The 53119-nt window shown below is 65.4% G+C and carries 39 protein-coding genes and 3 pseudogenes; 21 read left to right on the forward strand and 21 right to left on the reverse strand.

All coding sequences use genetic code 11. The annotated features are described in order from the left end of the window. Positions 1-621: GMC family oxidoreductase (locus ACLP9N_RS12500; protein WP_442407704.1), on the forward strand; the 621-nt coding region annotated here is incomplete at its 5' end. A gap of 52 nt (positions 622-673) precedes the next feature. Here the strand turns inward: ACLP9N_RS12500 and ACLP9N_RS12505 are convergent. After that, positions 674-1675, reverse strand: a complete 1002-nt coding sequence (locus tag ACLP9N_RS12505; protein WP_442407705.1) for a Gfo/Idh/MocA family protein — start codon at positions 1673-1675, stop codon at positions 674-676. A 691-nt stretch (positions 1676-2366) separates the two neighbouring features. On the opposite strand from ACLP9N_RS12505, the pseudogene ACLP9N_RS12510 reads away from it, so the two are divergent. The 6 genes and pseudogenes from ACLP9N_RS12510 to ACLP9N_RS12535 all read left to right on the forward strand — a co-directional run. Then, positions 2367-2525: pseudogene (locus ACLP9N_RS12510) on the forward strand (MFS transporter); the annotation flags it as partial. A 367-nt stretch (positions 2526-2892) separates the two neighbouring features. After that, complete coding sequence (locus ACLP9N_RS12515) at positions 2893-3033, forward strand: hypothetical protein (RefSeq protein WP_442407706.1); 141 nt, start codon at positions 2893-2895, stop codon at positions 3031-3033. An 11-nt stretch (positions 3034-3044) separates the two neighbouring features. Continuing rightward, positions 3045-3464, forward strand: a complete 420-nt coding sequence (locus tag ACLP9N_RS12520; RefSeq protein ID WP_442407740.1) for an MmpS family protein — start codon at positions 3045-3047, stop codon at positions 3462-3464. Further along, a complete protein-coding gene (locus tag ACLP9N_RS12525; protein WP_442407707.1) occupies positions 3461-6337 on the forward strand; it encodes an MMPL/RND family transporter in 2877 nt (958 codons plus the stop codon). Before ACLP9N_RS12520 ends, ACLP9N_RS12525 begins: the two co-directional genes overlap by 4 nt. Before the next feature lie 31 nt (positions 6338-6368). Then, complete coding sequence (locus ACLP9N_RS12530) at positions 6369-6500, forward strand: MmpS family transport accessory protein (protein ID WP_442407708.1); 132 nt, start codon at positions 6369-6371, stop codon at positions 6498-6500. After that, positions 6497-9412, forward strand: a complete 2916-nt coding sequence (locus tag ACLP9N_RS12535; protein ID WP_442407709.1) for an MMPL/RND family transporter — start codon at positions 6497-6499, stop codon at positions 9410-9412. The genes ACLP9N_RS12530 and ACLP9N_RS12535 overlap by 4 nt, the downstream gene beginning before the upstream one ends. A 76-nt stretch (positions 9413-9488) precedes the next feature. On the opposite strand, the gene ACLP9N_RS12540 is transcribed toward ACLP9N_RS12535, so the two are convergent. Then, entirely contained in the window at positions 9489-10781 is a 1293-nt protein-coding gene (locus tag ACLP9N_RS12540; RefSeq protein WP_442407710.1) for an adenosylmethionine--8-amino-7-oxononanoate transaminase, read from the reverse strand. Between the two features lie 104 nt (positions 10782-10885). Between ACLP9N_RS12540 and ACLP9N_RS12545 the strand changes: the two genes are divergently transcribed. The 9 genes from ACLP9N_RS12545 to ACLP9N_RS12585 all read left to right on the forward strand — a co-directional run bounded on the left by ACLP9N_RS12545 (position 10886) and on the right by ACLP9N_RS12585 (position 22958). Further along, positions 10886-11332, forward strand: a complete 447-nt coding sequence (locus tag ACLP9N_RS12545; protein WP_442407741.1) for a hypothetical protein — start codon at positions 10886-10888, stop codon at positions 11330-11332. Between the two features lie 276 nt (positions 11333-11608). Continuing rightward, a complete protein-coding gene (gene ripD, locus ACLP9N_RS12550) occupies positions 11609-12373 on the forward strand; it encodes an NlpC/P60 family peptidoglycan-binding protein RipD (RefSeq protein WP_442407711.1) in 765 nt (254 codons plus the stop codon). Positions 12374-12478: 105 nt separating this feature from the next. Continuing rightward, positions 12479-14653 (forward strand): acyltransferase family protein, encoded by a 2175-nt coding sequence (locus tag ACLP9N_RS12555; protein ID WP_442407712.1) that lies wholly within the window; start codon positions 12479-12481, stop codon positions 14651-14653. Between the two features lie 47 nt (positions 14654-14700). Continuing rightward, entirely contained in the window at positions 14701-16923 is a 2223-nt protein-coding gene (glgX, locus tag ACLP9N_RS12560) for a glycogen debranching protein GlgX (RefSeq protein ID WP_442407713.1), read from the forward strand. Positions 16924-16926: 3 nt separating this feature from the next. Continuing rightward, on the forward strand, positions 16927-19236 hold the full coding sequence (treY, locus tag ACLP9N_RS12565; RefSeq protein WP_442407714.1) for a malto-oligosyltrehalose synthase: 2310 nt from the start codon (positions 16927-16929) through the stop codon (positions 19234-19236). After that, positions 19229-20983 carry a malto-oligosyltrehalose trehalohydrolase gene (gene treZ / locus ACLP9N_RS12570; RefSeq protein WP_442407715.1) on the forward strand — a complete coding sequence of 585 codons (1755 nt, stop codon included), beginning with the start codon at positions 19229-19231 and terminating at the stop codon, positions 20981-20983. The genes treY and treZ overlap by 8 nt, the downstream gene beginning before the upstream one ends. Before the next feature lie 107 nt (positions 20984-21090). Then, positions 21091-21669: a mismatch-specific DNA-glycosylase gene (locus ACLP9N_RS12575; RefSeq protein WP_442407716.1), complete on the forward strand. Its 579-nt coding sequence runs from the start codon at positions 21091-21093 to the stop codon at positions 21667-21669. An 8-nt stretch (positions 21670-21677) separates the two neighbouring features. Continuing rightward, on the forward strand, positions 21678-22349 hold the full coding sequence (locus ACLP9N_RS12580) for a class I SAM-dependent methyltransferase (RefSeq protein ID WP_442407717.1): 672 nt from the start codon (positions 21678-21680) through the stop codon (positions 22347-22349). A gap of 177 nt (positions 22350-22526) precedes the next feature. Further along, on the forward strand, positions 22527-22958 hold the full coding sequence (locus ACLP9N_RS12585; RefSeq protein ID WP_442407718.1) for a hypothetical protein: 432 nt from the start codon (positions 22527-22529) through the stop codon (positions 22956-22958). A gap of 13 nt (positions 22959-22971) precedes the next feature. Here ACLP9N_RS12585 and vapC read toward each other — a convergent pair. The 3 genes and pseudogenes from vapC to ACLP9N_RS12600 form a co-directional block, all read right to left on the reverse strand. Continuing rightward, a pseudogene (vapC, locus tag ACLP9N_RS12590) lies at positions 22972-23371 on the reverse strand (type II toxin-antitoxin system VapC family toxin). Between the two features lie 5 nt (positions 23372-23376). Next, complete coding sequence (locus ACLP9N_RS12595; protein ID WP_442407719.1) at positions 23377-23580, reverse strand: type II toxin-antitoxin system VapB family antitoxin; 204 nt, start codon at positions 23578-23580, stop codon at positions 23377-23379. Positions 23581-23593: 13 nt separating this feature from the next. Next, positions 23594-24922, reverse strand: a complete 1329-nt coding sequence (locus tag ACLP9N_RS12600; RefSeq protein WP_442407720.1) for an aminotransferase class I/II-fold pyridoxal phosphate-dependent enzyme — start codon at positions 24920-24922, stop codon at positions 23594-23596. A gap of 39 nt (positions 24923-24961) precedes the next feature. Here ACLP9N_RS12600 and ACLP9N_RS12605 point away from each other — a divergent pair, with 39 nt between their 5' ends. Continuing rightward, positions 24962-25630, forward strand: coding sequence for a pyridoxamine 5'-phosphate oxidase family protein (locus ACLP9N_RS12605; RefSeq protein ID WP_442407721.1), 669 nt, complete (start codon positions 24962-24964; stop codon positions 25628-25630). 80 nt (positions 25631-25710) lie between these two features. Here ACLP9N_RS12605 and ilvA read toward each other — a convergent pair whose 3' ends face one another. The 10 genes and pseudogenes from ilvA to ACLP9N_RS12655 form a co-directional block, all read right to left on the reverse strand. After that, complete coding sequence (gene ilvA / locus ACLP9N_RS12610) at positions 25711-27003, reverse strand: threonine ammonia-lyase (protein ID WP_442407722.1); 1293 nt, start codon at positions 27001-27003, stop codon at positions 25711-25713. Positions 27004-27036: 33 nt separating this feature from the next. Beyond that, positions 27037-27474, reverse strand: a complete 438-nt coding sequence (locus ACLP9N_RS12615; RefSeq protein WP_442407723.1) for a nitroreductase family deazaflavin-dependent oxidoreductase — start codon at positions 27472-27474, stop codon at positions 27037-27039. A gap of 41 nt (positions 27475-27515) precedes the next feature. After that, positions 27516-27959, reverse strand: a pseudogene (locus tag ACLP9N_RS12620) (DUF6065 family protein); the annotation flags it as partial. Between the two features lie 3 nt (positions 27960-27962). Then, entirely contained in the window at positions 27963-29873 is a 1911-nt protein-coding gene (locus tag ACLP9N_RS12625) for a lysophospholipid acyltransferase (protein ID WP_442407724.1), read from the reverse strand. Next, the gene (fadD11, locus tag ACLP9N_RS12630) at positions 29870-31705 is read right to left on the reverse strand and encodes a fatty acid--CoA ligase FadD11 (protein ID WP_442407725.1); all 1836 of its coding nucleotides are present in this window, start codon (positions 31703-31705) and stop codon (positions 29870-29872) included. Before fadD11 ends, ACLP9N_RS12625 begins: the two co-directional genes overlap by 4 nt. A gap of 46 nt (positions 31706-31751) precedes the next feature. After that, a complete protein-coding gene (locus ACLP9N_RS12635; RefSeq protein ID WP_442407726.1) occupies positions 31752-34832 on the reverse strand; it encodes an ATP-binding protein in 3081 nt (1026 codons plus the stop codon). Between the two features lie 270 nt (positions 34833-35102). Beyond that, positions 35103-38681 (reverse strand): DNA polymerase III subunit alpha, encoded by a 3579-nt coding sequence (gene dnaE, locus ACLP9N_RS12640; RefSeq protein WP_442407727.1) that lies wholly within the window; start codon positions 38679-38681, stop codon positions 35103-35105. Between the two features lie 235 nt (positions 38682-38916). After that, positions 38917-39348 (reverse strand): type II toxin-antitoxin system Rv0910 family toxin, encoded by a 432-nt coding sequence (locus ACLP9N_RS12645; protein ID WP_442407728.1) that lies wholly within the window; start codon positions 39346-39348, stop codon positions 38917-38919. Then, on the reverse strand, positions 39348-40151 hold the full coding sequence (locus tag ACLP9N_RS12650) for an SDR family NAD(P)-dependent oxidoreductase (protein WP_442407729.1): 804 nt from the start codon (positions 40149-40151) through the stop codon (positions 39348-39350). The genes ACLP9N_RS12645 and ACLP9N_RS12650 overlap by 1 nt, the downstream gene beginning before the upstream one ends. 4 nt (positions 40152-40155) lie before the next feature. Continuing rightward, positions 40156-41181 carry an SDR family NAD(P)-dependent oxidoreductase gene (locus ACLP9N_RS12655; protein ID WP_442407730.1) on the reverse strand — a complete coding sequence of 342 codons (1026 nt, stop codon included), beginning with the start codon at positions 41179-41181 and terminating at the stop codon, positions 40156-40158. 244 nt (positions 41182-41425) lie between these two features. Between ACLP9N_RS12655 and ACLP9N_RS12660 the strand changes: the two genes are divergently transcribed. Further along, a complete protein-coding gene (locus ACLP9N_RS12660) occupies positions 41426-41827 on the forward strand; it encodes a group I truncated hemoglobin (RefSeq protein WP_442407742.1) in 402 nt (133 codons plus the stop codon). Positions 41828-41896: 69 nt separating this feature from the next. Beyond that, positions 41897-42655: a methyltransferase domain-containing protein gene (locus tag ACLP9N_RS12665; RefSeq protein ID WP_442407731.1), complete on the forward strand. Its 759-nt coding sequence runs from the start codon at positions 41897-41899 to the stop codon at positions 42653-42655. A gap of 4 nt (positions 42656-42659) precedes the next feature. On the opposite strand, the gene ACLP9N_RS12670 is transcribed toward ACLP9N_RS12665, so the two are convergent. Together ACLP9N_RS12670 and lspA are read right to left on the reverse strand one after the other, a co-directional pair. Then, positions 42660-43586: an RluA family pseudouridine synthase gene (locus ACLP9N_RS12670; RefSeq protein ID WP_442407732.1), complete on the reverse strand. Its 927-nt coding sequence runs from the start codon at positions 43584-43586 to the stop codon at positions 42660-42662. Beyond that, positions 43583-44206: a signal peptidase II gene (lspA, locus tag ACLP9N_RS12675; RefSeq protein ID WP_442407733.1), complete on the reverse strand. Its 624-nt coding sequence runs from the start codon at positions 44204-44206 to the stop codon at positions 43583-43585. Before lspA ends, ACLP9N_RS12670 begins: the two co-directional genes overlap by 4 nt. A 41-nt stretch (positions 44207-44247) precedes the next feature. On the opposite strand from lspA, the gene ACLP9N_RS12680 reads away from it, so the two are divergent. Further along, on the forward strand, positions 44248-45186 hold the full coding sequence (locus tag ACLP9N_RS12680) for an asparaginase (protein ID WP_442407734.1): 939 nt from the start codon (positions 44248-44250) through the stop codon (positions 45184-45186). Here the strand turns inward: ACLP9N_RS12680 and ACLP9N_RS12685 are convergent. Further along, on the reverse strand, positions 45151-46587 hold the full coding sequence (locus tag ACLP9N_RS12685; protein WP_442407735.1) for a DNA polymerase IV: 1437 nt from the start codon (positions 46585-46587) through the stop codon (positions 45151-45153). The two genes, ACLP9N_RS12680 and ACLP9N_RS12685, sit on opposite strands and share 36 nt — an antisense overlap. A gap of 151 nt (positions 46588-46738) precedes the next feature. Here ACLP9N_RS12685 and ACLP9N_RS12690 point away from each other — a divergent pair, with 151 nt between their 5' ends. Next, entirely contained in the window at positions 46739-47260 is a 522-nt protein-coding gene (locus ACLP9N_RS12690; protein WP_442407736.1) for a hypothetical protein, read from the forward strand. A gap of 20 nt (positions 47261-47280) precedes the next feature. Here the strand turns inward: ACLP9N_RS12690 and ACLP9N_RS12695 are convergent, their stop codons facing one another. From ACLP9N_RS12695 to ileS, 3 genes are all read right to left on the reverse strand, one after another. Then, positions 47281-48690, reverse strand: coding sequence for an RNA polymerase sigma factor (locus ACLP9N_RS12695; RefSeq protein WP_442407737.1), 1410 nt, complete (start codon positions 48688-48690; stop codon positions 47281-47283). 163 nt (positions 48691-48853) lie between these two features. After that, positions 48854-49570 (reverse strand): hypothetical protein, encoded by a 717-nt coding sequence (locus ACLP9N_RS12700; protein WP_442407738.1) that lies wholly within the window; start codon positions 49568-49570, stop codon positions 48854-48856. Positions 49571-49713: 143 nt separating this feature from the next. After that, the gene (ileS, locus tag ACLP9N_RS12705) at positions 49714-52845 is read right to left on the reverse strand and encodes an isoleucine--tRNA ligase (RefSeq protein WP_442407739.1); all 3132 of its coding nucleotides are present in this window, start codon (positions 52843-52845) and stop codon (positions 49714-49716) included. Positions 52846-53119 lie beyond the last annotated feature (274 nt).

Here is a 53119-nt window from a genome sequence, read left to right on the forward strand (position 1 = left end):
GCCACGGCCGCAAACAAGGAGATCGGATTCAACGACTTTTATTTCTGGGAGGGGCAGAAATACGGCACCGTGCAATCATTCGGCGAGATACCGCCCATGGAGTGGCTGACCAACCGCCCCGGCTGGGGGCCGAAGGCGCTGCGGCTGATGAGCCCGGCCGTGCGCCGGATCTACGAACGCTTCTTCACCGGCGGACTGCTGCTGACCACGATCATGGAAGACCTGCCCTACCTGGACAACCGCGTGCTGCCATACGATCGGCCTAGTGTCGACGGCCGCCAGCAGCTGCGGATTCAGTATCGTTTGCACGCCAGTGAGATCGAGCGCCACGCGGTGTTTTCGTCGCAGGTAAAAGAGGTGCTCGACCCGTTTCGCAAAATGCCCCTAGGGGGCGGCAAAGACAACGCGGCGCTGGGCCACGTCTGCGGCACATGCCGCTTCGGTACCGATCCCAAAACAAGCGTGCTGGACCCACAAAACCGAGCGCACGAAGTGGATAACCTCTACGTGGTGGACACCTCGTTCTTCCCTTCCAGCACCGGTTTGAACCCCAGTTTGACGGTGGCGGCCAACGCCTTACGGGTGGCAGCACACGTCAACCAAGCCCATTTCGCGACCTGATCGATCAATCGCCTCCGCCGATGAAGTATCAACCGCGCGAACGGATTAGCGTTCAGGCCGGCTCGCGGAGCGAAAGGCCCGCAGCGCGGTAGATCGCATCGATGACGCTCATGTTCTCGACCGCGTCTTCCGGCGTCGTCTTCACCGGTTCCCCGCGCAGCACCGCCGCGGCGAAAGCGGCAAGCTGATACTCAAAGGAGCTGCGCCCTGGGAAGCGCTCTACACGCTTGCTGTCGGCTGATCGGACCGAGAGCCGATGTAAAAGGTGGGGCGCCGCTGGACTGAGCACACGCAACTCGCCGCGGTCGCCAACCAGCTTGGCGCTCGCCCGAAACAGATCCGATGACCACAGCGCGCAGCGGACCCGGCCCGTGAGCCAACTGGTAAACCGCAACTCGGCCGTAATGGCCCGGTCCACCTCAGGACCGCTCAGCTTCGCGCTTGCCGAAACGACTTCCGGGGTGGAACCGCCGAACGTGCGCAACATGTCGACCGCGTAGATTCCGGCATCCATTAGCGCGCCACCGGCAAGGGAGTAGTCGTAGACGTTGGCGTTGGAGCGCTTCGGCAGCAATAAGCACAAAGCGACGTCCACCCGCTCCAGTTTGCCCAGCTCCCCGGAGGCGACGATCTGTTCAACGCGCAAAGTCAACGGATGGTAGCGGTATTGGATTGCCTCCATCACAACCCGGTCTGATGTGGCGGCCAGTTCGGCGATCTCGCGGGCCTCGGCGGCATTGGCCATGAACGGCTTCTCGCACAGCACGTGCTTGCCCGCGGCAAGCGCAGCCCGGGTCCACCTGCCGTGCAAGCTGTTCGGCAGCACGATGTAGACGGCATCCAGGTCCGGATCCGCGATCAGCGCATCGTAACTTTCATGCACCTGGGCGATGCCGTGCTTGGCGGCAAAGGCTCGAGCCTGGGACACGTCTCGGTCTGCCACCGCGGCCACCACGACCTCGTCGTTTTCCCGGGCCGGTTTGATGAGGATCATCGGTGCGAAGCGTGAAGCCCCCAGGATGCCGATCCGCACCGGGACGTCGCTTTCAGCCATGGGCGGGATGCTAGCAGTTGACCTGGGTCGCTCGGACAGACGAACCTCCGGCCGCAGTGACATCTCTCAATCGGTCCGGCGTCTTCGTTACCAGCACATAGGATCGCTTTCGTGGATTTGTTTGTGCGCGAATCCGGTCCGGTCGGGGCGCCCGCTATCGCCTTCCTTCACGGCGGGGAATATAGCGGCCAGTCCTGGCAGCCTGTGGTCGAACGAATGCCGCGATACCGCTGTTTGGCCCGTTTTGCGTGAGCTGGCTGCGCGCACGCTGGCTGAGTTCGGCCTGACTGGCCAGGTCGACTGACGAAGTCGTCCCCGTGCGGCCTGAACGCGCGACAACGCCAGCGAACGTCCGGCCGTAGGGCCTGGTCGAGTGTCGGCGGTCGTCTTCTCCGCTCCTTCCCTGGGGCTTTCCCGCCGCTGCTCCCGGCCCGCCTCTGCCCCGTAGCGAGACGCCGCAAAAACCAAACCCATTGCTGCAGGGCACATAGCGCCGGAAGTCACCAACGTCGCAGACCAATTACCGAGATTGCTTCAGGGGCCACACCGGGAACTTAATCGATACCCGGACGGACGCTGTTGGCCCTCCACTATGGTTTAGACCGTTATTGCACTCGTGTCGGCTAGGCGGTTTGGAAGAAACTCCGCTAAGGCGGATCTCAACGACGCAAGAGCGGGCACATAATCACTGGAATTGCACGCGCTGGACTACGGCTACGCCTACGGCTGGATGTGGCTGGGCGGGGTGGTTATCCTCATCGGTGGAGCGGCGCTGCTCATCGGCTACACCGCGCAGCAGGTGGATCGCGCGCAAGAAGTCAGGATGGCTATCGATGCAGAGGAACGGTAGCTCCTCGCTAAAGTTCGCCGCCCGCACTTTGATCGCTAGCATGTCGTCTACGCTGCTTCCCGAGCTTTCTCGCCGCTGCTCCCGGCCCGACCCCGCTGATCCGTGTCGTGACAGCGAGGTGGTAGTTGCTTGCGACGCTAACAACCACCGAAAATTTCATCGTCGCTTCGACGTCCGCGCCTGCTCACCAGCGAAACGCCACAAAGCCAAACTCTTGCCGCAGCAAACAGCACCGGCAGCTTTTGTCGAAATCCCGGACGGAACCCGCTGGCCTTTAGTACGGTTTGGAACCGTTGTTGCACTGATGTCGGCTAGGGTGGTGCGGTGGTAGAAGGCAGCGTGCGCGATGGTGAGCGAGCATGGTCCGATGTCGTTATCGCGGGCAGCCAAGACGTTAGCCAACGGTCTGGCCGCCGACCTATTCTTCTGCGACGTGCTCGCCAGCCTTCACCCGCACCTCGAGCACAAGTTGCACCTAAAAAGAGTCGCCGAAATCCGGGGTCTGTGATCTTCAGAGTTCTGAGGCGGCTGTGGATTCCGCTGGTCGTACTGGCCGTTATCGGCGCTGGGGGATTCACTGTGTCGCGGCTGCACGGCATGTTCGGTTCTGAGAATCGCCTCTCGTATGCAGATACCAGAGTCGACGACACCAAACCTTTCAACCCCAAGCACATACGGTATGAGATCTTCGGACCACCCGGGACGGTGGCCGACATCAGCTATTTCGGCGGCAATGGTGACCCAGAGCATGTGGACGGAGTAAGCCTGCCGTGGTCGTTGGATTTCCCGATCACCACGGCCACGGGCATCGGAAGTATCGCGGCGCAGGGCAACAGTGACAGTATCGGCTGCCGCATCATGGTGGACGGCGTCGTCAAGGACGAGAAGATCACGCACGAAGTGAGCGCCTTTACTTCCTGCCTACTGAAGGCCGCATGAGCAACCATCAGCTGCACGACAGTCAGCCATTGGTAGCACGGACGATCCATCGATTTTCGGTGCCCATCATCTTGGCGTGGTTGGCGGTCATGGTCATCCTGAGTTTGGGTGTCCCCTCGCTAGAGCAGGTAGAGAAAGAGCATTCAGTATCACTGAGTCCCACAGACGCGCCGTCCTTCAAGGCAGCAAAGCGCGTAAATGAGGACTTCAAGCAGTCTGATTCCGGCAGTACCGCGATGATCGTATTGGAGGGTCAGCAACCCCTCGGCGACGATGCGCACGGGTACTACGACCGTTTGATTCTTCAGTTGCAAGACGATCGCAAGCATGTGCAGCGCATCCAGAATTTCTGGGGTGATGAACTCACAAGGGGCGCCGCGCAAAGCCCCGATGCTAAGGCCGCATACGTTCAATTGGATCTCGCCGGTAACCAGGGCGAGGCCTTGGGGAACGAATCGGTCGAAGCCATCCAGCACATCGTCGCGCGGACGCCAGCGCCGCCGGGGGTCAAGGCGTATGTCACCGGCCCTGCGGCGATCGTCGCGGATATGAGCCGCAGTGGCGACAGGACGCTCACCATAATGACGGCGGTAACGGTCGGGGTGATCTTTCTTACGTTGCTTTTTGTCTACCGTTCGGTTATCACCGTCATTCTTTTGCTGCTGATGGTCGCGATAGAATTGCAGGTGGCCCGAACAATCGTCGCATTCCTTGGCGATCACGGGATTATTGGTCTTACTACCTTCGCCGTTAATTTGCTGGTGTCTATATGCATCGCGACTGGAACGGACTACGGGATATTTTTCATCGGGCGCTATCAGGAGGCACGTCAGGCTGGCGAAAGTCGGGAAGCGGCTTTCTACACCACATATCGCGGGGTAGCCAAGGTTGTCTTGGCCTCCGGTTTAACGATCGCCGGAGCGGTTTTCTGCCTGCGCTTTACCCGGCTGCCCTTTTTCCAAGCCCTGGCCCTCCCTTGTGCAGTGGGCATATTGGTCGCGGTTGCGGTCGCGCTCACGCTGGTTCCGGCAGTTATCATCGTCGGAAGCCGTTTCGGTCTGTTCGAGCCCAAGCGGAAAATCAGGGTTCGCGGATGGCGACGGGTAGGCACAGCGATCGTTCGGTGGCCCGCGCCCATTCTCGTCGCGACATTAGCAGTCGCGATCGTCGGGCTATTGACGCTGCCGGGATACAAACCCAGCTACAACGATCAGAAGTATATCCCCACAGATATTCCCGCCAATCTGGGCTATGCGGCCGCAGCGCGACATTTTCCCGAGTCGGCAATGATGACGCCCGAGATCCTGTTGGTTGAGGCCGATCACGATCTGCGCAATCCGGCAGATTTTCTGGTATTGAACAAACTGGCCAAGGCCGTCCTCGCTGTTCCGGGCATTTCCAAGGTGCAGGCCGTAACTCGGCCTGAGGGAACCCCGATCGCGCACACCACGATACCGTATATGCTCAGCATGCAACAAGCCGGCCAGCAACAATTCATGCACTTTCAGAAAGAGCGCATGAACGACATGCTCAAGCAGGCCGAAGTCATGTCGGAAATGATTAATATCATGCAGCACATGTATGGCCTATTGCAGCAGATGGTCGCCACGACGCATGACATGGTCGGCAAAACGCATGAAATGCACCAAATCACGAACGAGTTGCGGGATCACATTTCAGATTTCGAGGATTTCTGGAGGCCGGTCCGCAGTTACTTCTACTGGGAACAGCACTGCTACGATATTCCTATTTGCTTTTCGCTGAGAAGCGTATTTGATTTACTTGACGGTGTTGATGCTATTACCGATAAGCTACACGATCTGGTAGTAGACCTCGATCGGTTAGACGTGCTCTTGCCGCAACTGGTCAGCCAGTTCCCGGAGATGATCGAGATCATGCAGAGCATGCGGACCATGATGCTGACCATGCACAGCAGCATGTCCGGGGTCTACGGCCAGATGGACGACAGCAACAGTAATTCGACTGCCATGGGTAAGGCGTTCGACACCGCCAAAGACGATGATTCTTTCTATCTGCCGCCAGACGTTTTCAAGAACGCGGACTTCAAACGAGTCATGAAGATATTCTTGTCGCCGGACGGGAAGGCCGTCCGTATGTTCGTTTCGCAAAAGGGCGATCCCGCGTCACCCGACGGCCTCTCGCGGGTCGGCCCGATAAAAAGCGCGGCCGAGGAGGCGCTCAAGGGAACTCCGCTAGAAGACGCGAAGATCTACCTCACCGGCACCGCAGCAATGACGAAAGACCTCGTGGTGGGCTCCAAATACGATCTCATGATCGCGGTAGTCGCTGCGCTCTGCCTTGTTTTCATCATCATGCTGACCATCACGCGAAGTTTTGTTGCCGCCCTGGTTATCGTAGGTACGGTATTGCTTTCGTTGGGCGCGTCCTTCGGGCTGTCCGTATTGGTCTGGCAGAATTTCCTCGGCATACAAATACACTGGGCAGTGCTCGTCACGTCTGTGATCATCCTTTTGGCCGTGGGGTCTGACTACAATTTGCTGCTGGTGGCCCGGATGAAAGAGGAAATAGGCGCCGGCATAAACACTGGCATCATCCGCGCGATGGGCGGTAGCGGCAAGGTCGTGACGAACGCGGGGCTGGTATTCGCGTTCACCATGGGGTCCATGCTGGTCAGCGACCTGCGCGCTATCGGTCAGATGGGCACGACGATCGGTCTGGGTCTGCTGTTCGACACCCTGGTCGTGCGCGCGTTCATGACACCGTCCATCGCCGCGCTGCTGGGGCGCTGGTTCTGGTGGCCGCAGCAGGTGCGCCCCCGCCCCGCCAGTGCATTACTTCGGCCCACAGGACCTCGTCCGTTGGTTCGTGCCTTGCTGCTGAAATCGCAGTAAGTGGCGGATTTCCAGGGCAGGGCCGGCAACCATGGGAAGCATCGTGGCAGAGGGCAGTAGCGACAGCATTGGCTGCCGCTTCGTAGTAAACGGTGCGGGCAAAGCCGAGACGAATTCACATGATGCGGACGCCTGTCCCGTCCGCCTGGTGAAGTCCGCATGAGCACCGCAGGCCCTCAGACCCACTTCATAGCGCGGACGATCCGCAGGCTTTCATTGTTCATCATTCTGGCCTGGGTGGCGCTGACACTGATTGTGACTTTTGCAGTTCCATCGTTGGAGCAGGTGGGACGAGAGCATTCCGTACCGCTGGCTCCTCAAGACGCGCCGTCGGTGCAAGCCATGACGCGTATGGGCAGGGTGTTCAAAGAATCCGATTCGGACAGTTTCGCGATGATCGTGCTGGAGGGGCAGCAGCGGCTCGGGGACGATGCTCACACATACTATGACGGATTGGTTCGTGCGTTAAGAAACGACCCGCGGCATGTCGAGCATGTCCAGGATTTATGGGGAGATCGACTCACGGCGGCGGGCGCGCAGAGCCCCGATGGTAAGGCCGTATATGTGCAATTGAATCTGGCCGGCAACCAAGGCACTACCCCGGGGCAGGAATCCGTGGCGGCGGTCCGCAATATCGTCGAGCGGACGCCGCCGCCCCCCGGTGTCCAGGTCCATGTCACCGGCCCGTCAGCGCTCGTTGCGGATATGCAGCGCAGTAGTGACGAATCCATTCTGAAAATGACCGTGATAGGCGCCGTGATCATCTCCACGGTCCTGCTTCTTGTCTACCGTTCGCTCACCACCGTGGTTCCGTTATTGCTCACGGTTGGGATCGAATTATTTGCGGCCCGGGGAATCATCGCATTTCTCGGCGACAACAATTTTGTGGTGCTCTCGCCGTTTGCCTCTAATCTGCTAGTGGCGCTCGCGATGGCAGCCGGAACCGATTACGCGATATTCTTCGCCGGTCGCTATCAGGAGGCGCGTCAGGCCGGCGAAGACCTGGAAACCGCCTACTACACCACCTACCGCGGGGTCAGTCCCGTTGTCTTGGGTTCCGGTTTGACGATCGCCGGAGCGATGCTATGCCTGAGCTTCACCCGGATGCCCATCTTCCAGACCATGGGTGCGCCGTGCGCCGTGGGCATGCTCATCGCGGTCACGGTCGCGCTCACGCTGGTTCCGGCAGTTCTGGCCGTCGGAAGTCGCTTTGGGCTATTCGACCCCCGGCGTACGATCAGGGTCCGTCGATGGCGCCGGGTCGGCACCGCGATAGTCCGCTGGCCGGCGCCCATTCTCGTCACGACATTAGCAGTCGCGCTGATAGGTCTGGTGACACTGCCGGGCTACAAAACGAGCTATAACGATCGGCTCTATATACCCAAAGGCATTCCAGCTAATTTGGGATATGCGGCAGCTGATCGTCATTTCTCGCAATCGCGAATGCAGCCCGATATTCTCATGGTCGAATCTAATCATGATATGCGAAATTCGGCGGATTTTCTCGTGCTGCACAGACTGGCCAAGGGGATTTTCCGAGTTCCAGGAATTTCGCGTGTGCAGGGCATAACCCGGCCCGAGGGAACGCCGATTGAACACACTTCAATACCTTTCCTGATCAGCATGCAAAACGCAGGCCAGGAACAAATGATGAGGTATATGAAGGCCCGAATAAATGACATGCCTAAGCAGGCAGACTTGTTGGCCAGACAAATCAATCTGACGAAGCGGATGTACGAATTACAGAAGCAGGTCACCGCCATTACTCACCACTCGATCGTCGTGGCAAATGACATGGCTTCCGTTGTGGATGAGTTAAGAGATCACGCTGCGGATTTTGAAGATTTCTGGAGGCCAATTCGCAGTTATTTCTACTGGGAAAAGCACTGCTATGATATCCCGATATGCTTGTCGTTGAAGTCGATATTCGATTCAATCGACGGTGTCTATGAGCTCAGCGATAAAATGCATGAGCTCGTGAAAGATCTGAACAAGATGGACGAGTTGCTGCCGCAAATACTTGAGCAGCTCCCGCCGATAATCGCGAGCATGGAGACCATGCGGACCATGCTGCTGACGATGTACAGCACCATGTCTGGAACCTTAGGCCAGATGGACGAAACGAACCAGGACGCCACCGCCATGGGGCAGGCGTTCGACGCCGCCAAGAACGACGATTCCTTCTATCTGCCTCCGGAGGTTTTCCAGAATCCGGACTTCCAGCGCGCGATGAGTTCCTTCCTGTCTCCCGACGGGAAGGCGGCTCGATTCATCATTTCCCATAAAGGTGACCCCGCGACGCCTGAGGGCATAGCGCGTATCGATCAGATAAGGACGGCGGCCGAGGAGGCGCTCAAGACGACACCCCTGCAGGACGCAAAGATCTATATGGCCGGCACCGCATCGACCTTCAAAGATTTCCAAGGCGGCTCTCAATACGATCTATTGATCGCAGGAATTGGTTCGCTCTGCCTTATTTTCATCATCATGGTTATCATCACGCGAAGTTTTGTGGCCGCACTGGTTATCGTCGGCACGGTAGGGCTTTCATTGGGCGCATCGTTTGGGCTGTCGGTGCTGGTCTGGCAGTATCTCCTGGGCATCAAGTTGCACTGGATGGTGCTCCCGATGTCCGTAATCGTTCTTTTGGCGGTGGGGTCGGACTACAATTTGCTGTTGGTATCCCGGATGAAAGAGGAAATAGCCGCCGGTATAAACACCGGTATCATCCGCGCAATGGGCGGCACCGGTAAGGTCGTGACGAACGCGGGGCTCGTGTTCGCTTTCACTATGGCCTCGATGATGTTCAGCGATTTGCGGATTATCGGTCAGGTCGGTACCACCATCGGCCTAGGCCTGATGTTCGACACCTTGGTCGTGCGCTCGTTCATGACACCGTCTATCGCCGCGCTGCTCGGACGCTGGTTCTGGTGGCCGCAAATAGTGCGCCCGCGCCCGGCCAGTTACATGCTTCGGTCTTTGGGACCGCGTCCGTTAGTACGGTCGCTGCTGCTACCGAAGGAGCACCGCGACGACGATGCGGCCACAACCGAACTCCCGAAGCTGTCCCTCTAGGCTGCCCTCGAGGTCAGGCCAGTGGCGTGTGTCGCGCGGTATCAGCGGAAGCAGTTCGCCTTAAGGTTCTGCGGTTTCAGCCGACGAGCCGTGCGACATCAACCATCGCGGAGGCGATCCGGGCGATCTCGGGGGCCGGGCAAATATAGGGCGGCATCGCGTAGACCAGATTGCGGAAGGGGCGCAGCCAGACCCCTCGGTCCAGCGCCGCCGGGGTGACGACGGCCAGGTCGACCGGCCGGTCGCATTCAATGACGCCGATGGCGCCGCACACCCGGACATCGGTCACGCCGGGCAGCGCCCGGGCGGGTTCGAGGCCGGCCGACAGCCCGGCGGCGATGTCGGCGACGCGCGACCGCCAATCCTGCCCGAGCAGCAGCTCGACGCTGGCCACCGAGACCGCGCACGCCAGCGGATTGGCCATGAACGTCGGCCCGTGCATCAGCGCGCCCGCCTCGCCGGCGCTGATGGTGTGCGCAATATCGGTCGTACATAAGGTGGCAGCCAAACTTAGGTATCCGCCGGTCAGCGCCTTGCCGACACACATGATGTCCGGGCTCACCCCGGCATGTTCGGCGGCGAATAGCTCACCCGTGCGGCCGAAGCCGGTGGCGATCTCATCGAAGATCAGCAACACGTCGTGGCGCCGGCAGGCTTCGCGCAGGTCACTCAGATAACGCGGGTCGTGGAAGCGCATCCCGCCCGCGCCCTGCACCACGGGCTCCACGACCACGGCGGCCAGCTCGGCGGCATGCTGCGCCAGCTGAGCCTCGAACACGGCGCTGTAGGCAGGGTCGTAGTCCCGTGGCACCTGCGGCGCGAACTCCTGCCGCGCCAGGATGTCGGTCCACAACGAGTGCATGCCGCCGTCGGGGTCGCAGATGCTCATCGGAGTGAAGGTGTCCCCGTGGTAGCCGCCGCGCCAGGTCATCCGCCGGTGCTTCCCGGGCCGGCCGCGGCTGCGCCAGTACTGCAGCGCCATCTTCACCGCGACCTCCACCGACACCGAGCCGGAGTCGCTGAAGAAAACCGTCTCCAAACCCTCCGGAGTGATCTCCACCAGCAGCCGCGCCAGCCGGGCGGCGGGCTCGTGGGTCAGCCCGCCGAACATGACGTGATTCATCACGCCCAACTGGGCCGTCAGCGCCGCGTCCAGCACCGGGTGGCTGTGGCCGTGGATCGCGGTCCACCAGGAGCTCATCGCGTCGAGCACCTCGATCGGCTTGCCGTCGCGAACCAGCGTCAGCCACGCGCCGTGGGCGGCGACCGCGACGACGGGAGCCACCGCTTCAGAGCCGATGGTGCTGTAGGGATGCCATACGTGGGCGGCGTCGATCGCGCTGATCTGCTCGGGCGTCAACTCAGCCACGGAGTTCGACATTAGCCGCGGGTCGCAGAAACCGCGGCCATCGGGCAGCATTGGTCGACGTGGCCCCGGAGCAGCAGTCCCAACATCCCCTCGCGGGCGAGGAGATCGACTACCCACCGGACGCCGACGAGACACTCGACTTCGACGATGCCGGTGGCCCCGACGTCTCCGGCGACCCCGACGACGGGCCACCGCCGACGCTACGGCTGCGGGTGGCCGCCTGGGACCTGATCTGCACCATCGTGCTGATAGCGCTGCTCCTCTACCTGGCCACGGCCACAGCGTGGCCAACCAGGCTCTTCGGGTTCCTCAAGGACGTCTGCGTGGGGGAAACCTGCGGGCCGGTACCTTTCGGAGTCGATATGTACATCTACCCTGTGACCTGGGGAGGCATCGGTGCGGCGTTGGCCGCGGCCGGAATCGGGCCGTTCGTATCCCTCTTGAAGGGCTGGTATATGTCCTTCTGGCCGGTCGTGTCCCTCGCCATCCTGATGGTCAGCTCGGTGGCCGGCTCCATCTTGACGACGTTCAGCGCGCGTTATTGGCTCTGACGGGCACGCGGCCGTTGTGAGACCGAAATCACAACTGCGCACCCAAGTTTGAGCACAGCAGTCACCATCGGGTCACGTTAAGACAAAGAATCCCTCGTAGGGCCTTAGGTCCCTTGCCGCCGGCAACTTATGTTGCAAAAGTTTCTGTAGTGACTGGTGTGAATTGGCGGCCTCGGCGCAGAGGCTATCGCGTGAGTCATAAAACGGGGCGGATGCGCGAAGTGACCGCGACTGAGGCTCCCGGAACCAAAGAGACCCAAGAGAAGAGGAATCGAAATGAAGCGCATCTGCGGCTTCGTGATCGGTCTGGCCCTACTAGTGATGGCACCGGTGCTGGTCAATCCGGCGCTGGCGACCGCTGATCCCGGCACTCATGCGATGGATTACCAGCAGGCCACCGACGTCGTCATCATGCGTGGTCTTTCGCAGCGCGGCGTGCCGTTTTCCTGGGCCGGCGGCGGTGTCAACGGCCCGAGTCTCGGCAAGGGTACGGGTATGACCACCGTCGGGTTCGACGCCTCGGGCCTGATGCAGTACGCCTACGCCGGCGCCGGGATCAAGCTGCCGCGTTCCTCGGGCGAGTTGTACCGGGTGGGTCAGAAGATCCTGCCGCAGCAAGCACGCCGCGGCGACCTGATCTTTTACGGCCCTGACGGCACGCAAAGCGTCGCGATGTACCTCGGGAACAACCAGATGCTGGAGGTGGGCGACGTCGTCCAGGTGTCGCCGGTCCGCGCCAACGGCATGACCCCCTACCTGGTCCGGGTGCTCGGAACCCAGCAGACGCCTCAGCAGGCTCCGTTGCAGCAAGCACCTGCGCAGCAGGCTCCGTTGCAGCAGGCACCTGCGCAGCAGGCACCAGTCCAGCAAGCGCCGTTGCAGCAGGCACCGGTCCAGCAGGCACCGGTCCAGCAGGCGCCGGTCCAGCAGGCGCCGGTCCAGCAGGCGCCGTTGCAGCAGATGCCGTTGCAGTTGCCCACGCAGCAGGCACCGGTGCAGCAGGTCCCCGTGCAGCCGGCACCTGCCGGCACCACGCAGTAACCCTCCCGGCGCCTTCTCGGCCCCCAAACACCCGCCATCTGCTCCTCCGCCGCAACGCGAGCGGGAAGGAGCAGGTGGCGGGTTTGGGTAAATTGGCGGTTGATCATGGGAAACCCCGCACCGCCTCGTCCACCGGTCGCCACGGCGACACCGGTGACTATGGGGTCGCGTACCGGGGGGTTCTATCGCTACGATCTCGACGGCCTGCGCGGTATCGCGATCGCGCTGGTGGCCATGTTCCACGTCTGGTTCGGCCGGGTTTCCGGCGGCGTGGACGTGTTCCTGGCGCTGTCTGGATTCTTCTTCGGCGGCAAGATCCTTCGGGCCGCCCTCGACCCGGCCGCGTCGCTGTCACCGGTCGCTGAAGTGATCCGGCTGGTCCGGCGCCTGGTTCCCGCTCTGGTCGTCGTTCTCGCCGCGTGTGCGCTGCTCACCTTCCTGGTGCAGCCGCAGACCCGGTGGGAGACGTTCGCCGACCAGAGCCTGGCCAGCCTGGGCTATTACCAGAACTGGGAGCTGGCCAGCACCGCGTCCAACTACGTGCGCGCGGGTGAAGCCGTCACCCCGTTGCAGCACATCTGGTCCATGTCGGTGCAGGGCCAGTTCTATATCGCCGTCCTGCTGCTGGTCGCCGGGTTCGCCTATGCCCTACGGCGTCCGCTGCGAGACAACCTGCGCTGCGCGTTCGTCGTCCTGCTGAGCGTTTTGACCCTCGCGTCGTTCATCTACGCGATCATCGCTGCGCAGGCCGACCAGACGACGGCGTACTACAACAGCTTCGCGCGTGCGTGGGAGCTGCTGCTGGGAGCGCTTGTCGGTGCGCTGGTGCCCTCCGTCCGCTGGCCGAGGTGGCTGCGCACCGTCGCGGCCACCGTCGCACTGGCCGCGATCCTGTCCTGCGGGGTCTTCATCGACGGTGTCGCCGAATTCCCCGGCCCGTGGGCGCTGGTACCCGTGGGCGCCACCCTGCTGATGATCCTGGCCGGGGCCAACCTGCAGGCGCGTGCGGGCAGCACCGGCGGATTGCCGCTGCCGAATCGGCTGTTGGCGACGGCACCGCTGGTGGCGCTGGGTGCGTTGGCGTACTCGCTGTACCTGTGGCACTGGCCGCTGCTCATCTTCTGGCTGTCCTACACCGGACACACGCACGCCAACTTTGTCGAGGGCACGGCAATCCTGCTGGTTTCCGGGGTGCTGGCGCACCTGACCGTGCGGCTGGTCGAGGACCCGCTGCGGTCCCGGGCCTCCGGCGCCTCTGGGGAAACAGCATCGCCGTCGCCCGTGCCCTCGGTCCCCTGGCAGTTGCGGCTGCGTCGGCCGACGATCGTGCTCGGTTCGACGGTGGTGCTGCTCGGCGTCGCGCTGACCGCCACGTCGTTCACCTGGCGTCAGCACGTCATCGTCTTGCGCGCGGCAGGCAAGGAGCTCAGCGGACTCAGTGCCCAGGACTATCCCGGGGCCCGCGCCCTGACCGCACATGTGCGGGTGCCCACGCTGCCGATGCGGCCGACCGTGTTGGAAGTCAAGGACGACATCCCGGACTCCACCAGGGACGGCTGCATCAGTGACTTCGTCAACCCGGCCGTGGTCAATTGCACATACGGCGATGTGGCCGCCACCCGGACCATCGCGTTGGCCGGCGGGTCGCACGCCGAACACTGGCTGCCCGCGCTGCAACTGCTCGGGCAGCTGCACCACTTCAAAGTGGTGACCTACCTCAAAATGGGCTGCCCGTTGTCCACCGAACAGGTACCGCTGATCATGGGCAACAACGCCCCGTACCCGCAGTGCCGCGAATGGGTGCAACGGACGATGGCCAAGTTGATCACCGACCGCCCCGACTACGTGTTCACCACATCGACTCGGCCGTGGAACATCAAAACCGGCGATGTGATGCCGGCAACCTACATCGGGATCTGGCAAACGCTGTCGGACAACAACATTCCCATCCTCGCCATGCGCGACACCCCGTGGCTGGTCAAAAACAACAAGCCGTTCGATCCCGCGGATTGCCTGGCCAAGGGCGGCACGGCGCAATCGTGCGAGATCAAACGTTCCGACGTGCTGGCCGATCACAATCAAACCCTGGATTTCGTCGGGCAGTTCCCGCTGCTCAAGCCGCTTGATATGTCCGACGCAATATGCCGCGCCGACTACTGCCGTCCGGTGGAGGGAAATGTGCTGATCTACCACGGCGCTCATCACCTGTCTCCCACCTATGTGAGATCCATGGCTCCGGAGCTCGGAGTCCAGATCGCGGCGAGCACCGGTTGGTGGTAAGCGCCGCCGACACATCCGGGCACTATAAGCACCGTTAAGGTCGAATGATGTCGACGAACAACCCAACCGCGCCGTCGGGAGGCGCCACGGCATCTGGCGCCGACGTGACCCAGCCCACACTGCCTCCTCTGCCCACTGTCTGGCCTGGCAACGCCTACCCGCTCGGGGCGACCTATGACGGTGCGGGCACGAACTTTTCGTTGTTCTCCGAGATCGCGGAGAACGTCGACTTGTGCCTGATCGACGAGCGCGGCAACGAGTCCCGTATCCCCCTCGACGAGGTCGACGGATATGTCTGGCACGCCTATCTGCCGAACATCACCCCGGGTCAGCGCTACGGGTTTCGCGTCCACGGGCCGTTCGACCCTGCGGCCGGCCACCGGTGTGACCCGAGCAAGCTGCTGCTCGACCCGTACGGCAAATCATTCGACGGCGACTTCACGTTCGGGCAGGCGCTGTTCTCCTACGACTTGAAGGCCGTCGACCCCCAGGGCGACACGGCGAACACCGGAACTCCCCCGATGGTCGACTCGCTCGGCCACACCATGACCAGCGTGGTCATCAATCCCTTCTTCGACTGGGCCTTCGACCGCGCCCCACTCACCCCGTACTACGAGACGGTCATCTATGAGGCCCACGTCAAGGGGCTCACGCAGACGCATCCCGGCGTCCCCGAAGGACTTCGGGGCACCTACGCCGGCCTGGCCCAGCCCGCGATCATCGACCACCTCAAGGCCCTCAACGTCACCGCACTCGAACTGATGCCCGTGCACCAGTTCCTGCACGACGAGCGGCTGCTCGATCTGGGCTTGCGAAACTACTGGGGCTACAACACATTCGGGTTCTTCGCCCCGCATTATCAGTACGCGTCGAACCGGCAGGCCGGCGGCACGGTGGCCGAGTTCAAGATGATGGTGCGCAGCCTGCACGAGGCCGGCATCGAGGTCATCCTCGACGTGGTCTACAACCACACCGCCGAAGGCAATCACCTGGGCCCGACGATCAACTTCCGCGGCATCGACAACCAGGCCTACTACCGGCTCGTTGACGAAGACCTGTGGCTCTACAAGGACTTCACCGGCACCGGCAATAGCCTCAACGCCCGTCACCCGCACGTCCTGCAGCTGATCATGGACTCGCTGCGCTACTGGGTGCTTGAGATGCACGTCGACGGGTTCCGCTTCGATCTGGCTTCCACGCTGGCCCGCGAATTCTACGACGTCGACCGGCTGAGCGCGTTCTTCGATCTGGTGCAACAGGATCCGGTGGTCAGCCAGGTCAAGCTCATCGCCGAGCCGTGGGACGTCGGCGAAGGCGGCTACCAGGTCGGCAACTTTCCAGGTTTGTGGACCGAGTGGAACGGGAAATACCGCGACACTGTGCGCGACTACTGGCGGGGCGAGCCCGCAACCCTTGGCGAGTTCGCTTCCCGGCTGACCGGGTCGTCGGACCTCTATGAGGTGAGCAGTCGGCGTCCCAGCGCCAGCATCAACTTCGTCACCGCCCACGACGGATTCACGCTCAACGACCTGGTGTCCTACAACGAGAAACACAACGAAGCCAACGGCGAGGACAACCGCGACGGGGAAAGCCACAATCGGTCGTGGAACTGCGGCGTCGAAGGCCCGACCGACGACCCCGACATCGTCGCGCTGCGGTGCCGCCAGATGCGCAACTTCTGGGCCACCCTGATGATCAGCCAGGGCACGCCGATGATCATCCACGGCGACGAAATAGGGCGCACCCAGAACGGCAACAACAACGTCTACTGCCAGGACTCCGAATTAGCTTGGATGGATTGGTCATTGGTCGACAAGAACGCCGGTCTTTTGGCCTTTGCCCGCAAGGCGACCAGGTTGCGCAGGGACCATCCGGTGTTTCGCCGGCGCAGGTTCTTCGAGGGCGAGCCGATCCGAAGTGGCGAAGAAGTTCACGATATCGCCTGGTTGGCGCCGAGCGGCCGGGAGATGACTAACGAGGATTGGGGCAAGAGCTTCCATCACAAATGTGTGGCGGTGTTTCTCAATGGCGACGCCATCGCCGCACCGGATGCCCGTGGCGAGCGCGTGGTCGACGACTCGTTCTTGCTGTGCTTCAACGCGCACCACGAAGAGGTGGAGTTCGTCACGCCGGACGACGAATATGCGCAAGAGTGGACGGCGGAGCTGGATACCAACGATCCCGTCGGCGACACCGACCTGGTGATAGCGGCCGGAACGGCGGTACGAGTTCCTGGGCGGTCCCTGCTGATCCTGCGTAAGACCGCCTGACACATGACTTTTCCGGTGCTGTCCACCTACCGGTTACAGCTGCGTGGCCCGCTGAGCGGATTCGGGTTCACCTTCGCCGATGCCGAAAACCTGCTGGACTACCTCGACGAGCTCGGGGTCTCGCATCTGTACCTGTCCCCGATCATGACCGCGGCCGCCGGGTCGACCCACGGATATGACGTCACCGACCCGACGACGGTATCGGCGGAACTGGGCGGCCCCGATGGCCTGGCGCGGCTGTCGGCGGCGGCCCGGGCGCGTGGCATGGGCCTGGTGGTCGACATCGTGCCCAACCACGTGCGCATCGACAAGCCCGAGCAGAACCCGTGGTGGTTCGACGTGCTGCGGCACGGCCGCTCGTCGGCCTACGCGGCATTCTTCGATATCGACTGGGACCTTGACCCGCAGGGCCGAATCGTGCTGCCGCTGTTGGGTTCCGACGACGATGTCGCCGACCTGAAAGTCGACGGAGACCTGCTGCGGCTGGGGGACCTGGCGCTGCCGATCGCCCCCGGTACTTCAGGCGGCGCCGGTGCGCAGGTGCACGACCGCCAGCACTACCGGTTGGTGGGCTGGCGGAACGGGGTCTGCGGGTATCGCCGTTTCTTTGCGATCACCTCGCTGGCCGGGCTGCGTCAGGAGGAGCGCGTGGTGTTCGACGCCAGCCACGCCGAAGTCGCCCGCTGGTTCACCGAGGGCCTCGTCGACGGCGTGCGCATCGACCACCCGGACGGATTATCCGATCCCGGTGGCTATTTGGCGTGGCTGCGCGAATTGCTCGGCCCGGACGCCTGGATCGTGATCGAGAAGATCCTGGCCGTCGACGAGGCGCTGGACCCCAGCCTGCCGGTCGCCGGAACCACCGGCTACGACGCGCTGCGGGAAGTGGGCGGAGTTTTCGTCGATCCGAACGGAGAGCCAGCGCTCACGGCGCTCGTGGAATCCGCCGGTATGGAATGTCACGACTATCACGCCATGTCGGCGATGCTGGCAGAGCTCAAGATCCGCGTGGCCACCGACACGCTGGCCAGCGAACTGCGCAGGCTGCGGCGCAGTATCGTGGTGGCCGCGGGCACCGACCATCCGCTGCTGCCCGAGGCGGTGGCCGCATTGCTGAGCCATATCGGAGTATACCGCAGCGATTACCCGGGCCTGTCCGCGATCCTGCCCGGCGCGCTGGCCGAAACCCAGGCGGCGGCACCGGAATTCGGGCCCGCGCTGCAGGTGATCGCCGCGGCGTTGGCCCGTGGCGGCGAACCCTCCACGCGGCTGCAGCAACTGTGCGGTGCGGTGACCGCCAAGGCCGTCGAGGACTGCCTCTTCTACCGCGATGCCCGGCTGGTGTCGCTCAACGAGGTTGGCGGGGAACCACACCGCTTCGGCGTCGGCGTCGCGGAATTTCATCACCGCGCCGCCACCCGCGCCCGGATGTGGCCGCAGGCGATGACGACGCTGACCACCCACGACACCAAACGCGGCGAAGACGTGCGCGCCCGCATCGGCGTGCTGTCGCAGGTGCCGTCGCTGTGGACCGAATTCGTCGCCCGCTGGGAAATCGAAGCCCCCTCCCCCGATGTCGCGACCGGACAATTCTTGTGGCAGAACATCTTCGGGGTGTGGCCGGTCAGCGGTGAGGTCACCGCCGGGCTGCGCGAGCGGCTGCACGCGTACACCGAAAAGGCCATCCGGGAGGCCGCCTGGCACACCTCATGGAATGATCCGGACGCCGCGTTCGAAGATGCGGTGCACCGTTGGCTGGATACCGTGCTTGACGGTCCGGTGGCTCGAGGGCTGACCGAACTTGTCGCCCAACTCAATCCGCATGCAGCAAGCGACGCGCTGGGCCAGAAGCTACTCGCGTTGACCGTGCCCGGTATACCCGATGTCTACCAGGGCACCGAGCTGTGGGACGACAGCCTGGTCGACCCGGACAACCGCCGCCCGGTGGGCTATGGCGCCCGCCGAGCCGCCCTGGAAGAGCTGCAGCATCCGAAGATCCGGGTCGTCACCACAGCGCTTCGGCTGCGCCGCTCCCATCCCGAGAGCTTTCTGCACGGCGAGTATCTCCCGGTACTCGCCACCGGCTCGGCGGGAGATCACGTAGTAGCGTTTCGCCGCGGTGAGGACATCCTGGTCGCGGTGACCCGCTGGACGGTCCGGCTGGCCGACACCGGCTGGGGTAACACGGTGGTGCCGCTACCCGACGGCTCCTGGACCGACACGCTCACCGGCGCCATGGCCAGCGGGCCGACGTCGGCCGCCGAGTTGTTCGCCGAGCTGCCGGTCGTGCTGTTGGTGCGCGGTCATGAGTGAATTCCGGTTGTGGGCACCCAAACCCGAGCTGGTGCGGCTCGACCTAGACGGCACAGACGGTGCGGTGCACGCGATGAGCCGTTCGGATGACGGCTGGTGGCACGCGACCGTCGACACGCCACCCGACGCCCGCTACGGATACCTGCTCGACGACGACCCCACGGTGCTGCCCGACCCACGGTCGGCCCGCCAGCCCGACGGCGTGCACGAGCGCTCGCAACTCTGGGATGCCGGCTCGGCCACTTCAGCCGCCTGGACCGACGCGGGTTGGACCGGGCGTTCGGTCGAGGGCGCGGTGATCTACGAGCTGCACATCGGCACCTTTACCCCCGCGGGCACGTTCGACTCCGCCATCGAAAAGCTGTACTATCTGGTCGATCTCGGGATCGACTTCGTCGAACTGATGCCGGTCAATTCCTTCTCCGGCACACACGGTTGGGGCTATGACGGCGTGCTGTGGTACAGCGTGCACGAACCCTACGGCGGCCCCGACGGACTGGTGCGGCTCGTCGACGCGTGCCACGCCCGCGGGCTGGGTGTGGTGATCGACGCGGTATTCAACCACTTCGGACCGTCCGGCAATTATCTGCCACGTTTCGGCCCGTACCTGTCCTCGGCGAGCAACCCCTGGGGTGAAGGCATCAACATCGCCGACGCCGACTCCGACGAGGTGCGGCGCTACATCATCGGATGCGCGCTGCGCTGGATGCGCGACTTCCACGCCGACGGCCTGCGCTTGGACGCCGTGCATGCACTGGTGGACACCACCGCCGTCCATATCCTCGAGGAACTGGCCACCGAGACCGACTGGCTGTCAACACAGTTGGGCCGCCCGTTGTCGCTGATCGCCGAAAGTGACCTCAACGACGCGCGGCTGATCAGCCCGCGCGATCAAGGCGGCTATGGGCTTACCGCGCAGTGGGACGACGACATCCATCACGCCATCCACACCGCCGTGTCCGGTGAGCGGCAAGGCTACTACGCGGACTTCGGCTCGCTGGCCACGCTGGCCCAGACGCTGCGGCACGGCTTCTTTCACGCCGGCACCTACTCGTCGTTCCGGCGGCGCCGCCACGGCAGGCCGTTGGACACAGCACGGATCCCGGCCACCAGGCTGCTTGCCTACACCTGCACCCATGACCAGGTCGGCAATCGCGCCCTCGGGGACCGCCCCTCGCAGAATCTCACCGGGGGGCAACTGGCGATCAAAGCCGCACTTGCTCTTGGATCACCTTATACCGCAATGCTTTTCATGGGCGAGGAATGGGGGGCGTCGACTCCGTTCCAATTCTTCAGCTCGCACCCCGAGCCGGAGCTGGCCCGCGCCACTGCCGAGGGACGCAAAGCCGAGTTCGCCGAGCACGGCTGGGACGCCAACGACATCCCCGACCCGCAGGATCCGCAAACCTTCCAGCGCTCCAAGCTGAACTGGGCGGAGGTCGGCGCCGGCGAACACGCCCGGCTGCACCGGCTCTATCGCGATCTGATCGCCCTGCGGCACAACGAGCCCGACCTGGCCGACCCCTGGCTGAACCACCTGGTCGTGGACTACGACGAGAAGCAGGACTGGATCACGTTGTCCCGCGGCCGATTGCGCATCGTGTGCAATCTGGGTGCCGAACCGGCGACCGTGCCGGTCACCGGCGATGTGCTGCTCGCCTGGGGAGAGCCGAAGGTCGATGGCGACACCACCGAGCTGCCCGCACATTCGTTCGCGATACTGCGTTCACTGCCCGAGCAGACGTAAAAGTCCGCGACACGCCGCGGTGTCGGGCGCCTTTGCTGGGGGTACCTCCCGCTTGCGGGGGACTGCTCGCCGGATGTCGCCGGGTGGTCCCGGGATAAAATGCTGCAATGCCCGTTGGGTTCAGCCGCGTCGAATTGCAGGGTTTTAGCGGTAAAACCCTGCCGGACTTGATATCTCACGACGTGCGACTGCTGTTTGTGGGGATCAACCCGGGCTTGCGCAGCGTCGCGGTCCAGGCTCACTTCGCTCCCCGCGGCAATCGGTTCTATCCGGCACTTTTCCGCGCCGGCATCACCGACCACCTCATCGACGCCTCGTCAGGGTTCGCGACCGCCGACCGAGAATACCTATTGCGCCGTGGAATCGGCATCACCGGCCTCGTTGAGAGAGCGACCGCTAGCGCAGAAGAGCTGACGGTTGGTGAACTCGTCTATGGATCGCAGCGGCTGGCCAACGTTGTGCGGGAGTTCTCGCCCCGGATCGTTGCCATCTTGGGGATCACCGCCTACCGGAAGGCCTTTGGCCAGCCGCTGGCCAAGGCGGGGAAACAGATGTCGCCTTACCCGGCCTCTGAACTGTGGGTAGTGCCCAATCCGAGCGGGCGCAACGCCCACGCGTCGTTGGATCGCCTGGCAGCTGCCTACGGCGAAGTCGCCCGCGCCGCCGGCATCGGTGTGGAAGGGTGACCAGTGGCATGGCCGAGCAACCCGCGAACGACTTCGTACCCGCAGCGCCGCAGTTGTGGACCTACGACGCATTGAGCTTCCTGTTGACAAGTGCTCGGCGCTGGCGGCCGGCACTGCTCGCCCAGATCTCCCCGTCGCCCGGCGACGTCATCGCCGACATCGGGTGTGGCACGGGCACCCAGCTACGGCTGGTGGCGCGCGCATGCCCGGTGGCGATGCTGATCGGGATCGATCCGGACGAGGCGATTCGCCGACGGGCCCGGGCCAAGCTTGCCGGGGTAACACCACCGGTGGAGCTGCTGGCCGGATACCTGCGTGACGCCGCCGATCTGTTAGCAGGACGCGGTGTCACGAAGGTGTTGTCGTCATTGGTGTTTCATCAGGTGCCGATTGAGGAAAAGCACGCCGGCCTGGCCGCGATCCACGAAGCGCTGCAACCCGGCGGCAGCTTGCACGTCGCCGATTATGGGCTGCAACGCACCCCCAAGATGCGCAAGCGGTTTCGCCTCGTTCAAGAGGGCGACGGATTCGAGAACACCGAGCCCAACGCGCAGGGCGTACTGCCCGAACTGATGGCCGATGTGGGTTTTGCCAGTGTCGAGGAAACCCACGTGTTCGAGACGGTCAGCGGCTCGATTTCGATCTACCGCGCAGTCATTCACGATCGGCGGTTGCTGTGAACTCAGTAATCACTTGCGCCACACCAGTACCCGCCCGCCGCCCATTAGGCAATTTCTAAATGCGATGTCGTATGTGATACCGCATTGCAGAGTCCGTCTATTGGTCGGTCGCGCAGCAACCAACGTGCTGTGGATACCTGATTAGCGGGATCGCGGCCAACCGCCGATGCTTCGCTTATGAGTCATTCCGAGCTGCTGCCCATCCCGCCCATGGAGACCGCTACCGACCCGGTGCATTCAGCCGCCGACCTGCGTCAGCGGTGGCGAGCCCTGATGGGACCGCTGGGATTTGGCGAAAGACTGCTGTGGTTCGGCTTTCTCGGGCCGGATCATTGCCTGACCAAGACCCTCAGCCACCTCGCCGTCGGTCCCCGCCCGCGCGCCCGGATGCTAAAGCAACTCATGTTGGGACTGCGCGTACTGCTCGACGACATGGCATCTGGCACTACGGTGGCGTTGCTGCTGACCGGACCTGGGCTGGGCCCGATCTGCCCGGCCGACCGGCTGTGGTCAAAATCGTTGACCGAAATGGCCGAACGATTCGCTGTACCACTTGAGCCGATCTTTCGGGCCAACGACGAATCGCTACTACAAATCGAACCGGCCTGACGCGAGGCACACGTCACCGGAACGATCCCGTCTCCAGACTGGTTATTTGCGCGATGACATCGAAGTCTTTGTCGCAGTGGACAACACGGGCACCGTGGTGGATCGCGACCGCGGCGATGAGACAGTCGTTGATGCTTCGAATTGTTTGCCGGCGCGCCGGGCAGCACGATAGATATCTGCGGCGGTTCGAAAGTCGACCGCATTGTCAACGGCCAACGAGGGCAAGCCGTTTACCAGCCGTTCAAGCGTCGCGTGAGCTCGTTGGTCGCTCCGCACAAGATCTCCACCGCGATGGGTTCGCAGACAGCGATCTGACCAGTTGCGTCGGAGAGCAGCCGGCGTACCTCGATTGCAGCGGCTGATCCGGTGGCGCGAAAGTATTCGATCCAGGCGGACGTGTCGACCAGGATCATCGAAATTAGTCGGGCCGTTCGCTTCGCACGTCGTCGAGTTCACCCTCCCACCCGACCCCTTCGAGCCCGAGCAGGAACTCACGGGTCAACGGCAGGCCGACCAAACGTCGCAACGCCAGGTCAACGGCCGCTTCCTTGGTGGTGAGGCCGAACCTGCGCATTACCTCGGCGGCAAGCTCGTCGTCGATGTCGATGTTAGTGCGCGACATACACCAATTGTGCTCACACGTAACGACGGCCGGTGCTGAGCACCGCCTCTGCGACCGCGTCGGCGAGCGGATCGATCTCGTTTCCGGTCAGGTCGGCGACGGTGATGCGGATCCCGGGCTCGGTGCGAATCCGGTACCGCGTTCCCGGCGCCGCGGCCCAGCCCGCGCCGAGCAATCGGGTGATGGCAACCGTCTCGTCGGGCACCGGGATCCAGACGTTGAGGCCGGACCGGCCATGGGCCCGCAACCCGCGCTCGGCCAGCGCGGCACACAACCGCAGGCGATTGCCGGTGTATTGCTCCTCCGCCTGACCGATCAGGCGGGTGGCGGCGTCGTCGGACCACAAGCCGACCGCGAGATTTTGCAGTAGATGGCTCACCCAGCCCGGTCCCAGCCGCAGTCGTCCGTGCACCCGCTCGACGGTGCGACGGTCGCCGGCCATGACGGCGAGCCGCAGGTCGGGCCCGTAGGCCTTCGACGCCGATCGCACAAAGGCCCAATGGCGAGTCGACCCGGCCAACGTGTGCAGGGGCGCCCCGGAGATGCCCGCGCAGTGGTCGTCCTCGACAAGCAGCAGATCATCGGGCCGGCCGGCCAGCAGGCCCCGCAGCGCGCCGGCGCGATCCGCGGATAGCGCGGCGCCGGTGGGGTTTTGCGCACGGGTGGTGACGATGAGCGCCCGCGCCCCGCGACCCAGCGCCCGCGCCATATCGGCAACCAGCGGCCCGTCGTCGTCGACCCGGACCGGCTCGGCCGAAAGTCCCAGCGCCGCAAGCAGGTCCAGCAGGTTCGCCCAGCCGGGGTCCTCGACGATCACTCGGTCGCCGGGGCGCAGATGCGCGCTGAGCGCCCGCTCGATGCCATCCAGCGCCCCGCTGGTCACCGCGAGATGTTCGGCGGGAACACCGTCCGCGGCCAGCGTTGCGCGGGCGTGATCGATCAACTCGGGCGACATCGGCGGCTGCCCGTAGAGCAGCGGTGCGCCGGAGCCGGCCTGCGGGAAGCGGGCGTCCGCGATGGGCAGCAACGCCGGGTCCGGGTTGCCGGTCGACAGATCGCGCGCCCCCGCGGGCACGTCGAGCCCGAGCAGCGACCGGGGTGTGGTTGCCGGCCGGTGCCGCACCCGGGTGCCGCGCCGCCCGGCGGTTTCGACGGCGCCGCGATCGCGCAGCAGACGGTAGGCCGCGGCGACGGTGTTGGCGTTCACCCCGAGCCGACCGGCCAGTTCGCGGATCGGTGGCAGCGCGTCTCCGGGCGCCAGCGCGCCCCCGGAGATCGCCTCTTCGACGTTGGCTGCTATCGATTCCGCACCCGCACCCGCTATCGTATATTGTACTGGCACGCAGATCATTATGTACTAGAACAATATTAAAGGCAATCCATGGCAAGGACGTCAAGGGCATACCGACCCACAGCACGAACCACGCCCACCCGCTACCGGGAACGCGCCAGCTACGACCGCGAGGTCGTCCATCGCATCCTCGACGAGTCGCTGATCTGTCACCTCGGCTATGTCAACGCTGGTAGGCCGGTGGTGTTGCCGACGACGCACGCCCGCCGCGGCGAAACCCTGTACCTTCACGGCTCCACCGGCAGCGGCCCGATGCTCGCCGCCAAGGCTGGCTCTGGCCTGCCCGTTTGTGTCACCGCCACCCTGGTCGACGGGTTGGTGTTTGCCCGCGCGGCGCTGCATCATTCGCTGGTCTATCGCTCGGTGGTGGTAATCGGCGATGCCCGCCCGGTCGAAGACCCCGCCGAGAAGCTGCGGGCGCTGGGGTCGCTTATCGATCACATCGCGCCGGGGCGCGCCGCCGATTGCAGGGCCCCGAACGCGCGCGAACTCGCCGCAACCGCGGTACTCGCCCTGGACCTCGTCGAGGTTTCGGCCAAGGTGCGCACCGGCGGCCCGGCCGATGAGCCGGAAGATATCGCACTGCCCTACTGGGCCGGCGTGGTGCCGCTGAGCCTGACGGCCGGTACACCGGTGCCATCGGACGACCTCGATCCCGCGACCCCGGTGCCGTCATACCTCACGCCCTACTCGCGTTAGTCGCGAGCGGGCGTGTTTGCACGGAGACACGCCGTAAAACCCGTACAACTGCGCACGCTCGCGCCGGCGCAGCCACCCCGTTACAGCAGGTAGCGGTAGGCGGGAGAACCGGGCTCGAGGGTCTCGACGTGAATCTCCGTCGCCCGCATCCGGGCCAGCAGTCCATCGAGATCCGCGGCCGATCCCAGCTCGATCCCCACCAGCGCCTCACCGGTCTCCCGGTTGTTGCGCTTGACGTACTCGAAGAGGGTGACGTCGTCGTTGGGCCCGAGCACCTCGTCGAGGAACCGGCGCAACGCGCCCGGCTCCTGCGGGAAGTCCACCAGGAAGTAGTGCTTGAGGCCCAGATGGATCAGCGAGCGCTCCAGCACCTCGCCGTAGCGCGATACGTCGTTGTTGCCGCCCGAGATCAGGCACACCACGGTCGACCCGGGTTCGACGTCGGTTTCCAACAGCCCGGCCACCGAGAGCGCACCCGCCGGCTCCGCGATGATGCCCTCGTGCTGGTAGAGGTCCAGCATCGCGGTGCACACCGCGCCCTCGTCGACGGTGGTGATCGACGCCATGTCACCGGCGGCAGCCAGCGCGGCGTAGGTCAGCGTCCCCGCCCGCCGCACCGCTGCGCCGTCCACGAACTGGTCGACATGGTCCAGCGTCACCGGCTCGCCGGCGGCCAGCGCGGCCATCATCGCGGCGGCGCCGGCCGGCTCGATACCCAGCACCGCGGTATTAGCGGTCCGCTCGGCCAGGTAGGTGGTGATGCCGGCGATGCAGCCGCCACCGCCGACGGGGACCACCACCAGGTCGGGCTCCCCACCAAGCTTGTCGAGTTGCTCAAGCACTTCGACGGCGATGGTGCCCTGGCCGGCCATGGTGCGTGGGTCGTCATACGGCGGCACCAGCGTGGCGCCGGTGCGCTCGACGTCCTCGAGCGCAGCCTCGGCGGCCAGATCGTAGGTCGACCCGCCCACGATCAGCTCGATGAACTCCCCGCCGTGGTAGCGGATCCGGTCACGCTTCTGTTTGGGCGTTTTGGCGGGCACATAGACGCGACCGTGCACGCCCAGCGTCCGGCATGCATACGCGAAGCCCTGCGCGTGGTTGCCTGCCGAGGAGCAGACCACGCCGGCGGCCGTCTCCTCGTCGGTCAGCTGCACCAACAGGTTGTAGGCGCCGCGCAGCTTGTACGAGCGCACCACCTGGAGGTCTTCGCGTTTGAGGTAGACCTGCGCGCCGGTGATCGCCGATAACCGATCGCTGAGCTGCAGCGGGGTCGGCCTGACCACCGGAGCGATCCGCTTCGCCGCGCTGTCGATGTCCGCCGCGCACAGCGGAGGCAGCGGTGACTCAGTCTGGCTCAGTTCAGCGGACACCGATCAATGGTGCCATGCCACCCAGCAGGCAATTCAGCTCACCGGAGTCAGCACGAACAGCGGAATCTCGCGGCCGGTCTTTTCTTGGTACTCGGCGTAGGGCGGAAAGGCCGCCACCGCGCGCTCCCACCACACGGCCTTCTCGTCACCGGAAACCTCGCGGGCGTCGTAATCGCGGTTGACGGTACCGTCCTGCAGCTCGACCCGCGGGTTCTTGGCGACGTTGTAGTACCAGACCGGGTTCTTCGGTGCCCCGCCGAGCGAGGCGACGATTGCGTACTCGCCGTCGTGCTCGACCCGCATCAGCGGCGTCTTGCGAAGCTTGCCGGTCTTGGCCCCGACCGTGGTCAGCAGGATGACGGGCCTGCCATTCAACTCGGTGCCGTCGGTTCCGCCGGATTCCGCGTACTTGTCGGCTTGTTCACGAGCCCAGTCCGAGGTGCTGGGTGCGTATTCACCTGAAAGCGGCATAGCAACCACTCTACGACGACCGCGGACCGGCCCCCGCGGTCCTATGGCTCACCGTGTTGCTGAAATGAACGCAGATGACGGCGAGTCTGGTGATCGTCTGCCCCGGCCTCGCCGTCCCTGTGCCTGCCCCGCGTGTAGTCGCCCTGCCACTGCACCCGCTCTCCCGCGGCTACATCCGCCGTCGCCTTGGCCATCCCTTCCTCGTCACGTGAGCGAAGGAAGAGCTCATACTTGCGTTGCAGATCTTCGTCGGACTCGATGCGCCTGAGTTCGGAGGCGAACTCTTCAAGGTCGGCCCGGCGCCCGGCGCTGCGGGACGATCATGCAGATCAGCTCGTCGACCTCGAATCGCACCGGCATCAGCTTGCGGGTGAATTTCCAGTTCATGCTGAAGCTCGCGCTTGCCCAGTCGGTTTCGACGATGCCTCCAACGGAGACACGGCGTCCTTCGGATAGTTCGCCGGCCCGCAGACCAACAGGTTGTATGGTTACCGCGTTCTGGCCAGCTCGGCGATGGTGTTGACCCGTCGGATGGCGGTGGCGATCTCATCGGCGAATTCCCGTCGTCGCTCGGCAATGTCGGGGTCGTCGAAGCGGTCGATCAGCTCACGATGCCGGGCCAACCGCAATGCGGTCTTGAACAGTTCCATCGACCTCGACTCGGCACTGGCGATTCTGCGTTGCAGCTCCCACTGCTTGCCCACCTGAAGGCACTCCTGCAGGAAGGTTCCCTCGTCGAACGACTCGTACTCGTAGCTGGCCAACCGGTCGGCCACGATGTGGTAGGCGTCCAGGAACGGACGCAAAACCAGGTGTGCCAGCAGCAGATCCGCCGATTCCAGCAGCCCCCGCACGTCGGCGGCAGCGACGGACTTGGTGGTGTCTTCGACGTGGCCGATCAGGCGTACCTCGTCGGCGAGGTCTTTCTCGAACTGCGCGCGTGCCGAGAACAGGAATTCGAATTTCAGCAACTCGCGCAGCCTCAGCGCCTCGTCTCGCACGGTCGTCGGCAAAACCGAGCCGTCCCCCGACGTTTCAGCAGTCTCGGAGATTTCAGTGGCCGCCAACAACGCCGTCTCGGCGACCGCGCGGTCGACCAGGATGTGGATCGCGGTGTTGCGGTAAAACGCCGCAACCAAATGCTGGTCCTCGCAGATGCCCCAGACCGCTTCGGTTCCGGCGTCATAGACCTCCACCACGCCGGAGTCCACGAGCTGGTGCAGGGTCCACCGGATCGTCGAGCGATTCGTGAGATCGGCGGCGCCGGCCACCGCCCAGTTCCGCGCCGCGATGTAACTCGCCAGCGGTCGCACCGTGGCCAGCACCTCGCCAATCGACAACCAGCGGTCGGCACCCAGCAGCGCGAGATTCACCACCGCGGTAGGGGTGACGGGCGTCGCGCGGTTGATCCGGTGCTCCACGTCCAGGGCGATGCGCTCGATTTCGGTCCCGGTGCCCGAAGTCGAGGTATCCAAGGCGCGCAACTCCTCCAGGCGTTTGCGCAGCGGCAGCGGTTCGCCGAAGTCCAGGTACGCGCGGCCGAGCCGCTCGCCTTGCTGTCGCGCGAGCCGGACCAGGAAGCGGAGGTCTTCGGGCCGTTTCACGCCACCGTAGGCCTCGGTGGTCATCGCCTCCACCTCGTGCAGCTGGTCGTACACGATGGAAGTCGGCACCAAATACACTTCGGGACCGTCGATTTCGTCGACGGCGTCAGCGATGTAGCGCAGGATCCCGAACACCGGAGGCCGCAACTTGCCGGTCCTGGTCCGGCCCCCCTCGATCGACCAGGTCAGGTTGGCGTGGTTTTGCACCAACTGCGCGGTGTAAGCGCGCAACGCGAACCGGTAGACGGGAATGTCTTTGGTCTGGCGACGGATGAAGATCGTCCCGGTGTGCTTGGCCCATGCGCCCATCGGGAAGAAGTTCAGGTTCGAGCCGCCGAAGGTGAGCGCGGACGTGAGCCGATTGGTCCCAATCACCTCGGGCAGCAGCGTGCCATCCAGGTAGGAACGATGCGAAAAGGCGAACGCCAACGTCGCTTTGCGGTCCAGCTTGCGCAGCGCGGCGATCTGGTCCTCGTCGACGAGCACGTCGTAGGCCCGCATGAGCCAGCGGCTGAATCCGCGCCAGGCTTCCACAGCCCGCTCGTCAAACGAGGCCGCCATCTCGCGCAGGTAGCCCGCGGCCTCGGCGCGCACGCTTTCGGGGTCGCGCCCGAGTTCGGCCGCGAGCTTCTGCAGTCGCTCCTCATACCACGACGCGTCCAGCAGCTGGACCACCTCGGACGGATCGGTCGGCAACGGCGTCACCGATTCCTCGATGATTCCGGTGCGCTGCAGCATCTTTCGTACCCCGGCGCGGCCCAGCTCTCGCGCGACCGTTACCCGTCCCCCGTTCACGCCGGTTGCACCGTTTCAGCGACGTTAGGTTCAAGGGGCTCGTGGACCTCCGGATGCAGGTCACCACTGTAGAGATCCTCGATCTCGGCGGCGTACTTCGCGAAGATCGGCTTGCGCTTGAGCTTCATCGTGAGCGTGATCTCGTCACCGCCGGGCTCCCACACCGTCGGCAATACACGGAAGCGTTTGATCTGTTCCACCCGAGAAAGTTTCGCGTTGCCCGCGGCGACACCGGCGGCGATGCGGGCGATCACCTGCGGGTCGGCCGCCAGGGCCGCGGGCGAGGCGTCGGGCAGGCCGTGCCGGGCCGCAAACGGGCCGACCGAGTCGGCGTCGAAAACCATGAGCGCGGTGTTGTACGGCCGCCCGTCGCCGATCGCGATCATCACCCCGACCATGTCGCACGCGGCCAGGATGGTGTTCTCAATGTTGGCCGGGGACATGTTCTTTCCGGCCGCGTTGATGATCAACTCCTTCTTACGGTCGACCACCCGCAGATAACCCTGCGCGTCGACGTCGAAGATGTCGCCGGTGTGCAGCCAGCCGTCGGCGTCGATCGCCTCTGCGGTCTTGGCCGGTTCCCTGCGATAGCCCTTCATCACCAGCGGGCCGCGAACCAGGTACTCTCCGTCGTCGGCGATCTTGCCCTCTAGCCCCGGAAGCAGCTTGCCGACGGTGCCCAGGCGCGCGTCGCGAGGATGACTGGCGGTTGCGGCGCAGGTCAACTCGGACATTCCCCACACCTCGGCGATCGGGATGCCGATCCCGGCGAAGAAGCCCAACGTCTCCTTCGGGATCGGAGCCGCGCCCGAGATTGCCCACCGCAGTTCTGAAAAGCCAAGCTGCTCGCGGATCTTCGATAACACCAACTCGTCGGCATCGGCCCATTCGGCCGCGACTTCGTCGGACATCGGCTCGCCGGCAAGCACCGCGTCACCGCGTTTGGCAGCCACCGACATCGCCCACTCCATGGCCTGGCGCTTCGCGTCGTCCTGCTCGTGGCTGACAGTGAATTCGATTCCGGCCTTGAGCTTTTCCCATACCCGGGCCACCGCGCCCCACACCGTGGGCCGCACGTCGGGCAGGGCGGCGGCGATCGCGCGCCCGTCGGACACCACGGTGACCTGGGTGCCGAACATCTCCTGGCCGTACAGGGCGGTCATCCGGTCGGCGATGTGCGCCGACGGCAGAAACGAGGTGATGCGATCACCGAAATGGATTCCCAACACGGCGTCCAAGCCGTAACCCTCGAACAGCAGGTTGGTGTGGGTCATCTCCACGCCCTTGGGGTTTCCGGTGGTACCGGATGTGTAGATGAGGGTGACGATGTCGTCGGGTTGCACCGCCCGCCACGCCGACCCGAAGTCGAAATGCGCTGCGGCGGCTGCGTAGAGGTCGTCGACCGACAGCGTTCCAGCGGGCGAACCGTCGATGCAGACGATGTGCTCCATGGGTGCGCCGCTGGCGCGAATGCGGTCGACGTACTGCTCCTCGCAGATCGCGACCTTCGTGCCGGCGTTCTCAAACAGGTAGGTCAGTTGTTCGGCGGGCAGCGTGTTGTACACCGAAAACGAAGTGGCGCCGACGTGTTGGGCGCCGACCTCGAGTGGGTAGAACTCGATCCGGTTGGCCATCATCAGCGAAACCGTGTCGCCCCGCCGAACGCCCAATCCCGCCAAACCGGCGGCCACCTTGCGCACCTGCTCCGCATACTCTCGCCACGTCAACGTGGCAGTGCCACCGGGCGTTCGGAGTGCGACGGCGTCGGGATCGATCGCCGCGGTGCGCTGGAATGCCTCGCACATGGTGGCGGGACGCTCGGTTGTCGTCATTTCCGTTCTCTCCGTTCTCCGTGGCGCCGGAGCTGTGTTGTCCAAGCTACAAGACCTCAGCGAGCGCCATGTGCCCTTCGAAGCCGAACGACGCGGCCGTCGCCTTGTACCGCTCGGCGAAGTCGCGATAGGAGGCCTCGTCGCCGCGGGCGCGCGCAAGCAATGCGCGCAGGCGCAACAGCGCAACGTCGAACAACACGAAGTCCGGCTCGGTGGACACCGCGCCCAGCCGCTCGATCGCGCCAGCCGCCTCGCTGACGTCGGCCTCGCCACCGCGCTGCAGCAGTGCTTCCACGAACGCGGTGACGCCGGCGCCGAGGAACATCACCGCATCGCTGCGGAATTGTTCCTCGATGACCGCACGCAGCCGTGCCACCGCGGCGTCGAGGTCACCGGTGCGGGCCTCCTCTTTGGCGCGTTCGACCTTGAGCTGCTGCAACGCCGCCTGGTTGACCCGGTCCCGGAGGGCGGTTTCGCGTGACTGCGCAAGCAATTCGAACCCCTCCGCGCGCTGCGGGCCGTCACGTTGCGCCAGGATGAGGCCGCCCAGGAACCTGGCCAATGCCAGCGCGAACTCGTCACCCCGCTCCTCGGCGACGCGAAGCGCCTCGGCCGACTCACTCAGCATCGCCGCGTCGGGAAGGAGCAGCCCGTTGGCGACGCCAATCCCGTAGACGTAGAGAAGCAGCGCCGCCCGCACGCCGGGCTCGAACTCGGCGCACATGGGGACCGCTCGGCCGACGTCGTCCTTCCACGCCGGGACGCCCTTGCACATCCCCGCAGCGGCTTGCATCATCAGCGCGACCGTCAGCGGTGAATCGATGAGGAAATTGCCCCGCTGCGGATCCGCGTCGGCGTCGTCAATGATCCGCTGCGACAGGCGCATGACTTCGGTCAGCTCACCGGTTCCGAACCTCGCGGTGAGTGCCGCCATCAGCAGCGCGTCCGTCAGCGTCGGATTGCCGACGGAGTCGCCGACGTTGAGCAATTCCGGGACCAGCCTGCACGCCTCCTGATAACGCCCGTAGACGGCGAGCGCGAACACCTGTCCGGCCATGCCGATCGCCAGCGACGCCTTGTCGCCGGCGGCGGTCGCCAGTTCATGCAGTTCTTCGAAGCCCGTGTCGTCGACGCTGCCGCCGACCCGCCAGGCGCTGACGCACAGCAGGGACCGGGGCGAGATCCGCATCGCGGCCCGGCCGACCGCGTCCGCCGGCAGCTGGTCGGCAACGTGGCGGGCACGCTGCCAGGCCGTTCGCGCCGCCTGCACGTCGCGGCGAGTCAGCCAGGTTGCGGCGCGCATGTGCCACCCGAACGCCTCCTGCAGATCACCGGCCAGCTCCAGATGCTCGGCGATCAGCGCCGCGTTCTCCTCAGCCAACGCCGGGTCGCGCTCCGCGATCGCCGCGGCCACCCGCCTGTGCAGCGCGGCGCGGCCCGCCTTGAGCTGGGATCGATAGGCCACCGTACGGATCAACGGCTGGTGGAATGCGTACTCCTCGACCGGTGTGAACGTCACCTGATCGACAAGCTCGGCCTGCACCAACCCGTGCAGCGTTGTGCAATCGGCGAGGGTCGCCAGCAGGTCGGCGCGGAAGCGGAAGCCGATCACCGCCGCGGCGTACAGCGTCTGTTTCGCCGCGCCGTCCAGGCGGTCGATGCGCGCGGCGATCGCTGCCTGCAGGGTGGCCGGCACAATCACATCGGTCAAACCGCCGGCACTCACGTGGGCGCCGCGCACGCCCCCGAGCACGCCTCGATCGCACAGGTCGCGCACGATCTCCTCGACAAAAAACGGGTTCCCGGCCGCGCGTTCGGCGACCTGCGCGGCCAGCCCGGCAACCGAGGGATGGGCACCCAACAACTGCGTTACCAGCACCGTTGTATCTGAAATATCAAGTGGCGCAAGCGAAATCGTTTGCGCCCCGGCCGTTTGGCCCAGCTCGCCCCGATACTCCGAGCGATAGGTGATCAGCACCAACGAATGAGTCTGATGAACAACAGTCAAAAAATCGGCCAGCAGCGACTCACTGCTCGGATCGATCCAGTGGACGTCTTCGATGACATAAACACAGGGGGTCTTCCTGGCCAGCGCCGCCGCGTTCACCAGCGCTGTCAACCGCCGCCGTCGCGCGTCGGGGGCGATGTCGGGCAGCTTGGCGGCGGGGTCGCGGATGCCGAGCGTGTCCTCGAGAAGCACGCGGTCGGCTTCGTCAGCGCCGGGAATCCTATCGCGCAACGCGGCACGCGCCTGGTCCTCGCCGAGGCCATCCACCCCGAACGCCGCCCGCAGCAGCCGTGCCAGCACCAGGAACGGGACTTCGCTGGTGTGCGACTCACAGTACGTCGACAGCACCTGGATACTGCGGCTCGCCGCGATCGCCGCGGTCTCGGCGACGATGCGGCTCTTGCCGATACCGGCGGGGCCGACCACCCGCACCACGCAACCGCGGCCCTGCGTCGACTGATCCAGCATCGCGGTCAGTGTGGCCAGTTCCCACCTGCGGTCGACGAGCGTCGACGCCCACCGGCCTATGGGCTGGCGCCCCGTCCCCATGGACAGCAACGGGCGCGCAACCACCGGCTCGTCGGCCCCCTTGATGTGGACCTTTTGCGGTTCGCCGAGCATGGTGGCATGCGCGACCAGACGCGCCGTGGACTGGCTGAGCATCACTCCGCCGGGCGGCGCCACGGATTCCATCCTCTGGGCCATGCCGACCTGATGACCAACCGCGGTGTAACTCCATGTGCCGGAGCCGATCTCGCCCGCAATCACCTCGCCCGAGTTCAACCCCACCCGCAATTGGACATCGATGCCGTCTCTGGCCTGCACCTCCGCGGTGAGCCCGCGCATCTCTTTCTGGATGTCCAGGGCCGTCAGACACGCGCGAAGCGCGTGATCCTCCAGCGCAATCGGCGCCCCGAAAACCGCCATGATGCCGTCGCCGGTGAACTTGTCCACGGTGCCGCCGTAGCGATGTACCGTCGCCGCGCAGCGGTCGAACAGTTTCGTCATGATCTCGCGCAAGCGTTCCGCACCGAGCGCCGCCGCGATGTCCATCGAGCGCACCACGTCGGCGAACAACACCGTCACTTGCTTGTACTCGGCCGATTTCTGCGGCGCCACCGGCGACCCACAGCCATCACAGAATCGCGCACTCGCCCGCAGTTCCGTTCCACACGCTGAGCACGTGGAATCCGCCTTGGAATCCGCGGTTGTCATCCGGGCCCCTTGATCTCGAGTACGCCCACCCGATTTGCCAAGGATAGGGCCTTGAACAGACGCACACGATCGACTGCGCATCCTGGGCGGAAAACCGGCCGAAATTCCGCCCAGAACGCACGCTCGACGCCGTCACCGCACAGTCGAATTCGACAAATTCGACTGTGAGTGCCGCTAGGCGCCCAAGCATCCCGGACCGAGCAGCTCCTTCAGATCGCCCATCAGCGCTGGCGAGAGTGTCACCCGCAGCGAGGCGTCCAGCTCCAGGGTGGTGATCCGGTCCCCGCTGATCAGCCGCAGATGCACCTGCGAGGTGCCGGGGTGGCGCGCCAGCACCTGCTTGAGCGCGCTCACCTTGTCGAGGGTGCACTGCCGGGTGGGCAGGCTCACCGCCAGCGGCCGGTCCACCCGTGCGCTGGAAAAGTCCGGCACCACAATCTCGTTGGCGATCAGGGCGATCCGGTCATCACGGACCGCGACCTTGGCGTTGACCAGCACCACCGCGTCGTCGACGATGTCGGCGCCGTAGGCGGAGTACGCGTGCGGGAAGAACATCACCTCGATGCCGCCGGTGAGGTCTTCCAATTGAGCCGACGCCCAAGGCATTCCGTTCTTGTTGACCCGCCGGTTGACCGAAGCCAGGATGCCGCCCACCCGCACCTGAGTGTCGTTGGCAACATCACCGTCGAGGATCGCCGGAATGGCGGTGTCGACCTGGGCACCCAGCAGGTGCGCGACGCCGTTGAGCGGATGCCCGGACACGTAGAGGCCCAGCATCTCGCGCTCGAGAGCGAGCTTGTGTTTGTCCTCCCACTCGTCGGCGGGCACCTTGATGGTGAACACAGGGTCCCCGGCGCTGCCTCCATCAACACTGCCGCCGCCGAACAGGTCGAACTGCCCCATCGCCTCGGCCTTCTTGGTGCCCAGCACCGAGTCCACTGCGTCGGTGTGCACCAGGAAAAGACCCTTACGCGAATGCCCCAGCGAATCGAACGCGCCGGCTTTGATCAGCGACTCGGTGACCTTCTTGTTGCAGGCCGAGATGTCGATCTTGTTCAGGTAGTCCGAGAAGTCGGTGAATTTGCCCTTGTCGCCCCGGGTGTGGATCAACGAACCCACCACGTTGGCGCCGACGTTGCGCACCGCACCCAGCCCGTAGCGGATGTCGGCACCCACCGACGCGAAGTTCAGACCGGATTCGTTGACATCCGGCGGCAACACCGTGATGCCGAGCTTGCGGCAGTCGGCGAGATAGACCGCGGCCTTATCTTTGTCGTCGCCGACCGAGGTGAGCAGGCCGGCCATGTACTCGCCGGGATAATTGGCCTTCAGGTAGGCGGTCCAGTAGGAGACCAGGCCGTAGCCCGCGGCGTGGGACTTGTTGAACGCGTAGTCGGCGAACGGCAGGATGGTGTCCCACAGCGCCTTGATCGCGCCCGTCGAGAAGCCGTTGGCCGTCATGCCGTCGGAGAAGCCCTCGAACTCTTTTTCCAGCACCTCACGCTTCTTCTTGCCCATGGCCTTACGCAGAATGTCGGCTCGGGCCAGCGAGTAGCTGGCCACCTTTTGCGCGATGCGCATGATCTGCTCTTGGTAGACGATCAGGCCGTAGGTCTCGGCGAGGATCTCGCGCAGCGGCTCGGCGAGTTCGGGGTGAATGGGTTTGATGGCCTGCCGGTTGTTCTTGCGGTCGGCGTAGTCGTTGTGGGCGTTCATGCCCATCGGGCCGGGCCGGTACAGCGCGAGCACGGCGACGATGTCCTCGAAGCCGGTCGGTTGCATGCGGCGCAGCAGGTCGCGCATCGGCCCGCCGTCGAGCTGGAACACGCCCAGGGTGTCCCCGCGGCCCAGCAGCTCGTAGGTGGGCTTGTCGTCCAGCGGCACCGATTCCAGGTCGAGGTCGATTCCCCTGTTGGCCTTGATGTTCTCGATCGCGTCGCCGATGATCGTCAGGTTGCGCAGGCCCAGGAAGTCCATCTTCAGCAAGCCGATGGCTTCACACGACGGGTAATCCCAGCCGGTGATGATGGCCCCGTCCTGCGGTCGCTTCCACAGCGGGATGGCCTCGGTCAGCGGCTCGCTGCTCATGATCACTGCGCAGGCGTGCACGCCGGCGTTGCGGATCAGGCCCTCTAGGCCGCGCGCGGTCTGGTAGATGGTGCGGACGTCGGGATCGGTCTCGATCAGGCCCCGGACTTCGGCAGCTTCCTTGTACCGCTCATGGTTCGGATCGGTGATGCCCGACAGCGGAATGTCCTTGGCCATGATCGCCGGCGGCAGCGCCTTGGTGATGCGGTCGGCGATGGCGAATCCGGGCTGGCCGTAGTGGATTCGCGCCGAATCCTTCAGTGCCGCTTTGGTTTTGATGGTGCCGAAGGTGATGACCTGGGCGACCCGGTCCTGGCCCCATTTGTCGGCGGCGTAGCGCACCATCTCGCCGCGGCGGCGGTCGTCGAAGTCGATGTCGATGTCGGGCATTGACGTGCGTTCGGGGTTGAGGAACCGCTCGAACAGCAGTCCGTGCGGGATCGGGTCGATGTCGGTGATGCCCAGGGCGTAGGCCACCAGCGAGCCCGCGGCCGAGCCCCGGCCCGGCCCGACCCGGATGCCGACCGACCGCGCGTAGTTGATCAGGTCGGCGACGATCAGGAAGTAGGACGGGAAGCCCTTCGAGCAGATGACGTCGATCTCGTAGGCCGCGCGTGCGCCGTAACCGTCGGGCGGGCCATCGGGAAACCGCCGGCGCAGCCCGGCATCCACCTCGTGGCGCAGCCAGGACGCCTGGTCGTGCCCCTCGGGCACCGGGAAGACCGGCATCCGGTCGCGCGGTTCCCACACCTCGTCGTAGGGCTGCACCCGCTCGGCGATCAACAGCGTGGAGTCGCAGGCGCCGGGAACCTCGTCGTCCCAGATGTGGCGCATCTCGGCGGCCGACTTGAGGTAGTAGCCGTCGCCGTCGAACTTGAACCGGTTCGGATCCGACAGCGTCTTGCCGGTCTGCACGCACAGCAGCGCCTCGTGGTTGTGGGCGGCGTCGCGGGTGACGTAGTGGCAGTCGTTGGTGGCCAGCGGCGGAATGCCGAGTTTGCGGCCGATCTCCAGCAATCCCTCGCGGACCCGCTGTTCGATCGACAAACCGTGGTCCATCAACTCCAGGAAGTAGTTGTCGGCACCGACGATCTCGCGCCACTTGGCGGCCGCCTCCAGCGCCTCGCGGTGCTGTCCCAGGCGAAGCCGCGTCTGCACCTCCCCCGACGGGCAGCCGGTGGTGATGATGATGCCCTCGGCATGTTCGGCGATCAGTTCGGCGTCCATGCGCGACCACTTGCTCAGCTGGCCCTCGAAGGAGGCCAGCGAGGACAGCTTGAACAGATTGCGCAGTCCGGTCGCGTTCTCGGCGACCATCGTCAGGTGCGTGTAGGAGCCGCCGCCCGAGACGTCGTCGGCCTTCTGGCCGGGGTCGCCCCAGGTGATGCGCCGGGTGTCGAAGCGTGACGCCGGCGCGATGTAGGCCTCGACGCCGATGATCGGCTTGATCCCGGCCGTGGCCGCCGCGTTGTAGAACTCGCTGGCGCCGAACATGTTTCCGTGATCGGTCATCCCGATCGCGGGCATTCCCAGGCGCTCCACCTCGGCAAGCATGGGCGTAATCTTCGCGGCACCGTCCAGCATCGAGTACTCGGTGTGGTTATGCAGGTGCACGAACGAGGACTCACGACGAGCGCTCGCGCGAGGAGCAGACGGAACGGTCATAGGGACGCCAGTCTATGACTGAGGACCGACGGCTTTCGGGCGTGTCGCGGAGTGTGTCTGCCAATGATTCGGTGGCGACCCGCTGCGCCCGGCTCCGCCGCGCTTGCGATCGCCGTGCCAATGATTCGGTGGCGACCCGCTGCGCCCGGCTCCGCCGCGCTTGCGATCGCCGTGCCAATGATTCGGTGGCGACCCGCTGCGCCCGGCTCCGCCGCGCTTGCGATCGCCACCAGCACTACCCGTAGAGCTCGACGAACTGCTTCAGCGATTTCTCCACGTCCCCCCTGACGGCGCGGGCCGCGGCTGAACCGACCGGACCGAACAGCGCGCGCCCGCCCAGCTCAAGGCGCAGGCCGAGGGCAGACCCGTCCTTGGTGGGCTGCACGGTGAGCCGGACGCCGTATTTCGTTCCGCCTTTGCCGGATCCCGACATTGCGACCTCGTGCGGCGGGTCCCAGGTCGTCACCGTCCAGGTCACCCGGTTGCGCAGGCCTTTGGAACGTGCCACGCCGATGACCTGGATGCCCTCGGTGATCTCGTCGGGCAGCTCGCTGCGCCATCCCTCGTGCATCACTAGCCACTCGCCCAGACCCGACAGGTCCGCAACGTGGTCCCACATGTCCTGCGGGCTCATCGGCATGTCGGCCGTCATGTCGACGGCGGCCATCAGCGGCTGGGCCCGCCGCGGAATCGGTTGCCGATCCGGATCGCGGGCAGCAGCAGGGTGCGCGGCACGTATCGGCCGCCGGTGCTGACGACCTTGGGCACGACGCCGGGCACCACACTGCGTTTACCGGCGAGCATGCCGCAGATCGCGGCTTCGGCGACGTCTTGTGCCGAGACCTGGGCAACGGGAATGCTGAACCGCTCGGCGTTGGCGATCTCGGCCCACTCGGTGGGCACCGGGCCCGGACACAGGACCGTTACCGAGACTCCCGTGCCGTGCAGCTCCTCGTGGATGGCTTCGGAGAACGTCTGCACGAAGGCCTTGGTGGCCGAATAGACCGCCATGTAGGGGATCGGCTGGAATCCGGCGATCGACGCGATGTTCATCACCGCGCCCGCGCCGCGCTCCACCATGCCGGGCAACGCCGCGTGGGTCAGTTCCATCAACACGAGCGAATTGAGCGTGACCTCTTCACTCTCGCGTTCGACCGGCAACTCATAGAAGACCCCGCTGGTGCCGAAACCGGCGCTGTTGCATAAGCCGGCGATCGGTTCGTTGCGAAGCCGGTCCGCCAATTTGCGGCGGGCCGCGGCGACACTGAGGTCCAGCGGCATGACTTCGACCCCGACGGAGTATTCCTTGCCTACCTCGTTTGCGAGCTCGTCGAGGCGCTCGCGGCGCCGCGCCACCAGCAGCAGCGGGAAACCGCGGCGGGCCAGGCCGCGGGCCAGTTCGCTACCGATGCCCGAGGAGGCGCCGGTGATGACGACGGTGGCCTGATTGTTCGGTTTCGGAAGGCTCATGACATCACCAATGGATCCCTCGGGTCGCGCGGACAAATGTTTCGCTTCGTTTGTCGAATTGCTCGGAAGTCTTTGCGTCAGTTTTGGATTCGGCGCCCTTGGCCGCAGCGGAGTCCTCGAACATGCCGAAGGCGCGGCTGCGCACCCGGTCCATCACCGCCGGGTTGACGGCGTCGGCGACGGCGGCGAACTGACCGAACGGTGAGCTGGCCCGCCGGGGCCGGTGCACGATCGCGTCGGTGATCACACCGGCCGCCTGATCCGGTGTCAGCGCCGGGAAGTGGTCGTACATCGTGGTCGGGCCGATCATCGGAGTGCGCACCAGCGGCATGTGCACGGTGGTGAATCGGACGTCGTCGGTCACGACTTCGGCTTGCAGCGCGTCGCACAGGCTGTCCAGCGCAGCCTTGCTGGCGATGTAGGCACCAAAGCGCGGCGCCCGCGTCTGCACGCCGACCGACGAAACGTTGACGATTTGCCCGAAGCCGCGTTCGCGCATCCCCGGGATGAACTTGAGGATGAGCTGGACCGCGCCGAGGTAGTTCAGCTGCATGGTGCGCTGGTAGTCGTGGATCCGGTCGTAGGACAGCGCCAATGAACGGCGAATCGAACGGCCCGCGTTGTTGATCAGGATGTCGACGCCGCCGAGATCAGCGAGCACCTTGTCGGCCATTGCGGCGATGGCGTCCATGTCGGACAGGTCGCACGGGTACACGTGGGCCGTCCCGCCATTGCCCCGCACCTGATCGGCAACCTCTTCGAGCTTCTCCTGGGTGCGTGCGACCAGCACCACCGCGCCGCCGGCCTCCGCGATCTTCTTGGCGGCCGCAGCACCGATGCCCGAGGATCCCCCGGTGATGAGGATCGTCTTGTCCTCGACCGCGTCCCTGAGGGTACGACCCTGCACCGCTTCCACCAGATTCCTCAGATAGAACGGTCGATATCGTCCCGCCGAGTTGGGGGTGTTGATGATGTTGGACACCGCCGCGAATGGCTTTTCGACGATGTTCGTCAGGTCACCAAGATTCATCGCTGTCGCTCCTCGTGAGGTTCGGCGGTACGGGTGGTGTGACGCGGGTCATACTCAACAACCTATGACATCAACCGCCCGATAGCGGCGGATTACCGTCATGTGACCAGTGCAGCGGCCTCACACCAGACTCACGACCGCGGACATGGGCCGGCGATCACCTTGTTACGGCGGGTAATCCGTGTATGACCGCGCACTAACTGGCAGGCAACCCCCGAATGTTCCCCTGATGCGATGCGATTTTATGGCACGTTTCCGCAGGCCGGAGCCGGTCAGCATCTACGACAAAATCGGCGGGCACGAGGCGATCGAGGGCGTCGTCGAGGACTTCTACGCCCGGGTGCTCGCCGACGATCAGCTGGCTGGCTTCTTCGCCGGAACCAATATGAACCGCCTCAAAGGCAAACAGGCGGAATTCTTTGCGGCCGCCCTCGGCGGGCCCGAGCCCTACACCGGTGCGACGATGAAGCAAGTGCATCAGGGTCACGGAATCACCATGCACCACTTCAACCTCGTGGCTCGGCACCTGGGTGACGCGCTGGCCGCGGCCGGGGTTCCCGCCGAGACAGTGACGGAAATCCTGTGTGCCATCGCTCCCCTGGCGCCCGACGTGGTGTCGGGCGAAACCACCACGGCCAACGTCTAAGCGGGTTTCCGCGGCCTCAGCGGCACCAAGTTCGTCTGCGCGACGTGATGAATGCCTACCATGCCCAGCATGGGTCGCACATTCGAAGATCTGGTGACAGAGGCTGATTCAGTATCGGTTGACGGTTGGGATTTCTCCTGGCTCGATGGCCGCGCGACGGAGGAAAGGCCGTCGTGGGGCTACCAGCGGATGCTGAGCCAACGCTTGGCCACCGTGTCGGCCGCGCTGGACATTCACACCGGCGGCGGCGAGGTGCTGGGCGGCGCGGGGCCGTTCCCGCCCACCATGGCCGCCATCGAAACGTGGCCTCCGAACGCGGCCCTGGCAACCAGGCGCTTGCATCCGCTGGGCGTGGTGGTCGTGGCGACTCGGGATGAGCCGCCGTTGCCGTTCGCCGAGGAAGCGTTCGACCTGGTGAGCGCCCGCCATCCGATCTCGGTGTGGTGGACCGAAATCCTTCGGGTGCTCCGGCCGGGTGGCAACTACTTCGCGCAGCACATCGGGCCCGCCACGATGGGCGAGCTGGTCGAGTACTTCATCGGGCCGCAGCCGGAGAAATGGGCCGAGTTTCATCCCGACGCTCAGAGCGCGCAGGCACAGGCCGCGGGCCTGCAGATCGTGGATATCCGCATGGAGCGGCTGCGGGCCGAGTTCTTCGACATCGGCGCCGTTATCTACTTCCTGCGCAAGGTGATCTGGACGGTGCCCGACTTCACCGTGGAGCGCTATCGCGACCGGCTGCGCGAACTGCATGAGCACATCCAGACCGAGGGGCCTTTCGTCGCGCACCCGACGCGGGTCCTCGTGGAGGCACGCAAACCCGACTGACGGGTCAGCTTTCGCCGCGCAACACGTCCAATGCGTGCTGCAGATCGGGTGGGTACGGGCTGACGATCTCGATCCGCCGGCCGTCGGCGGGATGAGCGAATGCCAGCGACCGCGCGTGCAGCCATTGACGTTCCAGCCCAAGCCTTTTCGCGAGCTTCGGGTCGGCTCCGTAGACCAGATCGCCGCAGCACGGGTGATGCAGCGCGGCGAAATGCACGCGGATCTGGTGGGTGCGGCCGGTTTCCAGGTGCACATCGAGCAGGCTGGCGGCGACGAACGCTTCCAGGGTGTCGTAATGGGTGAGGCTGTGCCGGCCGTTCGTGGTGACCGCGAACTTCCACTCGCCGCCGGGGTGCCTGCCGATCGGCGCGTCGATCGTCCCGCTGGACGGATCCGGATGGCCCTGGACCAGCGCGTGGTAGCGCTTGTCGACCGTGCGCTGTTTGAACGCCCGCTTGAGCACGGTGTACGCGCGTTCGGAGAGCGCAACGACCATCACCCCGGAGGTGCCGACGTCGAGGCGATGCACGATGCCCTGGCGCTCGTGCACACCGGAGGTGGTGATCCGGTAACCGGCTGCGGCCAGCCCGCCGAGCACCGTAGGGCCCTTCCAGCCCACCGACGCATGCGCGGCCACCGCGGCGGGTTTGTCGACCGCCACGATGTCGTCGTCGGAATACAGGATCGTCATGCCCTCGATCTCGATCGGCGTGTTCTCCAGCGGCGGCGGCGCCTCGGGCAGGCGCACCTGCAACCAGGCGCCGGAGGTGAGACGGTCGGACTTGCCGGCCTGCACGCCGTCCAGTTCGACGCCGCCGTCTTCGGCAATGGCCGCCACGGCGCTGCGGGACAATCCCAGCAGCCGCGCCAGCCCGGCGTCTACGCGCATGCCCGCCAATCCCTCGGGGACGGGCATCGAGCGGTCACTCAACTTCCGTCAGCCTCACGGCGGGCACCGGTGTTCAGGTCGGCCGTGCGCCGGCCCACGGTGTCGAAGTCGAATCCGAAGATCGACAGCACAACCAGCAAGATGGCGCCACTTACCACCGACGGATCCGCGACGTTGAAGACGGGCCACCAGCCAACCGACAAAAAGTCGACGACATGTCCCCGAAGCGGCCCCGGCGCCCGGAAGAATCGGTCGACCAGGTTACCCATGGCGCCACCGAGAATCATCCCCAGTCCCACCGCCCACCAGGGTGACACCAGCCGCCGACCCATCCAGAAGATGCCAACCACCACACCGGTCGCGATCAGGGTCAACACCCAGGTGTATCCGGTCGCCATCGAGAACGCCGCCCCCGAATTGCGCACCAGGGTCCAGGTCACCGTGTCGCCGATGATCGACACCGGCTGACCGGGCGGAAGCAGTTTGACGGCCAGCACCTTCGTCACGACGTCAAGCGCGAGCACCACTCCTGCCACCGAAAGCAGCAGACGCAGCCGTCGAGGCTGCGGCGCAGGCACGCCGGGTTCCCCGACCGTCCCGTCCATAGCGGGCTCACCGGCTGAAGTCGCCGGCTCCGCCGATCCTGTTGGTTCCTCGGGCACTTCCCCATCATCCCCCACTGCCGGTGCGGGATGATCGCGCCATGGGCCGACTTGCCGTCATCACCACCGGAGGAACGATCTCGACCAGCACCGGCGCCGACGGGGTGCGCCGACCCGCCCGCAGCGGCGCGGACCTGACATCCGGCCTGGAGATCGATCACGACGTCGATGTCGTGGACCTGATGGCGGTCGACAGCTCCGAGCTGACAACGGCCGATTGGGATCGGATCAGTACCGCGGTGCGGGCCGCGATCGGTGACGGCGCACAGGGGGTGGTCGTCCTGCACGGCACCGACACCATGGAAGAGACCGCTTTATGGCTGGAGCTCACCTACGACGGCGCCGTTCCCGTCGTGCTGACCGGCGCCATGCGCAGCGCCGATGCGCCCGACGCCGACGGTCCGGCCAACCTGCGCGACGCCCTGGCGGTGGCAGCCAGCCCGGCCGCCGATGACCTCGGGGTGCTGGTCTGTTTCGCGGGCCGGGTATGGCAGCCGTTGGGCTTTCGCAAGGTCGACACCCAGGACTTGAGCGGCTTCACCGGCACGCAGCTGGGCACCACCTCTGGCGGGGTGACGCTGACACACCCCAAGACACGGCCTTATCTGGGCGATCTGCGCGCCGTCACGGCACCCAGAGTCGACATCGTCGCGGCATACCTGGGCAGCGACGGAGTGGCGCTGGACGCCTGCGTGGCCGCCGGCGCCCAGGCCGTGGTGCTGCAAGCGCTGGGTTCGGGCAACGCCGGGAAAGCGGTGGTCGACGCGGTGCGCCGGCATTGCCGCAACGGGAGCGTCGTCGCGGTGTGCACGCGAGTACCCGGAGGGCGGGTCAGTGCCGGCTACGGTCCCGGCCACGACATGGCGGAAGCCGGCGCGGTGATGGTGCCCCGACTGCCGCCGCCGCAGACCCGGGTGCTGCTGATGGCCGCGCTCGCCGCGCGGCTACCCGTCGCCGACATCATTGGGCGCTGGGGCTGAAGCCCCGGCAGATTCCCCAGCCGTTTCCGAGGCCGAATCCTGGGCCCGCAGCACGCCGACGTAGTCCGGCCAGTCCAGGCTGTCGATCGGGTTGGCGCTGGTGAGGTCGCCGCAGTCGGCGGCGAACGTCCGGGCCTGCCCCGCGCCCGACGCGCGGGTCTCGAAGCGCACGGTGACCACTCCGTGGCCCGCGCCCTGCACCCAGCCGTGCCCGAAATCCGGGTGGCAGACGTCGTCGCCAATCCGCCAGTGCGAGGCCTCTTGACCCGGTGCAAACATCGCCTCGGTGGCGGTCTCAACCGGGTGATGCGCCTCCGGCTCCAACGTCGAGAGTTCCAGGTCCGGGAACAACGACTCCTGGCGCACGTCGCTCAATCCCGAAAACCCAACGCCGAGAAGACGAATGGGCCCGATCCGGAGAGGGTCCAGCAGCAGCCGCCGCGCCACGGCGACCAGCGCCCCGGCCTCGGTCGTCGCGTAGGGTAGCGTCGCCGAGCGGGTCAGCGTGCTCATGTCGGACTTCTTCAACTTCACCGTGACTGTGCGCGCACCCCGGCCGTCGCGCAGCAGGCGCTGATGAGCGTGCTCGGCGATCGGGTCGATCGCCTCACGCAGCTGCTCAAGGCTGGTCAGATCGGCCGCAAAGGTGGACTCGGAGCTGATCTGCTTGGCTTCGGCACGCTCGGCGACGGGGCGGTCGTCGATGCCGCGGGCCAGCCGGTGCAGCGCGGGCCCGACCGTCGCGCCCAGGATGTTGGCCACCTCGGCGTCGGCCAGCGCAGCCAGTTGTCCGATCGTATCGATGCCGAGGCGGTGTAACTTCTCCTCGGCGACCGGGCCGATGCCCCACAGCCTGCGCACCGGCAACCCGCCCAGCAGCGACGGTTCCTCGGCGCGCCGGACCACCCGAATGCCGTCCGGTTTGGCCAGCCCGGACGCGATCTTGGCGATCTGTTTGCCCGAGCCCGCGCCCACCGAGGCGATCAGGCCGGTCTCCTCGCGCACCCGTCGCCGCAGGCCCTCGCAGAACACCTCGACGTCCTGCGCCGACGCCCCGGCAAGGTGGGGCGGCTCGCCGAAGCCCTCGTCGAAAGACAGCTGCTCGACCACGGGCACCACGCCGCGGATGGTGTCGAAGACCCGCCGGCTGGCCACCCCGTACACCACACCGCGCGGCGGCAACACCACCGCGGTCACGCCGATCAGCCGGCGGGCCTGGTGCATCGGCATGGCCGACCGCGCGCCGAACACCCGCGCTTCGTAGCTCGCGCCGGCCACCACGCCACGGCCGCCCAAGCCGCCGACCAGCACCGGCCGGCCGCGCAGGGTGGGCCGGGTGAGTTGTTCGACGGAGGCGAAGAACGCATCCATGTCCAGGTGCAGCACCCAACGGGACTCCACAGCCGTTAATGCTATTTCCGGTTGAAGGGCTAACGTCGAAGCCTATGGCCATGAATCTCTGCCACCGGCTGTGTTGCAGCTCGAATCGCTGGGCCATCAACGTTGAAGTCGGCACCGGCAGGCAGCGCTGGCGCGCGATCAAGGCGGCGTGATGGACGCCGAGAATCCCAACGCGCTGACACCACTTGAGGCTGCCGACCACCTGGGACGATGGGCGCGGCTGCGCCACCAATGGGGCAAGCGACTGCAACCCGGTCAGCAGGCCACGGTACTGGCCTGGCTGTCCTTCACCCTCACCTTCATCGGACTGCGCACGCTCACCCACTGGATCCGCGCCGGCCACGGTCCGACGGGTGGCGGAATAAAGCTGGGCGGCAGGCATTTTCACCACTACAACATCGGTATCGCGCTGCTGGCGACGGTAGCGGCCATCGGCCTGCGCGGAACCGAGAAGCAACGGCGCCACCCCGCGGCCGCGGTCGCATTCGGTTCGGCGAACGCGTTGATCGTCGACGAGCTGGCCCTGCTGCTGGACCTCAAGGATGTCTACTGGGCGGCCGACGGCCGCGAGAGCGTCGACGTCGCGGTCGGCCTCATCGCTACCGGCGCCACGGTTGTCGCCGGCATGCCGTTCTGGCCACATGCCCGCCGCGCGCTGCGTTCCGGCAGCTGACCACCCGCGGCGCTCACGCTTTAGTTCAGCGTCCCGCGCCGGGGGGGCGGAACCACGGACGTAGGAGTGCTTCTGGGAGGCGGGAATTTGGGAATCGTCAGCTGGGGTGGTGGAGGCAGATTCGGGGCAATCCACACCGGCGGCCGGACAGGCACCGGCACGACCGCCGGCGGTGGTTGGGCGGGCGGCGCGGCCGTGGGTATCGGGGCGTTGGGCGCCGGGTTGTAAATCGGCGCAGGCGCTTGACCGGGAGGCACCGGTGGCACGGCCGGCATAGTCGCGCCCGGGTTGCTCGGAGGCGGCGGGAAGGCCGGGAGCTGGCTGCCCGCTGGCGGTGGCGGAACGCTTGCTTCGGTGGGCGTGGGCGCAATCTTGATGACGTCCGGGGCGACGGCGGTCTTCTGGTGATGCAGCCAGATGAACGTCAATCCCATCGCCACAATCAGGATGACCGCCAGCGCCCAGATGGCCTGGATCAGGCGCGAGCGACGGCCTTGCGTTTCGCCCGCATCGAACTGGCTATCCGCGCCGGCGTCGCCCCTTGTGGCGCCCTCCTGCCGATACCCGGTATGAACGGCGGTGAGCGCGGAGCTCGCGTCGCCGTTGGCGGTCAAATCAAAGTCAGCCGACGTCAACTGGACCTTGGTCAGCGTCTGTCCGCGTAGCCACCACGGGGCCGCCACCAGAATCGGTACAACACCCAGCAGCGCTTTCGGGCTGACCAGATTCCGACGGTTCCGCTCACAGGTCTCGCAGTCGTCGATATGGCGGGCGATCCGTTTGCGCATCAAGACACTGAAGTGACCGTCCCAGTTGGCCAGGATCGCGCCGAGCTCGGAGCACTCCTGGGGATTGCGCTGCACTCCACGGGCCACCAGCAGGGCACCCAGCGACCGTTCAACGGTTTCGCGCAGTCGCTGCACCAACTTGGTGGCGTTGCTGGGGCTGACGCCCAGCGCCTCGGCCAGCTCAGGTCCGTCCAGGCCATGGCGGTAACTCAGTTCGAGCACCGAACGGTCGCGGTCGGACAGTCCGCCGGCGGCCTCGGCGATCAGGTTGGCCAGTTCGGTGCGGGCGGCCAGCGTATCCGGGCCCGCCTCCAAAGACTCTGCCTCGGGCAGCTCATCGGAGGCGCTTTCGCGGCGGCGCAGCCGGATACAACGGAGAGCCTCGTTCCGCGCGATGGCATAGAGCCACGGGCGCAGCTTGTCGGGGTCACGCAGCTTCGTCAGTTGCACCGCCGCTGTGCAGAACACTTCTTGTACACAGTCGGCGGCCGCCTCACGGTCGCACACCATCCCGATGCAGAAGTCGTGCAGGCGGTCTGCGTAACGGTCGTAGATTCCGGCGAAGGCGGCCCGGTCACCGGCCACGGCCGCACCGGCCAGCTGCGCGTCGCTGGCGATGTCCCAGTCAGGTAGTGCGGTCATCGAAGTTGCTCCCGATCAAGCGTCGATTGCCCGTCCCGAAGGCGTCGGCGCTGGGTTAATTGTGCGCGCACCAAGTTGACTCGGCACTGCTTAATTGCAGATTTGCTGCGGGAACACGGATGAGACCGGACGCAAAGTCCGGCCTCGTCCGTGCGCGGCCGTGTCACAGGTGCGGTGGAGTGGGGAGGTGGCAGGCCTTGCAGGGTTGAAGCGGTTTGAAGCCACCGCCGGGCTGACCGCCGCCGAGCTTGCCGCCGCCCGGGTGCACGGGTATTGGTACGGGCACCGGCAGAGGCACCACCGGGGGAATGTTGACGGTCACGGGTGGCGCGCTCGGCGCGTCTGGCGGCGGGGTGCCGGGATCGGCCGGTGGCGCTGCGGCGGGCGGCGCTGGCGCCGGCGCCGGATCGGTCGATGCCGGTGTGTCGCCACCACCTGTAGGTCCGGGTGCCTGGGTCGGAGCCTGCCCATTGTCAGGCGGGGTAACCGCCGACGTAGGGGCCGGCGCGACCGACGGCGGCGTGGCCGAGTCGGGTGCCTGAGGGGTGCTCGTACCGACATGCGCACCCGGAGCCACGACGACGGGCTTCGGCTGGCTCGAGTCGTTGCCGTTGACGAGGACGAAACCAAGCGCGGCGAAAGCTCCGATCGCCCCGACCACGGCCGCGGCCACGATGGCATTGCCGGCCTTCCTTGTCGTCGATCGCGGCTCGCCGGCGGCCGGCGCGGGCCGTTCGTACGCGAGATCGGCGGATTCGGAGAGATATCCGTGCTCGACCGAGGGGTCTCCCAACGGACTCGACGCCCACGCCTCGCCGACCGTGAGATCGTCGGAAGGGACAGCGTATGAGGTCGGTTCGAGGTCATGGATGGTGCTCACGATGTGTTCCTAACTGTCGTCGCGGCCCCCGATGGGCCGCTGTCACAGGTAGGAGCAGCCGCCCCCGGTTACCCGGACACTTTTTTGGAGATTTTTTTCGCAAGCTTTTTCAGCGCCGGCTGTGGTCAGGCTGACCAGCAGCATCAGGCCTTGGTGATGGCTACCCGCACGCCATCGCCGATCTCCACCGGATCGGCCGGCTCGCCGAACTCGAAGCTGGTCGCCAAGATCTCCCCGGCGATGAGCTCGCGGTGGGTGCGCGCCCAGTCGGCCCGTTCGGCGGGCACCGATATCACCACGTGGATCCGGTCGGACACATCCAGTCCGGTCGACTTGCGCAGCTCCTGCAGTTCGCGGATCCGGTCCTTGGCCCAGCCCTCCGCCTCCAGCTCGGGGGTCACGGTGCCGTCCAACACGACAAGACCCGCCCCGTCGGGCAGCGCTGCGGTGTATTCCGGGTCCGCGGCCACCAGCCGTGAGCTGTACTCGTCGGGTTGCAGCACCGCGGGGCCGGCGGTCAGGGTGCCGTCGGAGTTGACGACTCCGTCGCCGGCCTTGACCGCCTTGATGGCCGCCTGCACATCCTTGCCCAGCCGCGGCCCGGCCACCCGGGCGTTGACCGTGAGCTCGAACCGGCCGTAGGTGTCGATCGCGTCGGTCAGGTCGACGCACTTGACGTTGAGCTCATCGGCGATCAGATCCGTGAACGGCTTGAGCCGCTGCGGGTCATCCACTGCCACAGTCAGTTTCGGTAACGGCAGACGCACCCGCAGTTTTTTGGCCTTACGCAGCGACGACGCGGCCGAACACACTTCGCGGACCTGATCCATGGCGGCGACCAGGTCAGGGTCCGCAGGCAGCTCATCGGCTTGCGGCCAGTCCGTCAGGTGTACCGACCGCTCCCCGGTGAGACCACGCCAAATCACCTCGGTGGTCAGCGGAAGCAGGGGCGCGGCCAGCCTCGCGGTCACCTCCAGCGCGGTGTGCAGCGTGTCGATGGCGTCGACATCTTCTTTCCAGAAGCGCGAACGCGACCGTCGCACATACCAATTCGTCAACGCCTCGGTGAACTGCCGCAGCTGCTCGCAAGCCCCGGAGATGTCGCAGAGCTCCAACGCCTGGGTGAGGTCGTCGCACAGCACCGCCAGCTTGGCCAGGATGTAGCGATCCAGCACGTGCGTCGAATCGGTGCGCCAGGTACCGACTTTCGGCGCATACAGGGCCAGGAAGCTGTAGGCATTCCAGAACGGCTGCAGCACTTGCCGTACGCCTTCGCGGATGCCTGCTTCGGTGACGATCAGGTTGCCGCCGCGCAAGATCGGTGAGGCCATCAAAAACCACCGCATCGCATCGGAGCCGTCGCGGTCGAACACCTCGGTCACGTCCGGGTAGTTTCGCAGTGACTTGCTCATCTTCTGGCCGTCGGAACCCAGCACGATCCCGTGCGCCACACAGGTTTTGAACGCCGGCCGGTCGAACAGCGCGGTGGCCAGCACGTGCAGTGTGTAGAACCAGCCGCGGGTCTGGCCGATGTACTCGACGATGAAATCCCCGGGATAATGGCTGTCGAACCAATCCCCGTTCTCGAATGGGTAATGCACCTGGGCATACGGCATGGAACCCGAGTCGAACCACACGTCGAGCACGTCGGGGATCCGCCGCATCGTGCTGCGGCCGGTCGGATCGTCGGGGTTGGGCCGGGTCAGCTCGTCGATGTGGGGCCGGTGCAGGTTGGTGGGCCGCGCCCCGAAGTCGCGCTCCAGCTCGTCGAGGCTTCCGTACACGTCGATGCGCGGGTAGGCCGGGTCATCCGACTTCCACACCGGAATCGGGGTACCCCAGTAGCGGTTTCGTGAGATCGACCAGTCGCGGGCGCCCTGCAGCCACTTACCGAACTGGCCGTCCTTGACGTGTTCGGGATACCAGGTGATCTGCTGGTTCAGTTCCACCATGCGGTCCCGGAATGCGGTGACGGCGACGAACCACGACGACACCGCCCGGTAGATCAGCGGGTTGCGGCAGCGCCAGCAGTGCGGGTACGGGTGCTCGTAGGTCTCGTGGCGGAGCAACACCGCGCCGTTGGCCGCCGCCGGGCCGCTCTGGTTCTTGAGGTCGCGGATGATCTGCGCGTTGGCGTCAAAGACGTGCTGCCCCTGGTAATCCGGAACGGTGGCATCGAAACGGCCCTTGGAATCGACCGGGGTGACCGGTGCGATGCCGGCCGCCTCCGAGACCGCCATGTCGTCCTCGCCGTAGGCCGGCGCCATGTGCACGATGCCGGTGCCGTCCTCGGTGGTCACGAAGTCGCCCGGCAGCACTCGAAATGCCTTGGGGGTGTCCATGAAATACGGAAACGGCGGCAGGTACCGGATGCCCAGCAGTTCGGCGCCGCGATAGGTGCCCAGCACCTCGGGCTCTTCGTCCAGCTCGCGGGCGTAGGCCCCTAACCGCGGCTGGGCCAGCACGTAGCGCCGGTCCCCCACCCGCACCTGCACATACGTCACGTCCGGATTGACCGCCACCGCCAGGTTCGACGGCAGGGTCCAGGGTGTCGTCGTCCACACCAGCAGGTAGGCCCCGTCCAGGTCCCCGCCCGTGACCTTGAAGCCCACGGTCAGCGCCGGGTCTTGGCGGCTTTGATAAACGTCGTCGTCCATCCGCAGTTCGTGATTGGACAGCGGGGTTTCGTCGCGCCAGCAATAGGGCAACACCCGGTAGCCCTCGTAGGCAAGGCCCTTGTCCCACAGCTGCTTGAACGCCCAGATCACCGACTCCATGTAGGTGGGGTCGAGCGTCTTGTAGTCGTGGTCGAAGTCGACCCAGCGAGCCTGCCGGGTCACATACGCCTGCCATTCGTCGGTGTAGCGCAACACGGACGCGCGGCAGGCGTCGTTGAACGCGGCGATCCCCATGGCGTCGATCTGGGATTTGTCGGTGATGCCCAGCTGGCGCTCGACTTCGAGTTCGGCCGGCAGCCCGTGGGTGTCCCAGCCGAAGCGGCGCTCCACCTTATAGCCCCGCATCGTGCGGTACCGCGGGACGATGTCCTTGACATAGCCGGTGAGCAGATGACCATAGTGCGGTAGGCCGTTGGCGAACGGCGGTCCGTCGTAAAACACGTATTCCGGGGCCCCGTCGCGGCGGGCGATGCTGGCGCGGAAGGTGTCGTCGTGGAACCAGTAATCGAGGACTTGGGCTTCCAACGCGGGGAAATCCGGTGAGCCGCCGCGTGGGTCGGCGCCCAAATCGGTGCGCGGATAGGCGCTGTCGGTCATCGGTCTCCTGTGCCAGCTACGTATCGGCACGGGGACGACGACGCGCACAGTGCGCGAGCGCCGCGGTACCACCCCGCTTGCCGCGCTCACGCGCGGCCGCTCATTGCAGGCTGTGACGGGCCTACCCGTTCGGTTCTACTGGGCCGGAGCGGCTGTTCTTCCGAAGACTCCCCGGTGATAGCCGGATCGATGCCGTGGATTGATTCTACTGAGCACCGCAAATCCAGGGCGCTCCCAGCGGTTGCCTGGCCGCAGAACTACGTCTGCGGCCAGG

Origin of the sequence: Mycobacterium sp. (assembly GCF_052144515.1) — a bacterium.
Classification (GTDB): domain Bacteria; phylum Actinomycetota; class Actinomycetes; order Mycobacteriales; family Mycobacteriaceae; genus Mycobacterium.

Bases quoted from the DNA above. Each gene is read 5' to 3' on its own strand.
- ACLP9N_RS12655 (WP_442407730.1), bottom strand. From the start codon at position 41,181: ATGAATCTTGGTGACCTGACGAACATCGTCGAAAAGCCATTCGCGGCG.
- ACLP9N_RS12660 (WP_442407742.1), top strand. From the start codon at position 41,426: ATGGCACGTTTCCGCAGGCCGGAGCCGGTCAGCATCTACGACAAAATC.
- ACLP9N_RS12695 (WP_442407737.1), bottom strand. From the start codon at position 48,690: ATGACCGCACTACCTGACTGGGACATCGCCAGCGACGCGCAGCTGGCC.
- ileS (WP_442407739.1), bottom strand. From the start codon at position 52,845: ATGACCGACAGCGCCTATCCGCGCACCGATTTGGGCGCCGACCCACGC.
- ACLP9N_RS12615 (WP_442407723.1), bottom strand. From the start codon at position 27,474: ATGCCGCTTTCAGGTGAATACGCACCCAGCACCTCGGACTGGGCTCGT.
- ACLP9N_RS12525 (WP_442407707.1), top strand. From the start codon at position 3,461: ATGAGCAACCATCAGCTGCACGACAGTCAGCCATTGGTAGCACGGACG.
- ACLP9N_RS12690 (WP_442407736.1), top strand. From the start codon at position 46,739: ATGGACGCCGAGAATCCCAACGCGCTGACACCACTTGAGGCTGCCGAC.
- treZ (WP_442407715.1), top strand. From the start codon at position 19,229: ATGAGTGAATTCCGGTTGTGGGCACCCAAACCCGAGCTGGTGCGGCTC.
- ACLP9N_RS12555 (WP_442407712.1), top strand. From the start codon at position 12,479: ATGGGAAACCCCGCACCGCCTCGTCCACCGGTCGCCACGGCGACACCG.
- ACLP9N_RS12585 (WP_442407718.1), top strand. From the start codon at position 22,527: ATGAGTCATTCCGAGCTGCTGCCCATCCCGCCCATGGAGACCGCTACC.
- ACLP9N_RS12580 (WP_442407717.1), top strand. From the start codon at position 21,678: ATGGCCGAGCAACCCGCGAACGACTTCGTACCCGCAGCGCCGCAGTTG.
- dnaE (WP_442407727.1), bottom strand. From the start codon at position 38,681: ATGACCGTTCCGTCTGCTCCTCGCGCGAGCGCTCGTCGTGAGTCCTCG.
- ACLP9N_RS12530 (WP_442407708.1), top strand. From the start codon at position 6,369: ATGGGAAGCATCGTGGCAGAGGGCAGTAGCGACAGCATTGGCTGCCGC.
- ACLP9N_RS12505 (WP_442407705.1), bottom strand. From the start codon at position 1,675: ATGGCTGAAAGCGACGTCCCGGTGCGGATCGGCATCCTGGGGGCTTCA.
- ripD (WP_442407711.1), top strand. From the start codon at position 11,609: ATGAAGCGCATCTGCGGCTTCGTGATCGGTCTGGCCCTACTAGTGATG.
- treY (WP_442407714.1), top strand. From the start codon at position 16,927: ATGACTTTTCCGGTGCTGTCCACCTACCGGTTACAGCTGCGTGGCCCG.
- ACLP9N_RS12535 (WP_442407709.1), top strand. From the start codon at position 6,497: ATGAGCACCGCAGGCCCTCAGACCCACTTCATAGCGCGGACGATCCGC.
- glgX (WP_442407713.1), top strand. From the start codon at position 14,701: ATGTCGACGAACAACCCAACCGCGCCGTCGGGAGGCGCCACGGCATCT.
- fadD11 (WP_442407725.1), bottom strand. From the start codon at position 31,705: ATGACGACAACCGAGCGTCCCGCCACCATGTGCGAGGCATTCCAGCGC.
- ACLP9N_RS12680 (WP_442407734.1), top strand. From the start codon at position 44,248: ATGGGCCGACTTGCCGTCATCACCACCGGAGGAACGATCTCGACCAGC.
- ACLP9N_RS12665 (WP_442407731.1), top strand. From the start codon at position 41,897: ATGGGTCGCACATTCGAAGATCTGGTGACAGAGGCTGATTCAGTATCG.
- ACLP9N_RS12650 (WP_442407729.1), bottom strand. From the start codon at position 40,151: ATGAGCCTTCCGAAACCGAACAATCAGGCCACCGTCGTCATCACCGGC.
- ACLP9N_RS12575 (WP_442407716.1), top strand. From the start codon at position 21,091: ATGCCCGTTGGGTTCAGCCGCGTCGAATTGCAGGGTTTTAGCGGTAAA.
- ACLP9N_RS12515 (WP_442407706.1), top strand. From the start codon at position 2,893: ATGTCGTTATCGCGGGCAGCCAAGACGTTAGCCAACGGTCTGGCCGCC.
- ACLP9N_RS12595 (WP_442407719.1), bottom strand. From the start codon at position 23,580: ATGTCGCGCACTAACATCGACATCGACGACGAGCTTGCCGCCGAGGTA.
- ACLP9N_RS12645 (WP_442407728.1), bottom strand. From the start codon at position 39,348: ATGGCCGCCGTCGACATGACGGCCGACATGCCGATGAGCCCGCAGGAC.
- ACLP9N_RS12605 (WP_442407721.1), top strand. From the start codon at position 24,962: ATGGCAAGGACGTCAAGGGCATACCGACCCACAGCACGAACCACGCCC.